Origin of the sequence: Variovorax sp. 679, assembly GCF_003952185.1 — a bacterium.
GTDB lineage: Bacteria > Pseudomonadota > Gammaproteobacteria > Burkholderiales > Burkholderiaceae_C > Variovorax.
This window is the reverse complement of record NZ_RXFS01000013.1, coordinates 55939-109379: the sequence shown is the minus strand read 5'-3', so window position 1 is coordinate 109379 and position 53441 is coordinate 55939. Positions and strand designations below refer to the sequence as shown.

Below are 53441 nucleotides of genomic sequence, written 5' to 3'. Positions count from 1 at the left end.
TCCCTGAAGGTCTTGAGCGTGTCCTCGCCGAAGCGGATGACGATGGGGTGCCAGTTGCGCTCCATCTCCAGCTTCTGCAGCGTGGCCATCGCCAGGTCGTGTGCCTGCGAGTGCGTCATGCCGGGGCGCATGCCCGAGGCGATGCGGCGCACCGCGAGCTGCGAGAGCGCCCGCGCGGTCTGCATCGATTTCAGGGAGAACTTGGCTCCGGTGGCCTCGGTGCGTCCGGCTTCAGGTCTTGTCATTGGCAATGTCCAGGTTGAGGTTCAAGGATTCGGAAGGCTGCCGCGTGGGCTGGTCCAGGGATGCGGGCGGCGGTATCCAGGCGGACCACACCTGGCCCGGCAGCACATGGCTGCGCGGCGGCGGGGCCTCGACCACGCTGCCCAGGCTCACGAAGCCGGCGAGGAATTCGTCGGGGCCGATGCCCAGCTCGGCGCCCAGCACCGGGTCGAAGCAGCGTTCGCCGCTGAGCACGATGGCGCCGAAGCCGAGCTGGTGCGCGGCGTTGAGCAGGTTGCCCAGGGCCGCGCCCGCCGACAGCCATTGCTCGCGAGCCGGCACCTTGCTGCGGGGACGCGGAACCACGACGAAGGCCAGCAGCACCGGCGGCCGCGTCGCGTGCTCGCGCGCCTTGCGCAGGTCGGCGGGCGAAGCCAGCGGATCGCGCCGGCGCTTTTCCGCCTCGAAGCGGTCGGCCAGCGCTGCGCGCTGCGCCTCGCGGAACTCCACCACGCGCCAGGGATGCAGCCCGCCATGGTCGGGTGCACGCAGCGCGGCCTGCAGGATCAGGTCGATGTGCTCGGGTCTTGGCCCCGGGGCGCGCAGGCGCTTGGGGGAGACGGAGCGGCGCTCAAGCAGCGGGGCGAGGGCGCTTTCCTCGCGGGAAGTCTGGAGGTCATGGTGCAGGGCCTCGCTGTGTTGCAGGAAGCTGCGCGCCCACTCCAGTACCAGTTCGCCCTGCGGCGTGAAGCCCTCGAAAACGGCGCCGGGTTTGACCAGCGGGTGTCCGTACTCCTGCTCCAGCGCGCGGATCGCGTCGAGCAGTTCGGGTTGCGATACCCGGCTGGCCTGGGCGGCGCGGCCGAAATGCTGTGCCTCGCCCAATGCGACGAGGCAGCGGAGTTGCGGAATGACCATGAAGTGGGTTTTCGGGCGGGTGTTCGGATGGTGCTTCGCTGTATTTTAGAAAACATAATGAAATGCCGCCCGGGCCGGCCTGTTGCCCCTTGTTCAGTGCCCGGCAGGCTTGTCGCGCTGGCGTGCGAGATGGCGGTAGATGGTGCTGCGATGGACGCCCAGCCTGCGTGCGGCCTTCGCCACGTCGTGGTCGCTGGCCTTCAGTGCCTCGTCGATTGCGTGGCGCGTGATGGCGACCAAGGGCTCGGCTTGCGGTGTGGCGTACGGAGGAGCCTGTTCGGGCTGCGGGGGCTGGCTGCCCAGCAGGTGCGCAGGCAACCCGGCAGCCGTCACGGAGTCGCCCGCATCGGCCAGGGCCACGACTGAGCGCAGCGTGCTGCGCAACTCTCGTACATTGCCCGGCCAGCGCCAGGCCGCCAGTGCCTCGAGCGCATCGCTCTCCAGCCGCAGGTGTTTTGCCGCGCCGCCTGCCTCCAGGAACAGCCGCGAGATCAGCGCACGCCGATCGTCGCGCAGCCTCAACGGCGGCAGCGCGACGGTGAAACCGGCCACCCGGTACATCAGGTCGGCGCGAAAACGTCCGGCCTCCACCAGCGATGGCAGGTGGCCGTGCGTGGCGCAGACCAGGTCGAAGTCGACGGCCACGCCCTGGCCACCACCCAGCGGCGTGACCACGCGTTCCTCGAGCACGCGCAGCAGGCGCGTCTGCAGGGCCAGCGGTATCTCCGCGATCTCGTCGAGGAACAGCACGCCGCCGTGAGCCTCGCGGATGCGGCCGGCCATGCCCTTGCGCTTCGCGCCGGTGAAGGCTCCCTGCTCGTAGCCGAACAGCTCCGATTCGATCAGCGTCTCGGGCAGCGAAGCGCAATCCACCGCGACGAAGGGGCCTGCGCTGCGTCGGCTCGCGGCATGCAGCCGGCGCGAGAACACCTCCTTGCCGCTGCCGGTTTCACCGTTGACCAGCACGGGCACGCCTTCGTTCAGCACGCGCACCGCCTTGTGCAGCAGCGGTTGTATGTCGTCGGTCTCGGCAGCGCCCTGGGTCGGCACGCTGCGCCTCTGGGCCGGGCGAGTGGTGCCCGGCGTGTTCGAACGCTCCATCACCGTCGCGATCTGCCGTCCGCCCGGCAGCGTCAGCAGGCCGCGCCGGTGTTCCATGCGCGGCCAGTTCGCGCCCAGGAAGGCCTCGGCGTCCAGGTCGAGCAGGCTCTCCCAGGAGTGGCCGAAGAGTTCGAGCGCAACGCGGTTGGCGGCGACGATGCGCCCGCCCTCGATCACCATCAGCCCCTCGCGCGCGGTGCCGATGAGTGCCGGCCGCGAATGGAAGCGAAGCACGTGGCCGCCGGCCTCGGCCAGCAGCATGCGGTGCTCGACCTGCTGGGCCGCCATGCGCACCAGCCCCAGCGCATGCGTGTTCACGCGCACCGTCTCGCCCGAGATGTCGAGCGCGCCGGCCAGTTCGCCGCGACCGGTGAAGATGGGCGCCGCCGCGCAGCCGAGCGCGCCGTTCTGGGCCAGGTAGTGCTCGCCGCCGAGCACCATCAGCGCTTCGCGTTCCGCCAGTGCCGTGCCGATCGCATTGGTGCCCCGGTTGTGCTCCGACCATTCCACACCCGGCTGCAGCGCGATGCGCTGGGCCTTGGGCAGGAAGTCGGCGCTGCCGATTTCCTCGAGGATCAGTCCGCTGGCGTCCGAAAGAATCACCACGCAGCCGTTGCCGATCGCATGTTCGGCCAGGCCGTCGAGTTCGGGTTGCGCGCAGTTCAGCAGGCGCATGGCCTGCTCGCGCCGTTCGCTGAGCAGGGCCAGTGCCATCGGCTCGGGGTCGATGGCGTGATGGTCGACCGGCCTGCTGCGCTGCCACGAGCGCGAGATGTGCGGCGCGATCCACGGCGTAGGGTCGCGGCCCTGCCCGAAGAACAGCTCCCGGGCCTGAGCCACTGCGATCGACGGCAACTGCGCTTCAGCACTCATGCGTGTCTCCGATGGGTTTTCGCCTTGTGCGACATCCTAGTCGCTATGTTCGCGCGGACATGTCGCAGATTGCGAATGAAAACCCGCTGCCCCACGCGGTTGCGCGCGATTGCCGGGCGGAAGTTCTCAGGGAATGTCCCGATCCGGCCGGGTACGTGGCTTGCGGTTGTCCGTGCGGGCCGCCGCATGTCGCGGCGCCACCACCCTGCACATGGAGACAAAGTCATGGACATGCTCGAACCGGGCAAATTCGGTACCGCGGTGCCGTTCAAGAAGCGCTACGGCAACTACATCGGCGGCGAATGGGTCGCGCCGGTGGACAACCAGTATTTCGAGAACATCACGCCCGTCACCGGCAAGGTCTTCTGCGAGGTGCCGCGCTCCACGGCGGCCGACATCGACCGCGCGCTGGACGCCGCCCACAAGGCCAAGGCGGCCTGGGGCCGCACCTCGGCCACCGAGCGAGCCAACATCCTGAACAGGATCGCCGACCGCATCCAGGAGAACCTGCCCATGCTGGCCGCCGCCGAGACCTGGGACAACGGCAAGCCGATCCGCGAGACCATGGCGGCCGACCTGCCGCTGGCCGCCGACCATTTCCGCTATTTCGCCTCGTGCATCCGCGCGCAGGAGGGCGGCATCAGCGAGATCGACCACGAAACCTTCGCGTACCACTTCCACGAGCCCATCGGCGTGGTTGGGCAGATCATTCCGTGGAACTTCCCGATCCTGATGGCGGTCTGGAAGCTGGCGCCCGCGCTGGCGGCCGGCAACTGCGTGGTGATCAAGCCGGCCGAGCAGACGCCGGTGTCGATTCTTGTGCTGATGGAGCTGATCGGCGACCTGCTGCCTCCGGGCGTGGTGAACGTGGTCAACGGCTTCGGCGTGGAGGCGGGCAAGCCGCTGGCGTCGAGCAACCGCATCGGCAAGATCGCCTTCACCGGCGAAACCACCACCGGCCGGCTGATCTCGCAGTACGCGAGCCAGAACCTGATTCCGGTCACTCTGGAGCTGGGCGGCAAGTCGCCCAACATCTTCTTCGCCGACGTGATGGACAAGGACGACGCCTTCTTCGACAAGGCGCTGGAGGGCTTCGCCATGTTCGCGCTGAACCAGGGCGAGGTGTGCACCTGCCCGTCGCGCGCGCTGATCCAGGAGTCGATCTACGACCGCTTCATGGAGCGCGCGCTGAAGCGCGTGGCCGCCATCAAGCAGGGCAGCCCGCTCGACGTGGAGACGATGATCGGCGCACAGGCCTCCAGCGAGCAGCTGGAAAAGATCCTGTCGTACCTCGACATCGGCAAGCAGGAGGGCGCCAAGGTGCTGATCGGCGGCGAGCGCCACCAACTCGAAGGCGATCTTGCCGGCGGCTACTACGTGAAGCCGACCGTGTTCAGGGGCAACAACAAAATGCGCATCTTCCAGGAGGAGATCTTCGGCCCCGTGGTGTCGGTCACCACCTTCAAGGACGAGGAAGAAGCGCTGGCCATCGCCAACGACACCCTCTACGGCCTGGGCGCCGGCGTGTGGAGCCGCGACATGAACCGCGCCTTCCGCATGGGCCGCGGCATCCAGGCCGGTCGCGTGTGGACCAACTGCTACCACCACTACCCGGCGCATGCGGCCTTCGGCGGCTACAAGCAGTCGGGCATCGGGCGCGAGAACCACAAGATGATGCTCGACCACTACCAGCAGACCAAGAACCTGCTGGTGAGCTACAGCGAGAACAAGCTGGGCTTTTTCTGATGACGGGCGATGTCCTGCGCGTCACCGCGACCGATGCCGCGCTCGCGTTGATCGACAGGCTCGCCGCAAAGCACGGCCCGCTGACGTTCCATCAGTCGGGCGGCTGCTGCGACGGCAGCGCGCCCATGTGCTACGCCCTGGGCGAGTTCATCGTGGGCGACTACGACCGGCTGCTGGGGCACATCGGCGGCATGCCGTTCTATATCAGCGGGCCGCAGTTCGAGTACTGGCAGCACACGCAGCTGATCATCGACGTGGTGCCGGGGCGCGGCGGCATGTTTTCGCTGGAGGGGCCGGAAGGCTTGCGCTTCCTGACGCGCTCGCGGCTCTTCACCGACGAGGAGTGGGCGGTGCTGGAGGCGGAGGAGGCGAAGTAGAGCGGAAGGGCGGAAGGGCGGTGGGCCGATAGACTGGGGTGCTTTTTATTCAGACTCCAAGGAGCATCCCATGAAGATCAGCGCACGCAACGTCCTTTCCGGCAAGGTCATCTCCATCGTCCGCGGCCCCGTCACCACCGAAGTCACGCTGGAGATCGCTCCCGGCGTGCAGATCGTCTCGACCATCACCAGCAACTCGGCCGATTCGCTGAAGCTGGCCGAAGGCGCGAATGCGTATGCGGTGATCAAGGCTTCGAGCGTGATGGTCGGCACCGATTGAGCCTCGGGCCGGATCGCGACTTCATGGCACGACCGGGTGCAGAAGCTGCCGAACCAGCAGCTGCGCTGCGGGAGAGAGATCGGCCCCCGTCTTTGTCGCCATCAGCAACCGCCGCGTGGCCCACGCATCCTTGAGCCGCACGACCTTCAGGTCGAGTGCCGCCACCTGCGCCTTGCACGCCGCCAGCGGCACCACCCCGATGCCGAGGTTGGCCGCGATCATGTGGCACATCGCGTCGAAGCTGCGCACCTGCACGCGCAGCCGCATCGGAACGCCGGCCTGCTCGGCCGCGCGCGAAGTCAACTCCAGCAGCGAGCTGCTGCGGTTCAGGCCGACGAATTCGTGCGCGAGGCAGGCCTTGAAGTCGGTCTGCTTCACGCGGCTGCGTGCCAGCGGATGTTGCTTCGCGCACAGCACGACGAGCTCGTCCGTCTGGAACGGCGCGACGTCGAGGCCATAGGCGGGCGTGTTCTCCGCGAACACGCCGACATCGGCGAGCCCGTCGACGAGCGCGCGCACGATGTCGCCGCTCAGTTGTTCCTCGACTTCGACGCGGATGTCGGGATGCTGCGAGAGAAAGGTGGCGAGCGTGTTGGGCAGAAACTCCGTGAGCGCCGACATGTTGGCCCACAGGCGCACATGGCCGCGCACGCCGCTCGAATAGTCGTTGAGCTCGTTGCTGAACTGCTCGAAGCCCTGGAAGAGCCGCATCGCATGCTGCATCGCCACATGGCCCGCCGGCGTGAGCGCGATGCCCTGTGAGCTGCGCTCGAGCAGCTTCGATCCTGTTGCAGCCTCGAAGTCCGAAAGCCTCCGGCTCGCGGCCGACAACGCGAGGTGGCACGCCTCCGCGCCCTTGGTGATGCTCCCGGACTGGGCCACGGCGCAGAACAGGCGCAGGGTCACGAAGTCGACGCGCGCGGGGTTGATGGGGCTGGGCATCGGCGGATTCTAGAGAAGCAGATACCGGTCCTTCGCGTTTTGCGAAGAGGTGCTGCCATCACGGCAATTCCGCGCAACGCGATCCGTTCCTAGAGTCGGGGTCAACCCAACGAAGGAGACGGACGCGGACATGAATGCACTCGAAGGCCTGAAGGTGCTGGAGCTCGGCCAGCTCATCGCCGGCCCCTTTGCCGGCAAGACACTGGCGGAGTTCGGCGCCGACGTCATCAAGGTCGAGCCGGCCGGCGTCGGCGATCCGCTGCGCAAGTGGCGGCTGCTGCGCGACAACGGCACCTCGGCGTGGTGGGAAGTGCAGTCGCGCAACAAGCGCTCGGTGTGCCTGGATCTGCGCAGCACCGAGGGGCAGGAGGCCGTGCGGGCACTGGCGCTCGAAGCCGACGTGCTGATCGAGAACTTCAAGCCGGGCACGCTGGAAGGCTGGGGCCTCGGCTGGGAGCGGCTGCACGCGCTGAACCCGCGGCTCATCATGCTGCGCATCTCGGGTTACGGGCAGACCGGGCCGTATCGGGACAAGCCCGGCTTCGGCGTGCTCGGCGAATCGATGGGCGGGCTGCGCTACCTGAGCGGCGAGCCTGGCCGGGTGCCGGTGCGCGTGGGGGTATCGCTGGGCGACACGCTGGCGGCGCTGCATGGCGTGATCGGCGTGCTGACGGCGCTGCACCACCGCACGGCGCATGGCGGAGAGGGGCAGTTCATCGACGTTGCGCTGTACGAGTCGGTGTTCAACGTGATGGAAAGCCTGCTGCCCGAGTACGACGCCTTCGGCGCGGTGCGCGAGCGCGCCGGCAGCGCGCTGCCCGGCATCGCGCCGACCAACGCCTATCGCTGCGCGGACGATCACTACGTGCTGGTGGCGGGCAACGGCGACAGCATCTTCCGCCGGCTGATGCGCACCATCGGCAGGGGAGACCTGGAGAACGACGCCGGACTCGTGCACAACGACGGCCGCGTGCTGCGCGTCGAGGAGATCGATGCCGCCATCGAGGCATGGACGCTGCAGCGCAGCCGCGACGAGGTGCTGGCCGCGCTCGACGCGGCTGGCGTGCCGGTCGGACGCATCTACACCGTGGCCGACATCGCGAGCGACCCGCAGTATCTGGCACGCGAAATGATCGTGGAGGCGACTGCATCCGATGGTTCGACGCTCAAGGTGCCGGGCGTGGTGCCCAAGCTCAGCGCCACGCCGGGCCGCATTGCGCACCCTGCGCCGCGCCTGGGCGAGCACGACGCCGATCTGCACGGCGCCGGCTGGCCCGCACGCCGCTCGGAGGAGGTCCCGGCATGAAGACGGGCAACGGCACGCGGCTGTTTCTCAACGAGGTCGCCACCCGCGACGGCTTCCAGATGGAAAGCCGCTTCATTCCCACCGACGACAAGATCGCGCTGATCGACCGGCTGAGCAGGCTGGGCTACGCGAAGATCGAAGTCACCTCCTTCACTTCGGCGAAGGCGATCCCGGCCCTGCGCGACGGCGAGGAGGTGATGCAGCGCATCGCCCGGCGACCCGGCGTCGTCTATACCGCACTGGTTCCCAATGTGCGCGGGGCAGAGCGCGCGCTGGAAAGCCGCATCGACGAATTCAACATCGTCATGTCGGTGAGCGAGACGCACAACCTTGCCAATCTGCGCATGACGCGCGAGCAGTCGTTCGCGCAGCTTACGGATGTCATTGCGCTGGCGAAGCAGGCCGGCGTGCCAATCAACGTGTCGCTGTCGTGCGTATTCGGTTGTCCGATGGAGGGCGAAGTGCCACCGGCAGTCGTACAAGGCTGGATCGACCGCTTCGCAGCGCTGGAAGTGCAGGGCGTGACGCTGTGCGACACGACTGGCATGGCCTTTCCCACGCAGGTGCAGGCGCTTTGCGAGGCCGTGCTCGCGAGGCATCCGGCAATGGGCTGGACGGCGCATTTCCACAACACGCGCGGCATGGGTCTCGCGAACGCCGTTGCCGCCGTGGAGGCCGGCATCCGCCGGCTGGACATGTCGCTCGGCGGCATCGGCGGCTGCCCCTACGCGCCGGGCGCGACCGGCAACGTGGCGACCGAGGACGTGGCCCACATGCTGCAGTGCATGGGCTACGACACGGGCATGGACCTGGACGGCCTGATCGCCGCCGCGGCGGAGCTCGAAGCGCTCGTTCAGCACGGGCTGTCGGGCCAGGTCTCTCGCGCGGGGCACAGGCTGACGCGGCATGCGCCACCAGCGGATTTCAACGACATCGTCAGCCGTGCCCGGGAACGCAGGCAGAAGGAGCCTCAACCATGATCGACCACCTGGACCATCTCGTGCTTACCACCGCGCATGAGGAAGCCTGCATCCGCTTCTACGTCGACGTGATGGGCATGTCGCTGGAGAGCTTCGGCGCCGGCCGCAAGGCCTTCCGCTTCGGCAACCAGAAGATCAACCTTCATGTGAAGGGCCACGAGTTCGAGCCCAAGGCGCAGTTGCCGACGCCCGGTTCGCTGGACCTGTGCTTCATCGCCAGCGTGCCGCTCGAGGCGGTCATCGCGCGGCTCGGTGAGAAGGGCGTGCCGATCCTCGAAGGGCCGGTGATGCGCACGGGCGCCACCTCGCGCATCCGCTCGGTCTACCTGCGAGACCCCGACCTGAACCTGATCGAGATATCGGAGCTCGCGCCCTGAGGGCGCGGCGCCGAAGACTGCAAGCAAATACAAAACCACCGGAGACAAACCATGAAACCCATTCGCCGCCTTTTCGCGGCCGGCCTCGTGCTGGCTGTTTCGGCCGCTGCAGCCGATACCTGGCCCTCGAAACCGATCACCATGATCGTGCCCACCGCGCCGGCCGGCTCCACCGACATCATGGCTCGCCTTGTCGGCGATCCGTTGCAGCGCGCACTGGGCCAGCCTGTCGTGGTCGACAACAAGCCCGGCGCCAGCGGCAACATCGGCACCGAGTTCGTGGCACGCGCGGCGCCCGACGGCTACACGCTGCTGATGCAGTACTCGGGCTATCACGTCGGCAATCCTTCTCTCTACCCGAACATCAAGTGGAGTCCCACGAAGGACTTCGTGCCGGTGGCGATGGTGATGCGTGCGCCGCACGTCGTCGCGGTGAGCGGCAAGCTGCCGGTGAAGTCGATGCAGGAGCTCATCGAATACGGAAGGAAGAAGCAGGGCGGCCTGTTCTATGCCTCTTCGGGCAACGGCTCGATCCAGCACATCGCGGGCGAGTTGCTGTCGCGGCAGTCGAAGCAGGCGATGACGCATGTGCCCTACAAGGGCTCTGGGCCGGCGATCAACGACCTGATCTCCGGCAACGTCGACATGTTCATCACCACGCCGCCCTCGGTCATCGGCCACTTTGCGGGCGGGCGCATCAAGCCGCTGGCGTACACGGGCAGCAAGCGGCATCCGTCGATGCCCGATGTGCCGACTTCGGCAGAGGCGGGGCTACCGGGCTACGAGGTCGAGTCGTGGTTCGCGGTGTTCGCGCCGGCGAAGACGCCGCCGGAAGTCGTTGCCAGGCTCGGCGCGGAGCTGAAGAAGATCGTGGAGAGCGAGGCTTTCCGCAAGAAGGTGGATGAGCAGGGCGCCTTCGCGACCTACATGGACTCGCCGACGCTCGCGAAATTCGTCGACCAGGAGCTGGCGACGTGGTCGAAGGTGATCAAGTCGGCGGACATCAAGCCCGATTGATCGATACGACGGCCAATCAGCCTTCCTGGTAGACGACCTCGAAGGTCTCGCACAGCACCGGCATGCGCATGTCGGGCTTCCTGCCGATGCGTTCGCATTCGCCGCTGAAGTATTGCCAGTGGCCCTCGCGCCAGTAGCGCAGCGAGCCGTCGCCTTCGGCCTCGACGGCCGCGAAGTCTTCGCCGACTTCGTCGAAGGGCATGACCATCACGCTGCGTGTCTCGATCACGCACAGCGGCCTGCCGTGCCAGTCGGTCACCACGCTGAGGTCCCCGGGCTTGGGGCGCGGCCTGCCGGTCGATTCGAAGGACCATTCGAGGCTTGCGGTGCCGTGCTTGCGTCCATCCAGAACCAGCCTTGCCAGTTCGGTCGCTCCGGCCTCGTTGTCGTCGAAGTGAAAGGCCTCGCAGAAGCGGGCGGATACGTCGGCGCCTATGGCTGCCTGGAATCGCTCCCAGAAGGGGAGCAGGTGCGATGGAATAGTCATGTCGGGGCCCTTGTGGCGGGCCCCAAGCCTGCCACAAGGGCCCCGACACCGGCGGCTACAGCTTGACGTTGATGATCGACAGGATGATCGCCGAGAGCGTCAGCGCGACAGGCAGCTTCTGCACGGCGAGTGCATGGGCCCTTGCGACCGAAACCTGCGTTTGCAGCAGGAGGCTCTTTTCGGAATGGATGCGTGTGGACATTTCAGACTCCTTGTTGACTGCGGGCTCTGTGCCCTGCATGGCTGCAACGATAGGCCTGCGAGAGCGCAACGGAGCGGGCGTTTCGACGACACGGCGTTTCTGTTTTCGCAACGATCAAGCGGTGAGTGGCAGGAACTTCCTGCGCGCTTTTTCGATCCGGCGCCTTCGTGCCACGCCAGAATGCGGCGCCTGCAACTGGGAAAAACGAAGAGATGAAGAGCAAGTCACCCGTGGTCCGACCGCAGATGCGCCGTGCCGCCCCCGAAGACCCGACGCCTTGGGCGCTGCTGCTTGCGGCCGATGGCCCGCGCGCCGAGATTCGCAAGTACCTGTCGCGTGGTGAGCTGTGGCTCGCGGAGGCCGCCGGTCAGGTCGTAGGCCAGATGGTGCTGCTCGAAACCCGCGTCGGCACCTGGGAGATCATGAACATCGGCGTGAGCGACGAGCTGCGCGGTCGTGGCGTCGGCACCGCACTGCTGCGCAAGGCGAGTGCGCTTGCGGCCGAGCGCGGAGCGAACCGGCTTGAGGTCGGCACCGGCAACAGCAGCCTGCGCGAATTGGCCTTCTACCAGCGCTTCGGCTTCCGCATCGTCGGCGTGGACACCGATTTCTTCGTGCGCCGCGCCAACGGCGGCAGGCTGCAGAAGCAGAACGGCATCGTGCTGCGCGACATGGTGCGCATGCGGATCGAGTTCGAAAGCTAGCCCGCGATCAGCTTCTGCACCAGCTCCGCCGTGGTCGCTGCCGCGTATTTGCGCATCAGCCGCGCCCGGTGCAGCTCGACCGTGCGGTGGCTGATGCCCAGCGCCTTGCCGATCTCCTTCGAGGTCAGACCGCGCATCACCTGCGCCGCCACCTCGCGTTCGCGAGGCGTGAGCTCGGCCTTCACGGCGCGGCGCGAGCCCAGGTCCTCGAAGGTCCAGATGCCGGCTTCGTGGGGGGCGTCGCGGTTGAGCGCGTGGCCGGTGACGTGGCACCAGAAGGTCTCGTCGGCGATGGCGCCGTGCAGCCCGCCAAGCCGCTTCATCATTCGGTTGTCTGCGTAGTGCCCGCTGGCGTTCAGAAAAGGCTCCATGCGCTTGCCGATGCGCTCGAACTCGGCCACGCTGGGGTAGAGGATGCTGAACGAATGCCCGACCAGCGCGGAGGGCGTTGCGCCGAAGATCTCGCAAACGCGCACGTTGCACGCCACGATGGTGCGGTTGCTCGACACCACCATGCCGACGGGCGCGTGTTCAAACGCCAGCCGGTAATCGATCTCGGGCATCGGGGGTCTCCATTACGAAATACTACGTATGCGAGTAGGTAGTATCGTTCAGGGGTTTCCCACCCCTTTCCCTCCCACTCTCATTCATCCATCCAGCAAGGAGCTCGAGTGAACAAGATTTATCCCACCGCGGACGCGGCACTCAAGGGGGTCGTCGCCGACGGGCAACTGCTCGCGGTCGGCGGCTTCGGCCTCTGCGGCATTCCTGAAGCGCTGATCGACGCGCTGAAGGATTCCGGCGCGCAGAACCTCACCGTCATCTCGAACAACGCGGGCGTCGACGGCTTCGGCCTCGGCAAGCTGCTGGAAACGCGCCAGATCAAGAAGATGATCGCGTCGTACGTCGGCGAGAACAAGGAGTTCGAGCGCCAGTACCTCGCGGGCGAACTGGCCCTCGAATTCACGCCGCAGGGCACGCTGGCCGAGAAGCTGCGCGCCGGCGGCGCGGGCATTCCGGCCTTCTTCACCAAGACCGGCGTGGGCACCCAGGTGGCCGAGGGCAAGGAGCTGCGCGAGTTCGACGGCGAGACCTACGTGATGGAGCGTTCGCTGGTGCCCGACGTGGCGCTGGTGAAGGCCGACGTGGCCGACAAGTCGGGCAACCTGCGCTTTCGCCTCACGGCGCGCAACTTCAATCCTGCCGCCGCCATGGCCGGCAAGATCTGCATCGTCGAAGTCGAGAAGATCGTCGAGGTGGGCGAGCTGGCCCCCGACGACATCCACCTGCCGGGCATCTACGTGCACCGCATCGTGCTCAACGCCAACCCCGAGAAGCGCATCGAGAAGCGCACCGTGAGCGCGTCGGTCGATGCCGTCGCCGCCAAGGTCGAGGCCCAGACCGCCATCGCCGCGGCCGCTGCCGGCAGCGAAGCGCCCGCCAAGGTCGTCAACAAGAAAGAAGGAGCCTGAGATGCCCTGGACCCAAGACCAGATGGCGGCCCGCGCCGCCCAAGAACTCGAAGACGGCTTCTACGTCAACCTCGGCATCGGCATTCCGACGCTGGTGGCCAACCACACCGGCGACAAGGAAGTGTGGCTGCAGAGCGAGAACGGCATGCTCGGCATCGGCCCGTTCCCGACCGAAGACCAGGTCGACGCCGACCTGATCAACGCCGGCAAGCAGACCGTGACCACGCTGCCCGGCTCCGCCATCTTCGGCAGCCATGACAGCTTCGCGATGATCCGCGGCGGCAAGATCAACCTGTCGATCCTGGGCGCGATGCAAGTCAGCACCAAGGGCGACCTCGCCAACTGGATGATCCCCGGCAAGATGGTCAAGGGCATGGGCGGCGCGATGGACCTCGTGGCCGGCGTGAAGCGCGTGATCGTGCTGATGGAGCACGTGGCAAAGAAAAAGGACGGCACCGAGGATCTGAAGATCCTCGAGAAGTGCACCCTGCCACTGACCGGCGTGGGCGTGGTCGACCGCATCATCACCGACCTGGCCGTAATGGACGTGGTGCCCGAGGGCCTGAAGGTGGTCGAATTGGCGCCGGGCGTGAGCTTCGACACGCTGCAGGCGAAGACGGGCGCGAAGCTGATCCAGTAACGACCGGCCGACGAGGCGCTCGACGCAACGACAACGAAGGCAGGGCCGCAAAAGCGGACCCTGCCTTTTTGCATTGGAGAACCGAAATGAACGCGAGCGAAGTTCTGGCCGGCATCTGGCGGCACGCGGGCCTGCCTGAAGAGGCCCTTTCCTTTGCGCGGCTCACGGGCGCCGAACCGGTGCTGCCGTCGTCCTTCGCGGTCGGCACCGCGGCGCAGAGCACCGTCGCCGCGGCTGCGCTGGCTGCTTGCGAACTGGGGCATCTGCGAGGCACCGGGCGCCAGCAGGTCGGTGTCGACATGCTCCATGCGGCGCTGGAGTGCACGGGCTGGTTCAGCCTCGACGGGCAGGTGCCGGATCCGTGGGATGCGTTCTCGGGGCTCTATCGTTGTGCCGACGGATGGGTTCGCGTGCACGCGAACTTCGCGCATCACCGGGACGGCGCACTGCGGTTGATGAGGCTCGACCCGGCCACCGCCACGCGCTCGGATGCCGAGGCTGCGATGGCCGGTTGGCGTGCCCACGACTTCGAGGACGCCGCTGCAGCCGCGGGGCTGGTCGCGACGGCACTGCGGCGTTTCGATGAATGGGATGCCACGCCGCAAGGCCAGGCCATCGCCGCGCAGCCTCTCTTCACCATCGAGCGCATCGGCGAGGACGCACCGCCGCTCGCGCTGCCGCCGTTGCGCGACGACCAGCGGCCCCTGTCGGGCCTGCGCGTGCTCGATCTCACGCGCGTGCTGGCGGGCCCGGTGGGCGGGCGGGCGCTCGCAGCCTATGGTGCCGACGTGATGCTAGTGAATTCGCCGAACCTGCCGAACATCAGCGCGATCGCCGACACCAGCAGGGGCAAGCTGTCGGTGCATGCCGACCTGCAGACCGAGGAGGGGCGAAGTGCGCTGCAGTGGCTTGTTGCCGACGCGCACGTGTTCGTGCAGGGCTACAGGCCGGGTGGGATCGCGGCGCGAGGCTTCGGGCCGGCGGAGCTGGCGCGGATGCGGCCGGGCATCGTGTGCGTGTCGCTCAGTGCCTACGGCACGCAGGGGCCGTGGGCAGGTCGCCGGGGCTTCGATTCCCTGGTGCAGACGGCGATGGGCTTCAACCACGCTGAAGGCGAGGCCGCTGGCGACGGCAAGCCGAAGCCGCTGCCCATGCAGATCCTCGACGAGGCCACCGGCTACCTGATCGCCTTCGGTGCCGCCGCCGCGCTCTGGCGGCAGCAGCAGCAAGGCGGAAGCTGGCATGTGCAGGTTTCGCTGGCGCAGACCGGGCAGTGGCTGCGCAGTCTAGGTCGTGTCCAAGGCGGGCTCTCGGCTGGCAGGCCCGAGCTGAAGCCGTATGTCGAAGTCTCGGACTCCGGATTCGGCAGGCTGGCTGCGCTGCGCCACAGCGCGCAGTTGCAGCGCACGCCCGTTGCATGGGTGCGGCCATCGATGCCGCCTGGAAGCGACCTGCCGGTATGGCCTTAGGCTCCCAGCGCTGCCCGCACTTTCTCGCCCAGCCCACGCAGCCGCTCCACCGGCTCGTTGGAAAACACGAAGCGCAGGTACTGGGCTCCATGCGTCTCGCCCCAGCCCTGCATCGCGGTGGCGCAGACGCGGTGGGACAGCAGGCGCTGCGACAACGTCTGCCCGTCGATGCCGAAGTCGCTCGTGCGCAGCAGCAGCGACCAGCCGCCGCCCGGCACGCCGACCGGCAGGCCCTTGAGTTCGTCGAGCACCGTGTCGCGCCGACGCTCGAGTTCGCCAACGTATGGCGCGAGCGTGTGCGCTGATTGTTCCAGCGCCGTAGCCACCGCATCCTGCGCGATGCCCACCGGCACCACGACATTGGCCAGCGACACGGCCACGAGGTCGGGCATGTAGCTCTCGGGCGCCACGGTCCAGCCCACGCGCCAGCCGATCATGCGCAGTTCCTTGGCCGATGAGCCCACGGTGATGGTGCGCTCGGCCATGCCGGGCAGGCCCGCGGGGTGGATGAGCTTGCGGCCATCGAAAAGCAGCCGTTCCATCGCGCTGTCGAGGATCAGCGTCAGGTCGTGCTGCACGCACAGCGCCGCGATGGCGCGCCAGTCTTCCTCGTCGAAGCAGCCGCCGGTGGGCATCGAGGGCGACATCAGCAGCATCGTGCGCACGCGCGGGCCGACGGCGGCCCGCAGCGCGGCGCGGTCGAGCTTCCATTCGCCGCCGGGCGTGAAGCTGAAGGGCACGTACTTCGGCGTGCCGCCCGCGAGCCGGATGCGATTGAGCAGGCCCGCGTAGGTCGGGTCGGTCACCAGCACCTCGTCGCCCACTTCGACGGTGGCGAGCAGCGCGTTGAGGATGCCCGAGAGCCCGCCCGCGGAGATCACGCAGTTGCGCGCGCCGCTGTATTCCACGCCCGACAGCGCCGATACATGGCGCGCCGCCACGTCGCGCAATCGCGACTGGCCGACGAAGGGCAGGTAGCTGTTGTCGGAGTCTTCCGAGGCGGCACGCACGGTGCGCGCGACGGCTTCGGGGTCGGGCGGGATGTCTACGTCGAGGTTCTCGAGCCGCAGGAAGGGCGGGCCGCTTGCGTCGTCGGCAATGGCGCCCATGCGGTCGACGCCGATGCCGGCGATGTGGGTCAGGCGAGCGGGGCGATGACGTGCCATCGTGGGAGTCTCCTTGCGCGTGTCCGAGGGTTATCCACGCATTCTGGAGCAGAAGGCCGGGCCGTCGCTCGACCCGAAGCGATCAGGTGCCCAGACTGGCGGAGAGTTCGCGGAAGATTCCGTACAGCGCGGGCTGCTCCTCGAACCCGATGCCCGGCGCTTCGGGCAGGGTCGCGAACCCATCGTGCACGCGGACCTCGCGGCTGAAGCCGCCGAAGGGGCCGAAGAGGCCTGGGTACGACTCCGCGCTCCCGAGGCCGAGGCCCGCGGTCGCATGCAGCGACATCATGTTGCCGCCATGCGGCACGACGTTCTCTCGCGCGACGCCATGCGCCAGTGCCACTTCCACGATGTGGTGCAGCTCGCGGATGCCGTAAGCTAGCGGCGGATCGGGCTGCAGCACGATGCGTCCACCGAAGCGGCCGTAGCGCAGGAAGTTGTCCGCCTCCTCGCGGGAGAACAGGTTCTCGCCGCCGGCCACGATGCCCGGATAGGCCTCGCTCACCGCGCGGTAAGTCTCGAAGTCGCCCGGATCGCAGGGCTCCTCGAGCCACCGCAGCCCGTAGGGTGTGATGGCACGGGCGAAGGCGAGTGCCTCTTGGCGTTCGAAGGCGCAGCTGGCATCGAGCGCGAGCCGCGAGCCCGACTTCACGAGCGCCAGCACCGACTCGATGCGGCGAAGCTCGTCGGTCATCGGAAGCCCGCCAGCCTTGATCTTGACTTCGGTGTAGCCGGCGTCGAGATGGCCGCGCACTTCGTCGCCGAGCCGGGCAAGGTCGTCGCGTTCGCGATAGAAGCCGCCGCCCGCGTAGCAGCGCACGGCGTGCGGCGCCTCCGTGCCTGGCGGCGCGAAGCGTTCGGCCAGCACTCGGTACAGCGGCAGTCCGCGCATTTTCCCGACGATGTCCCAGAGCGCGAGTTCCAGCGTGCCGACCGCCATGGAGCGCTCGGCATGCGCGCCGGCCTTCTCGCGCTTCAGCAGCAGGTCGACGGCATGGCCGGGTTCGACGATGCCGGTGGCGGGGTCGTTCAGTTCGTGCGGTGATGCCCGCAGCAGTCGCGGGATGAAGCGCTCGCGCAGGGGGCCGCCGCAGCCGTAGCGGCCGAAGGAGTTGAAGGCGTAGCCGACGACCCGGCGACCATCGCGGAACTGGTCGGTGGCGACGGCCACCACGCTGGCTGTGATCTCGCTGAAGTCCACGCGCGCGTTGCGCAGCGGCGAGGCGATGGGGACGGTGCGTTCCGCGATGCCGACGATTTTCATGGGGCGTGTGTATGAAAGGGGGCTCAGTCGACGATGGCGCCGGTGCTCTTCACGATCGGCCCCCACTTGTCGTGCTCGGCCTTGATGAAGGCACCGAACTGTTCAGGCGTGGCGTGCACGGGCGCGCTGCCGAGCCTCGCGATCTGCTCGCGCACCGCGGGCGTGTCGAGTGCCTTGCGTGCCGCTTCGTTGAGCTTGTCGACGATGGCGCGGGGCGTGCCTGCCGGCGCCAGCAGGCCATACCAGGCGAGCGCCTCGTAGCCGGGCACGCCGGCTTCTTCCAGCGTGGGCACCTCTGGCAGCAGGGGCGAGCGCTTCCTGCTCGTGACGGCCAGCGCGCGAAGCCGGCCCGTCGCGAGGTTCGGCATGGCCGACACCATGCTGTCGATCGCGAAGTCGATCTGCCCGCCCATCAGGTCGTTGGCCATCGGGGCCTGCCCCTTGTACGGCACGTGCGTGGCGGTGACGCCCGCGAGCGACCCGAGCAGCGCGGCCGAGAGATGCTGCGGCGTGCCGTTGCCCGACGAGCCGAAGCTGTACTTGCCGGGGTTCGCCTTCAGCATGGACAGAAAGGCCGCCGCGCTGCGCGCCGGGCTCGCTTCGTTGACCTCGAGGACCAGCGGCACCGCCGCGAGCTGCACGACCGGGGCCAGGTCCTTCAGCGGGTTGTAGGGCAGCTTCGGGTAGAGCCAGGGGCTGATGGCCAGCGGCCCGCTGGACGACAGCAGCAGTGTGTAGCCATCGGGCCTGGCCTTTGCCACGGCGTCGGTGCCGATGTTGCCGCCGGCGCCCACCCTGGCGTCGATCACCAAAGGCTGTCCGAGCGCTGCCTGCATGCGCGGCGCGACGATGCGCGCCAGCGCGTCGGAAGGGCCGCCTACCGGGTATTGGATGACGACGGTGATCGGCTTCGATGGGTAGGCCTGCGCGGAGGCCGGCGGGCTTGCGCTGGCGAACACGGCCGCGAGCAGCGTGCCTGCGAGGCGAAGGCCGGAAGAAAGGGTCTGGTGCATGGGTTGTCTCCTTTTGTATTTGTCGCGAATGGAATCGGCGCCGCGCGCCGCACGGTCATGTCATTGGCAGCGCGGCCGGCCGACGGCGGTCCGTGGTCTGGATCAACTGCCGGATGGCGTGCGCGAGGCGCGCGATCTCGTCGTCGTCGGTGAGGTAGTGCGGTGTCAGCCGCAGCACACCGGGCAGGCCGGCGGCATCCAGCGCCCAGCGGGCGTACTGCGTGCCGACGAAGGACGCATTGACGCCCGTGTCCCACAGGCTGCGCACGAACGCATCGCCGTCGCCGGCCGTGCGGGGGAGGGCGTAGGTCAGCATGGCGGTCGCGCCCGGATGCCCTGCCTCTAATGATTGCCAGCCGAAGTGCTCGTAGAGCGCATCGGCCACGCGCTGGCGCACCTGCATGTTCCGGCAGGCGATGCGCGCCGGATCCACGGCCATCGCGTATTCGCAGGCCGCGCCGAGCGACAGGCGAAGGCCGGGGTGGAAGCCGTGGCCCTCGAAGCGCCGGGCATCCGGCCACGGCCGCACGCGGTCGCCAGCCAGCCATTGCGCGCCGGCCACGTCGACGGTGTCGGGCTGCCCCAGCATGTCGAGCGCACGGTCGGACAGGCACAGCACGCCCACGCCCTTGGGGCCGCGCAGCCATTTGCGCGCGGGAAACACCAGCACGTCGCAACCGACGGCCTGCATGTCGACCGGCAATTGGCCCACGGCATGGCTGGCATCCAGGAAGAGGAGGCCGCCGCGCTCGTGCACGCGCCGCGCCACGTCGTGCACCGGTGTGACGACGCCCCATGCGGTGGGAACTGCCGTGAGCGACACCACGGGCAGGCAGCCCGTGTCGATGCGGCTCAGCGCTTCGTCCAGCCGCTGCAACAGCGGTACTGGCCCCGGCCTCGCGGAGACGACGGAGAAGTGCAGCCGCCTGCGCTGTGCGGCGGTCAGCAGATAGAGCGCGTTCGCGCCGTACTCGTCGTGCGTCGTGACGACATGTGCCTTGCGGTCACCGGACAGCGCCGCGCTCATTGCGGCGGCCCACGCCTGGCTGGCGGAGCAGAGGAAGGCGACCTGGTGGGGCTGCGCGTTGACGAGACGCGCGACGCTGTCTCGCGCCTCGTGCAGGGCGTCGACATGCCTTTCGGCGGCGCGCTGCGCGCCCAGCATGCGTTCGGCTTCCATCCATGCCTGCCACTCCGCGTAGACAGGCTCCGGCGGCAGGCTGGCCGAGCCATGAGCGAAGTGCGCGTGGCGGCCCCAGGCCGGCGTGTCGCGGCGCATGCGCGCCAGTTCGGCGTCGGTGAAGGGGGCCAGGGGGGATATGCGGGGGGCCATCGACTCAGTCGAGGTCGGTGATGGCGAACGACTGTTCCCGCAGGGCTTGCCCCAGGGCCTCTTGCTGGCCGGCGTCGAGCGCCTCGAGCGGCGGACGCACGCGCGTCCATTGCGGGTCGTTCGTGGCCATGGCGATGGCCGACTTCATGGCGGGAATCAGCGGATAGGCGGCGAACTTCGAGCGCACCGCGTTGAGTGCCGCCTGCCGCGCGGGCGCGTCTTCGTCCTGCCACGAGGAGAACAGCGCCACGATGGCCTTCGGGTTGACGTTGGCGGTCGCCGAGATGCAGCCGGCACCGCCGCGGCGCAAGGTGTCGAGCAGGATGGTCTCGGTGCCCGCGAAGACGTCGAAGCCCTCGCTGCCGAAAAGCTCGATGGTTCGCGCGGTGTAGGCCCAGTCGCCGCCGGTGTCCTTCATGCCGGCCACCACGCCCGGGTAGCGCCGCAGCAGGCGCTCGACCAGCGCATGCGAGAAGCCGACCTGCGCCACCGGGGGGATGTGATACAGGTAGACGCGCAGGCGCGGGTCGCCGACCCGCTCGATCACTTCGCTGAAGAAGGCGAAGAGACCGTCGTCGGTGATGCTCTTGTAATAGAACGGCGGCAGCGCGAGCACGCCGGCGCAGCCGCGGTCGACCGCCGCCCGGGTCAGGCGGACGGCGTCGACCAGCGAGCAGCTGCCCGTGCCCGGCAGCATGCGCGCGGCGGGCACGCCGGCGGAGATGGCCTGCTCCAGCAGGTCGATGCGCTCGCTCACGGCGAGCGAGTTGCCTTCGGAGTTGGTTCCGAACATGGCCAGGCCGCAGTCCTGCGCCACCAGCCATTGGCACAGGCGCACGAAGCGCGTGGCGTCGGGCTTCAGTCCGGCGTCGAAGGGTGTGAGAACCGGGGCGAGCACGCCGCGAAGGCGCTGGTCTGGAGAGGACGACATCTGCAACTCAGGGGTGGTTTGAACGTGCAGGAATTCTGTTGGGCGGGAGCCTTCCGCGTGTTGCCGGTTGCTCGCAGCGGTTTGCGGAATACGCAATGGATGGCGCCCGGAAGATGCCTTCGAAAAGGAAGGAGCGCGCTAGACTGCAGCGACCGCCATTTGTTGAGGAAATCGCAAAATGATCGACCTGGTCACCCTCAAGGACTTCCTCGTCCTGTGCCAGACCCGCAGCTTCAGCCGCGCGGCCGAGCGCTGCCATGTGTCGGTGTCCGGATTGAGCCGGCGCATCCAGAGCCTGGAGCAGTGGATCGGCGCGCCAGTGTTCGACCGGCGCACGGCGGCTCTGGAGCTCACGCAGGCGGGCCAGCGTCTGCAGGCCATCTCCTCGGAGGTCGTCTACGCTCTTGAGGGGCTGCGCAAGTCCATCAAGGTCGACGGTGAGGACAGGCAATTGCGCATCTGCTTCGCGGCGCCGCACATCATGTCGGCCGTGTTCTTTCCCGACTGGGTGCCGAGGCTGCACAACGACTTCAGGAGCGCCAAGTTCAGCGTGAACTCCGATAACCTGCCGGAATGCTTCGAGATGCTCGCGGACGGTACGGCGGACTACGTGGTCGCGCTGTTCGACGAGGCTGGCGCGGTGGCTGCCCGTTTGGGCGCGGCCTTCGATGCGGGCGACTGCCAGATGCTGCTGGAGTTGGGGTGCGAGCAGCTCGTGCCGGTGAGCGCGCCCAACGCGGCAGGCCGGCCGTTGTTCGACCTGCGGGATCGCGGCGCCGAGCCGGTTTCCTTCCTCGGCTACGCAGAGGAGTGCCACCTGGGCTGGTCGCTGGCGCCGATGCTGCAGCGCAGCGGCGCGCTGCGCCTGCAGCAGAACCACAGCGCCAGCCTGACGGACGGGCTGCGGTTCATGGCGCTGTCCAGCCTGGGCGTGGCGTGGCTGCCGCAAGCGCTGGTCCGGGATGATCTCGATGCGAAGCGCCTGGTGCGGGCGGGAGGCCGGGAGCTCGACGTGCCACTGCGCTTCACGCTCGTGCGCCGGCGCGCGCCGCTTGCCGCCCAGGCGGAACGGCTGTGGGGCTATCTGGGTGATCTTGCCGAAGCGGGCCGGCCGGCTCCGGTCGCCGTCGCGGGCGCGCTCGCCCTCGAAGCAGAAGCGTAGCGGCAGCTTGTTCGGACGGTGCCGTCAGCCCCGTCCTTCGGCGTCGAGCAGCAGCCGTTCGCGCTGTGCCTCGACGGTCTTGCGCAGGAACTCCCACGTCGCCTGCATCCGCACGAGATGCTTGGTCTCCGCCGGCATCGACATCCAGAAGGTGCGCGTGAAATTAGCCTGCCCCGGCAGCACGGGCTGCAGTGCGCTGTCGTTCTCCGCGATGAAGGCCGGCAGCACCGCGATGCCCGCGCCCGCCGCCACGGCGCTGTGCTGCGCGAGCACGCTGGTGCTGCGCAGCGCGAAGCTCTCGGGGCGGTGAAGTTCGTCCAGGTACTGCAGCTCCTTGCTGAAGAGCAGGTCGTCCACGTAGCTGATGAAGGTATGGCCGCGCAGGTCTTCTCGCGTGCTGATCGGCTTGTGCGTGGCCAGGTACTGCTTCGATGCATAGAGCCGCAGCGTGTAGTCGGTGAGCTTGGTGACGACCACCGGGCCGCGCGCGGGCCGTTCGAGCGAGATCACGATGTCGGCCTCGCGCCGCGACAGGTGAACGAGCCGCGGCATCGCGAGCAGGTCGATGGTGAGCCGGGGGTGTTGCACAGCGAACAGTGCGAGTTGCGGCGCCAGCATCACCGTTCCGAAGCCCTCGGTGGCACCGATGCGCACCAGCCCCGAAAGGCCTTCCTGTGAAGCGGGCGCCGTGCTCTCCACGGCCTGGAACGCGCTCTCCATCGCCTCGACCTGCGGCTGCAGCCGCCGGCCCGCTTCGGTGAGCCGGTGGCCGCCCGCCTCGCGCGAGAAAAGCGGGGCGCCGACTTCCTTTTCCAGGGCCTGGATGCGGCGTGCCACGGTGGTGTGATCGACCTCCAGCCGGCGCGCGGCGCTCATCAGCGTGCCCGAGCGGGCGAGCTCCAGGAAGTACCGCAGGTTGTCCCAGTCCATGTGCCTTCTTTTCCTCGATTCCAGGCTCTGCATTTTTGCAAAGCCGTCGCGCATATTTGTCTATTGTCATGGCAAATCTGCAAAGCTAGGATGCGTGACCGAACCGGCCAGCCCGGCACCCGATTTCACAGGATTCACAGGAGACAAACCCCATGGACGCCACCACCACGCCCTCGACCCAGGTCGCCACCGTCAAGCTGCTGATCGGCGGCAAGCTGGTCGAATCGAAGACCACCGAATGGCGCGACGTCGTCAATCCGGCCACCCAGCAGGTGCTGGCCCGGGTGCCCTTCGCGACGCAGGCCGAGCTCGACGCCGCCGTTGCCTCCGCCAAGGAAGCCTTCAAGACCTGGCGCAAGACGCCCATCGGCGCGCGCGCACGCATCTTCCTGAAGCTGCAGCAGCTCATCCGCGAGAACATGGGCGAGCTCGCCGCGATCCTCACGGCCGAGCAGGGCAAGACGCTGCCCGATGCCGAAGGCGACGTGTTCCGCGGCCTCGAAGTGGTCGAGCACGCATCGAACATCGGCAACCTGCAGCTCGGCGAGCTGGCCAACAACGTGGCCAACGGTGTCGACACCTACACGCTGCTGCAACCGCTGGGCGTGTGCGCCGGCATCACGCCGTTCAACTTCCCGGCCATGATCCCGCTGTGGATGTTCCCGATGGCCATCGTCACCGGCAACACCTTCGTGCTGAAGCCCTCCGAGCAGGACCCGATGGTCACCATGCGCCTGTGCGAACTGGCGCTCGAGGCTGGCATTCCGCCCGGCGTGCTGAACGTGGTGCATGGCGGCGAGGCGATCGTCAACGGCATCTGCGATCACAAGGACATCAAGGCGATCAGCTTCGTGGGCTCGACCAAGGTCGGCACGCATGTCTACAACCGCGCCACGCTGAACGGCAAGCGTGCGCAATGCATGATGGGCGCGAAGAACCACGCCATCGTGATGCCCGACGCGAATAAGGAGCAGACGCTCAACGCGCTGGCCGGCGCGAGCTTCGGCGCTGCCGGTCAACGCTGCATGGCCGTGTCGGTCGCGGTGCTGGTGGGCGAGGCGCGCAACTGGGTGCCCGAACTCATCGAGAAGGCGAAGACGCTGAAGATCGGCGCCGGCACCGAGAAGGGCGTGGACGTGGGGCCGCTGGTTTCGTGCGCCGCCTACGACCGCGTGAACAGCCTGATCGAACGCGGCGAGGCCGACGGCGCCAAGCTCGTGCTCGACGGCCGCAAGCCCACCGTTCCCGGCTACGAGAAGGGCAACTTCGTCGGCCCGACGATCTTCACCGGCGTGAAGCCCGGCATGACGATCTATGACCAGGAAGTCTTCGGCCCGGTGCTGTGCATTGCCGATGCAGAGAACATCGATGAAGCCATCGACCTGATCAACAGCAACCCGAACGGCAACGGCACGGCGATCTTCACGCAGTCGGGCGCGGCGGCGCGCCGCTTCCAGGAAGACATCGACGTGGGCCAGGTCGGCATCAACGTGCCGATCCCGGTGCCGGTCCCGATGTTCTCGTTCACCGGCTCGCGCGCGTCGAAGCTGGGCGACCTGGGGCCGTATGGCAAGCAGGTCGTGCTGTTCTACACGCAGACCAAGACGGTGACGGCGCGCTGGTTCGACGACAGCACCGTCTCGCACGGCGTGAACACGACCATCAGCCTGAAGTAAGAAGTCCGGCGGATGGACTTCGAACTTTCCGAAGAGCAGCGCGCCTTCGCCGAGAGCGCGCGAGCCTTTGCACAGGCCGAGTTCGCGCCGCACGCGGCGCAATGGGACGCGGAGGCCATCTTCCCGAAGGAGGCGATCGCCAAGGCCGGCGAGCTGGGCTTCTGCGGCCTGTACGCGCCCGAGCGCATCGGCGGCCTGGGCCTGCCGCGCCTCGACGCCGCGCTGGTGTTCGAGGAGATGGCCGCGGTCGACCCCTCGACCACGGCCTTCATCACGATCCACAACATGGCGACGTGGATGCTCGGCACCTGGGCGACCGATGCGGTCGCGCAGCAGTGGGGCGAAGAGCTGACGAGCGGGCGCAAGCTCGCGTCGTACTGCCTGACCGAGCCCGGCGCCGGATCGGATGCGGGCTCGCTCAAGACGCGCGCCGAGCTGCAGGGCACCGAGTACGTCATCAACGGCGGCAAGGCCTTCATCTCGGGCGCGGGCTCGACCGATGTGCTGGTGCTGATGGCGCGCACGGGCGGCGCGGGCGCGAGCGGCATCTCGGCCTTCGCGGTGCCTGCCGACGCGCCGGGCATCAGCTACGGCAAGAAGGAACACAAGATGGGCTGGAACAGCCAGCCCACGCGCACCATCAACTTCGACAACGTGCGCATTCCCGCGCAGAACCTGCTGGGCAAGGAGGGCGAGGGCTTTCGCATTGCCATGAAGGGGCTGGACGGCGGGCGCATCAACATCGCGACCTGCTCGGTGGGCGCGGCCCAGGGCGCGCTCGACGCGGCGCGCCGCTACCTGCACGAGCGCCAGCAGTTCGGCAAGCCGCTCGCGAGCTTCCAGGCGCTGCAGTTCAAGCTGGCCGACATGGCGACCGAGCTGGTCGCGGCACGGCAGATGGTGCGGCTTGCGGCATCGAAGCTCGACGCCGGCCATGCCGATGCGAGCACCTATTGCGCGATGGCCAAGCGTTTCGCGACAGATGCCGGCTTCAACGTCTGCAACGACGCGCTGCAACTGCACGGCGGCTACGGCTACCTCAGCGAGTTCCCGCTGGAGCGGCTGGTTCGCGATGCCCGCGTGCACCAGATTCTCGAAGGCACCAACGAGATCATGCGCGTGATCGTTGCGCGAAAATTGCTGGAAGGGGACAGCGACATCCGCTGAAGCCCCGCATCCGGAACCTCTCAAGACAATGACAGACAACGTAGTTCTCTTCGACGAAATCAAGACCGCCGGCGGCCAGCGCTTTGCCGTGGCCACGCTCAACGCACCGGCTTCGCTCAACGCGCTGTCGGTGGACATGGTGCGCCTGCTCACGCCCAAGCTGCGCGAGTGGGCGGGCGACGCCGGCATCGTCGGCGTGCTGCTGCAGGCCGCGGGCGAGAAGGCCTTCTGCGCCGGCGGCGACCTGCGCCAGCTCTACCAGACGCTGCTCGACTGCGGCCCCGCGCGCAACACCTACGCGGAGGACTTCTTCCGCGAGGAGTACGAGCTCGACTACCTGATCCACACCTTCCCGAAACCCTTCCTGTGCTGGGGCCACGGCATCGTGATGGGCGGCGGCGTGGGCCTGCTGGCCGGCGCCTCGCATCGCGTGATGACGCTGCAGAGCCGCATCGCCATGCCCGAGATCAACATCGGCCTGTATCCCGACGTGGGCGGCAGCTGGTTCCTGCGCCGCACGCCGGGCCGCACCGGGCTGTTCCTGGCGCTCACGGCCGCCAACGTCAATGCCGCCGACACCATTTTCTGCGGGCTGGCCGACGTGCTGGTGCCGCAGGAGCGCAAGGGCGATGTGCTCGAAGCCATCGCCGCGACGCAGTGGGCGGGCGAGCAGAAGGCCGACCGCGCCACGCTGTCGCGCATCCTCGCCAAGGCGGGCGAAGGCACCGAAATGCCCGCCTCGAAGGTGCGCGAGCACTACGACACCATCAATGCCCTGATGGCCGGCGACGACCTGCTCGACATCGCGAAGCGCCTGGGTGAGCTGCAGAGCGACGATGCATGGCTGCAGACGGCGGCCAAGACCTTCGCCAAGGGCGCGCCGAGCTCGGCCGCGCTGAGCTTCGAACTGTGGCAGCGCGTGCTGCGCATGTCGCTTGCCGAGGTATTTCGCCTCGAATACTGGGCCTCGCTGGGCTTCTGCGCGCACAAGGACTTCGCCGAAGGCATCCGCGCGGTGCTGGTCGACAAGGACCGCAACCCGCGCTGGAACCCGGCCACGCTCGAGGAGATCACGCCGGCCTTCATCGAAGACCACCTGCGTCCGCGCGGCGATATGCCGGCGGAGCTGGCGTCGCTGGCCTGACCCTCGCTACTTCCTGCACAGAACAACGGAGACAAGACACATGAAGATCGCATTCATCGGCCTCGGCAACATGGGCGGCCCGATGGCCATGAACCTGCTCAAGGCAGGCCATACGCTCAGCGCCTTCGACCTCTCGGCCGAGGCCTGCAAGAAGTTCGGCGCCGAGGGCCTGCCCATTGCGAAGTCGGCGGCCGAGACGGTGGCCGATGCCGAGGTCGTCATCAGCATGCTGCCGGCCAGCGCGCACGTCGAGGGCCTGTTCCTGGGCGGCGCCGGCAAGCCCGGGCTGCTCGACAGCATCCGCGCCGGCACGCTGGTGATCGACAGCAGCACCATCGCGGCGGCCACGTCGCGCAAGGTGGCCGAGGCTGCTGCGGCCAAGGGCATCGCGATGATCGACGCGCCCGTGTCGGGCGGCACCGGCGGCGCGATTGCCGGCACGCTGACCTTCATGGTCGGCGGCGAGACGCAGGACCTGGAGCGCGCCCGCCCGGTGCTAGAGAAGATGGGGGCCAACATCTTCCATGCCGGCGCGGCAGGCGCGGGGCAGACCGCGAAGATCTGCAACAACATGCTCCTCGGCATCCTGATGATCGGCACATCGGAAGCGCTGGCACTGGGCGTGGCCAACGGGCTCGATCCGAAGGTGCTGTCGGAAATCATGCGCCGCAGCTCGGGCGGCAACTGGGCGCTCGAGAAGTACAACCCGATGCCGGGCGTGATGGAAACGTCTCCCGCATCGAAGAACTACGCCGGCGGCTTCGGCACCGACCTGATGCTCAAGGACCTGGGCCTCGCGCAGGAAAACGCCGCCGCCGTGCGCGCGGCCACGCCGCTGGGCGGGCTGGCGCGCAGCCTGTACGCGGCCCACAGCCTCGCAGGACACGGCGCGCTCGATTTCTCGAGCGTGCTGAAGCTGGTGCAGAAGAAGGCGTCCTGAGCCGGACGCCGGCGGTAGCTGTCAGCCGTAGCGGGACTGCACGACCCACAGAAGGCAGATCACCACCACGAACAGCACGGTGAAGAGTACCCAGGCGCGCAGGATCGCCTGGTTCTCCGTGATCTCGACGGGGGCCGCCGATGCGGATGGCGGGCTAGAAGCGGCGGGCTGTGCTTGGGTCATGCGGCACTGTACTCCGCGCCGAACCCGCTGTGGCAGGCTTTGCAGAGGCGGAGGCATCCGCCCGCGACATGGACCACATGATGGCGGCCGCTACCAGGTTGGCGCCCACGCTGAACAGGATCGGCAAGAGGTAGCTTCGGCTGAGGTCGAACGCGTAGCCCGCCGCGGCCGGGCCTACCAGCGTGCCGAAGGCCACGCTGGTGTACAGCACGCCGATGATCGCGCCGATGTTGCGTCCGCCGAAGTAGTCCATCACCAGCGCCGGCAGCAGTGCGACGAAGCCGCCGTAGAACGCGCCGTAGAAGAAGGCGAACACGGCCAGCCCCCAGAAGCCGCTCGATGCGGCCCATACGAGCAGCGACAGCGCCATGCCGGTCGACATCAGCAGCATGGTCTGCGCGCGGCCCATGCGGTCGGCCAGCCCGCCGAGGAAGAATCGCCCGGCAGTACTTCCGACGCCGATTGCGCCCAGCAGCAGCACCGCCGAAGCATTGGGCACGCCATGGTCCAGCGCATAGGGCACTAGGTGCACGAAAGGCACGAACAGGCCGAACGAGCTGATGAGGCAGGCCACGTAGAGGCCGATGAAGCGCCTCGAGCGCACGGCATCGCGCACCGTGAAGCCCTCGGGTCTGGCCGATGGGGCCAACGGCTGCGGCGGATCGCCGTCGGGGCCCAGCCCGCGGTCGCGCGGGTCGTTCTCGATCAGCAGCGCCATGCCCACGCCCACCACCACGGCCAGGGCGCCGAGCGCCAGGTACGCGTGGCGCCAGCCCAGCGTCTCGATGAAGATCGATGCCAGCGGCGGCATCACTAGCGTGCCCACGCCGATGCCGCTCACGGCCAGCCCCGAGGCGAAGCCGCGCCGCCGGACGAACCAGCGCTGCACCGCACCCAGCACCGGCACGTACGAGGCGCCCACCCCCAGGCCGACGCCCAGCCCGTAGGCCAGGTAGATCTGCGTGAGGCTGCGCGCCTGTCCCGCGAGCGCCAGCCCCAGCCCGACCAGCACCATGCCGGCGACGGCCAGCCGCCGCGAACCCCAGCGGTCGGCCAGCGGCCCGCTGAGCACGCCCAGGCCGAAGTAGAGAAAACCCGCCAGCGAGAACACCAGCGAGACCGAGCCGCGCGAGGCGCCGAAGTCTTTCTGCAGCGATTCGAGGAAAGCGCTGAAGGTGTAGGCACAGCCGAAGCCGACGAAGGTCACGGCAAAGGCGCCCGCGACCACCAGCCAGCCACGGAACAGGCCTGCGCCTTGCGATGGAGAGGGGGTGTTCATCATGCGGATGTCTGAATCAGAATATCTAACGCCGTGGTTTCGGGAATTCGAGGCCAAGTGCTCTTTCTCGGCAAAACCAAAGTGGATGTTCCAGCTTCCGGGCCTCCACGGCAAACCAGAATTTCTGCTTCTTTCAGTTCAGATCGGCTAAACAATGGAACACCAACTTCCTCCGCTCAACGCGCTGCGCGCCTTCGAGGCGGCCGCCCGGCATCTCTCGGTGAAGAACGCGGCGGACGAACTCTGCGTGACCCCGGGGGCAGTGAGCCAGCTCGTCAAGACGCTGGAACTGCACCTCGGCGTGCAGCTGTTCCGCCGCGTCAACCGGGGCATCTTCCTGACCGATGCGGGCCAGGCCTACCTGCCGCCCGTGCGCAATGCATTCAGACAGATCAGCGACGCCACGCAGAAGGTGGCCGTGCCCCCGCAGACCGGCCTGCTCACCGTGAGCGCCACGCCGTTCTTCGCTTCCGCCTGGCTCGTGCCGCGCCTCAAGTCCTTCCAGGATGCGCATCCCGACATCGACCTGCAGGTGCTGACCAGCAATGCGCTGGCCGATTTCTCGCGCGACGGCGTGGATGTTGCCATCCGCCACGGCATGGGCCAGTACCCCGGGCTTGCGAGCCAGCGCGTGCTGACGGTCGAGATGGTGCCGGTCGCCGCGCCCGCGCTGGTCGCCGGGCATGGCAAACCGAAGCAGCCGGCCGACCTGCTGCGGTGGCCGCGCGTGAACGATGCCGATCGCAAGGGCTGGCGCCTCTGGTTCGAGGCGCAGGGCATCGACGATGCCGGCCCGGCGCGTGGGCCTTCTTTCGGCGATACCAGCCTGCTGCTGCAGGCGGTGCTCGCGGGGCAGGGCGCGGCCCTGCTGCCCGCCGCCATGATGGCCTCCGAGATCGCGCAGGGCCGGCTCGTCCAGCTCTCGAACGTGACATGGCTCGAAGACTTCGCCTACTACCTCGTGTGTCCCGAAGCCAGCCGCGACTGGCCGAAAGTCGTGGCTTTCCGTGACTGGCTGCTCGATGCGGTTCGCGAGAAGGGCGCTTCGTCAGGTAGCCGCAAGAGAGCATCGCCGACAGTCGCGGGTCAGCCCATCGCGCCGCCACGCCGGCAGCGCGCCGCGACCAGTCCTTCATGAAGCTCCAGCGACACAGATTCCTCCGCCAGATGGCCGCCCGGCCGCGACTCTTCATTGCCACGGCCATCGCCATTGCGACCGGCGTACTGCTGCCCTCGGCCGTTGAGGCCCATCTGGTCACAAGGCTGCTGATCGCCTGGAACACGGGAGCATGCCTGTACGTGCTGCTCGCCGCGGTCATGATGACCCGGTCGTCGCAGCAGCACATGCGCTACCGCGCGCAGCTGCAGGACGACGGGCGCATCGTCATCCTCGTGCTGGTGGTGGTGTCCGCCATTGCCAGCCTGGCCGCCATCGGCGGCGAACTCGCGGTGGTGAAGGACATGCACGGCCTGGAGAAAATTGCGCACATCGCGCTGGCGGGGCTGACGGTGGTGTCGTCGTGGGCCTTCACGCAGGTCATGTTCACGCTGCACTACGCGCACGACTATTACGCTGGCGTGGGGCGGGGGCGCAAGCCCGGTCTCCAGTTCCCGGACGACGAGCCGCCCACCTACGGCGATTTCTTCTACTTCTCGGCGGTGATCGGCACCTCGGGGCAGACGGCGGACGTGTCCTTCGTATCGAAGCCCATGCGGCGGATCGGCTCGGTGCACTGCATCCTGGCCTACCTCTTCAACACGACGGTGCTCGCGTTGCTCATCAACATCGGCGCGAGCATGTTTTGAACGCCCTTGCACGCCATCGCCGATTCGCCGCCGCGGCACTGCTGTGCCTCGTTCCGGCCGCCTGGGCCGACGACGAGCCGGCCGAGCTGGCGTTCAAGCTCACCGTGGGCGCTTACCGGGTTTCCGGCGGCGGCCTGCCGGCGGGGCCGGGGCTGGACATGAACCTGCGCTACACCTACGGCGACGGCAATGTCTGGGTCGGCTGGTTCCGCTCGCCGGTGCTCGACTTCGCGCAGCCGCGCGTGGGGTGGGACCACACCTTCACGCTGGGGCCGGTGCGGGTGCTGCCGTCGCTGCAGGCCGCCTCGGGCGGATTCGTGGGCGGCAGCCTGGCGGTGGAAACCGGCGACAGCTGGTTCGTCGGCACGGGCCTGGGCCGCACCAACCTGCGCAATTACGCGAACCTGAACTTCGACCCGAACGATTCGTACACGGTGTACGGCGGCTACAAGTGGACGGACGGCACGGCGCTGTCGCTCTCGCTCATTCGCGACAACCGGCTGAACCCCGACCAGCAGGACGTGCACCTGGTCTACCGCCTGCCGCTGCCCGAGCGGCAACGCCTGACCGTCGACCTGCTGGCCAAGCAGGGCACGGTCGACGGCCGGTTCATCCGCCGCGCGGGGCTGACCGTCACCTACGACTGGCCGCGCTGGTTCGTTCGCGCGGCCTACGACCCGAAGGTGAACTTCACCACGCAGAACATGGTGCGGCTGTCGGTGGGCACGCGGTTCTGAAGAGACGGAAAAAGCTCAGAGCAGCTCGATGCCCGGCAGGCTCTTGAAGCAGCTCTCGCGCGTGATGCGCACGAAGTCGGCGAGCCACGGCTGCGCCGAGGTGCCCTGCGTGCACGCCATGTAGAGCCGCCCCGTCAGCCCTTTGCTGCCCACGCGGCGCGCCGTGACGTAGCCGCGGTCGAGGTAGTTCTGCACCGCCCACAGCGGCAGCGTCGCCACGCCGCGCCCGCTCGCCACCAGCTGCAGCATCGCCACCGTGAGTTCGGTGGTGCGGCGATGCGCGGGCTCCACGCCAGCGGGCGCCAGCACCTGGCGCACGATGTCGAGCATGTCGTCGGGCACGGGGTAGGTGATGAGCGTCTGATCAGCGAAGTGCCGCGCGGTGAGGTAGGCCTTGGCTGTCAGAGGATGGTCGTTGCCGAGCAGCGCCATGATCTCGAAGCGGAACAGGGCGTGGTAGTCCACCGTTTCGCCGGGGTCTTCTTCGGACACGATCGCCACCTCGGCACGGTTCTGCATCACCAGCGCGATCGGGTCGGGGTGGAAGCCCGAGACGATGTCGAGCTCGATCTCGGGCCAGCGCTGGCGGAAGGCGTCCATGGCCGGCATGAGCCAGTCGAAGCAGGTGTGGCACTCGACCACGATGCGAAGTTGCCCGCTGCGCCCCAGCGCGAGCCGGGCCACGTCGCGCTCGGCTTCCTCCACGAGTGGCAGCGCGGTGTCGGCCAACTGCAGCAGCCGCAGGCCGGTGGTGCTGAACTGCGGCGGTACCGACTTGCGCTCGAAGAGCTGCGCGCCGTAGCGGTCCTCGAGCAGCTTGATCTGATGAGACAGCGCCGACTGCGTGAGGTTGAGCAGCTGTGCCGCGCGCACCAGGCTGCCGGTGTCGCGCAGCGCGATGAGCGTGCGCAGGTGGCGTATTTCGAGAATCGACTGCTGCATGAAAAATATTCAATCGAATGGGCAAAAGGTTTCGTTTGAATCATATGCCTCAAACGCCGACCATCGCTGATTCCCAAGATCAGCGACCGGATTACCTGCAAATGACCACCCGTACCCACACCCTCGGCTTTCCGCGCATGGGCGCCCACCGGGAACTCAAGTTCGCCCTCGAGAAGCACTGGCGCGGCGAGATCGACCGCGCCGCGCTCGAAGCGGTCGGCGAAGAGCTGCGCGCGCGCCACTGGCAGGCCCAGCGCGATGCGGGGCTCGACTTCGTGACGGTGGGCGACTTCGCCTACTACGACCACGTGGCCAACCACATCCAGCTGCTCGGCTGCGAGCCGGAGCGCTTCGGCTTCCATGGCGACGGATCCGAACTTTCGCGCTACTTCAAGATGGCGCGCGGCGTGGAGAGCGAAGTCGGCCACGTGCACGACGACAGCTGCAACCACAGTGCCGAAGGCACCTTCGCGCTGGAAATGACCAAGTGGTTCGACACCAACTACCACTACCTCGTGCCCGAGTTCAAGGCGGCAACGCAGTTCAAGCTCGCGTCGACGCGCCTCTTCGATGAAGTGGCACAGGCGCAGCAGGCCGGCCACGCCGTCAAGGCCGTGCTGCTGGGGCCGCTGAGCTTCCTGTACCTGGGCAAGGAAAAGGAGGCTGGTTTCGACCGCTTCTCGCTGCTCGAATCGTTGCTGCCCGTGTACGAGCAGGTGCTCGTGCGGCTGAAGCAGCAGGGCGTGGAGTGGGTGCAGATCGACGAGCCCATCCTCGGACTCGACCTGCCCGACGCCTGGCGCAACGCTTTCGAGCGCGCCTACTGGCAACTGGCCCGCAGCGCGCCGAAGCTGCTGCTTGCCACCTACTTCTCGCCGCTGTCGGACAACCTGCGCCTGGCCTGCCAGCTGCCGGTGGCAGGCCTGCACGTGGACGCCGTGCGCTCGCCGCAGGAGCTGACCGGCGTGGCCGACTGGCTGCCGGCGCACAAGGTCCTGTCGGTCGGCGTGGTGGATGGCCGCAACATCTGGCGTACCGACGTCGATGCCGCGCTGGCCAAGCTCAGGCCGGTGGCGGAGAAGCACAAGGGCGAGTTGTGGATCGCACCATCGTGTTCGCTGCTGCACGTGCCTTTCAGCCTCGCGGCCGAGACGAAGCTCGACGGCGAATTGAAGTCGTGGCTTGCCTTCGCCATCGAGAAGCTCGACGAACTGCGCGTGCTGCGCGCGGCCATCGACGGCGACGAGGCCTCGGTCGCTGCCGAGCTGGCAGCCGCGCGCGCGGCGGTGGCGGCGCGCCGTGCCAGCCCGCGCGTGCATCGCCCCGACGTGGCACTGCGGCTTGCGCGCAGCGTGGCCGGCGACGACAGCCGCGTGTCGGGCTTCGCGCTGCGACAGTCGGTGCAGCGCACGCGCTTCGCGTTGCCCGCGCTGCCCACCACCACCATCGGCTCGTTCCCGCAGACGGCGGACATCCGCGCCGCGCGCGCCGCCTTCAAGCGCGGCGAACTCGATGCCGCCGGCTACAACGAGAAGATGCGCGCCGAGATCGCGCTGGCCGTGCGCAAGCAGGAAGAGCTGGGCATCGACGTGCTGGTGCATGGCGAGGCCGAGCGCAACGACATGGTCGAATACTTCGGCGAGCAGCTCGACGGTTTCGCCTTCACCGCCAACGGCTGGGTGCAGTCGTACGGTTCGCGCTGCGTCAAGCCGCCGGTGATCTTCGGCGACGTGGCGCGCCCCGCGCCGATGACGGTCGAGTGGACCGCCTACGCGCAGAGCCTCACCAAGCTGCCGATGAAGGGAATGCTGACCGGCCCCGTCACCATCCTGCAGTGGTCCTTCGTGCGCGACGACCAGCCGCGTGCCACCACCTGCGAGCAGATCGCCTGGGCGATCCGCGACGAAGTTGTCGATCTCGAAGGCGCCGGCATCGGCATCATCCAGATCGACGAGCCCGCCATCCGCGAAGGCTTGCCGCTGCGCCGCGCCGGCTGGCCCGCGTACCTGAAGTCGGCCACGCGCGCCTTCCGCATCAGCGCCTCCGGCGTGCGCGACGAGACGCAGATCCACACGCACATGTGCTATTCGGAGTTCAACGACATCCTGCCGGAGATCGCGGCGATGGACGCCGACGTGATCACCATCGAGACCAGCCGCTCCGACATGGAACTGCTGCGTGGCTTCGGCGGTGAAAACGATTCGGGCGGCTTCCGCTATCCGAACGAGATCGGCCCGGGCGTGTACGACATCCACTCGCCGCGCGTGCCCTCGGTCGAGGAGATCGTCCGGCTGATGCGCAAGGCCGCCGACGTGGTGCCGCCTGCAAACTTGTGGATCAACCCCGACTGCGGCCTCAAGACGCGCGGCTGGCCCGAGACCGAGGCGGCGCTGTCGAACATGGTGGCGGCGGCGAAGTTGCTGCGCAAGGAATTGGCCCCGTCTTGACGAGGGAGGAGGCGAGGGAGACGGGAATGCGGCCGCGCCAATAATGGCTCCATGCTTTTCCCGAACCGTCTTTCTCCGTTCCGTTGCTTCCTGTTGCTTTCGATGCTCCTGGCTCCTTTTTCGGGCTGGGCGCAGAGCCGGGCGGAAGCGCTGCTGCAGTTCGAAGGCGTGCAGGCGCGCTATCAGGCGTCTTATGCGCCGGGTGCCGTCGCGCGCGGTGCGAGAGAACTGCTGGACCCCGACGACCAGGCCATTGCCGACAAGGCACTCAAGGCGCTCGACACGGCGGCCGGGCGCGCATTCAACACTGCCGCCTCTGTGGCCGCCATCCAGCAGGAGGTGGCATCGGCCGGCAACGGCGGCGCCGCAATCAGCCCGCAGGTGCAGGCCGCCGTGGCCCACTTTGTGAAGCTGCGCACCGACTACGCCGCCATGAGCGAAGCCGGCAAGGCCGAGTTCTTCAATCGCGAGCGTGCCAAGCCAGCCGACCCTGTTCGCACCGAGTTGCTCGAACGCATGGCGGTGGCCGATGTGCGCGAAGTCGACTTCTCGAGCCAGCTGCTGATGAGCGCGGTGGTCAAGCAACTGGCACGTGGCAACGGCGGCCAGTTGAGCTCGCTGCCCGATCGCACGCTCGACATGGCCCTCGACACGCTGTGGTCGCGCGGCGTGACTTCGACGCGTCCGCGCAACCTGATGCTCGTCGCGCGCGAGTTCGAGAGACAGGTGACGCAGGCTCAACTCGCCGCGCTGCCCGATGCCGATGTGGCGGCCCTGCTGGCCTGGCGCAACGACCCGCAGGCCGCGGCCGAGCGCGAAGCGCTGGTGGGCACGTACCGCGCCGAGGTCAAGGGCAGCGGCGGCGTGGCGCTGCGCACGCTGATACGCGCCTGGCCGCGCTCGTGAGGAGCTTCAGGCGCATTCGCGACATCCGTCGCTAGGACAAATCCCGAGGCCCAAACGGGGCCCGAGGGCGTGCAATGCCCGGTGCCTTGCACCGCGCAGCCGCAACCTCGATTTTGGGGAGCCCCTCCATGAGCATCGGTCGTCGAAGCTTTGCCGTATTGGCTTCAGCATTCGCGCTGGCTGGCATCAAGGCCGACTGAATTCACAACACAGGAGAACTCCCCATGCTTTCCAGAACACACTTTGTCTCGCTTGCCATCGGGCTTGCCGCGTCGGTCGTCGCGCAAGGCGCCGCCGCGCAGGCGTGGCCCGCCAAGCCGATCAGGCTCGTCGTGCCCTTCTCGGCGGGCGGTGCCAACGACCTGATGGCGCGTGCCGCGGCCGAGGGTGCTTCGAAGCTGCTGGGGCAGCCGGTGGTGGTCGACAACAAGCCCGGCGCGGGCGCGATCCTCGGTGCCGACGTGGTCGCCAAGAGCGCGCCCGACGGCTACACCTTCCTGGTGAGCGCGGCCGGCGTGGTGTCGAACAGCATGATCAAGAAGAGCATGCCGTACAAGGACGATGCGCTGGTGCCGGTGGCCATGATCGCGCTCGCGCCTTCGGTGGTGGTGGTGCCGGCCGACGCGCCGTACAAGGACTTGAAGGAGTTCGTGGCCGCGTCGAAGAAGTCGGGCAATGGCTTTCACTGGGCCACCGCGGGCACTGGCAGCACGCCGCATTTCGTCGAAGGCATCCTGCAGACGAAGTACGGCGGCAAGCTCGACGTCGTGCCCTACAAGAGCGGCTCGGAGTCGATCACTGCCGTGCTCGGCAACCAGGTCGAGGCGACCTCGGAAGCCAGCATCGTGGTGCTGCCCTACGTGAAGAGCGGCAAGCTCAAGGCACTGGCGGGCACGTGGACGCAGCGCATATCGGCATACCCCGAGCTGCCCACGGCGGCGGAGGAGGGCTTCCCCGACATCCGCATCGCGCATTGGGCCGGCGTGCATGCGCCCCGTGGCACGCCCGACGCGATCATGGACAAGATGGCCGCGGCCGTCGACGCGGCCATGAAATCGCCCGAAATCTCCAAGCGCCTGAAGGACATGGGCATCGAGCCTGTCGGCGGCACGCGCGCGAGCTTCGCGAAGTTCGTCGACGAAGAACGCGCGCGGCTCGGTAGCGTGGTCAAGGCCACCGGCATGAAGGAAGACTGAGCCGGGGCGCCTAGCACTTTTTCTGAAAAGCGGCGGTTGGCCCGCAAGTTGCTACTTGACGGTCTAGAGGAAAAGTATGCAAACTCTCCCCGTTTTTGACGACTGAAAGGGCACTTGGATTAGCGTCGTCAAAAAGTTCCCGGTCATTGTTTCAATTTCATGAACACTGCGATTCATTCTTCATAGGGTTTGCCCTAGGGATCGTGGTGCACACTTGCGGCACCCAAAAGCCCAATGAAGAAGGAATTGAAATGAAGACCTCGAACATCCTCGCTGCCGCCGCTCTGTCCCTGCTCGCCGCCGCTGGCGCCCACGCAGAAACCTACGAAGGCGTTCAGCCCCTGACTTCCGGCTACAGCCGCGCCGACGTGGCGCCCCAGGCCGTGGCAGCTGCCCGCGCCGGCAACGCTTACGGCGACAACGAAGGCGCTGCCTCGACCGCAACGCCCGCCCTGGCCGCTTCAGTCGACCGCGCCACCGTCCGCAGCCAGGCTGTTGCCGCTGCACACGCCCCGGGCCAGAACCTGCGTCCCGAAACCTTCGCTGGCAGCGTGATCCCCGCGCAAGCAAAGGGCCTGACCTTCACGCGTCAAGCCGGCCTGTAATTGATGGCGGCGCAAGCCGCTTCAGTCACACGTCAACAGAAAACCGGACCTGCGAAAGCAGCGTCCGGTTTTTTCATTGGTGCTTCGGTTTGTGTTTCGTCCCGTGCCGGTGGCAATCGTGCGCGTGGTCGTCGACGATGCCCGTGGCCTGCATCCACGCGTAGACGATCACCGGCCCGACGAACTTGAAGCCGCGCTTCTTCAGCGCCGCGGAAATATCTTCCGACAGCGGTGTCTTCGCCGGCACGCTGCCCGTGCGATTCACGATGGGCTTGCCGCCCGCCATGCCCCAGATGAATTCCGAGAAGTCTTCGCCCTTGGCCTGCATCGCGAGGTAGGCGCGCGCATTGCCGATGGTGGCCTTGATCTTCGAGCGCGAGCGCACGATGCCGGCGTCCTGCATCAGCCGCTCGACGTCGGCCTCGGTGAATTTGACGATCTTCTCCGGGACGAATCCCTTGAAGGCCTTGCGGAAGGCGTCGCGCTTGCGCAGGATGGTGAGCCACGAGAGTCCGGCCTGGAAGCCGTCGAGCATCAGCTTTTCCCACAGCGCGCGGCTGTCGTGCTCGGGCGCGCCCCATTCGGCGTCGTGGTAGGCGGCCAGCAGCGGGTCGGTCTGGGCCCAGGCGCAGCGGATCTTGTCGGTGCTGTTGCTCATTGTTCGTTCGATTCTTCGCTCGGCTATCGTCGCAAGATGTTTTCAGAATGAGGGGGAGACCCTGATGCAGCAATCTCGATTTTCATTTTCGGCGCTTTCGCTGGGCATTGCGCTCGCCCTTGGTGCACAGGCGCACGCCGAAACGATCAGGAAGCCCCAACTCGATCAGCTCGCCGCCGCGTGGCAGGCCGGCAAGCCGCCCGCCGACTTCAATGCCTTTCTCGCCCAAGCCGCAAAGAGCCAGCCCGAATTGCAGGGCAGCGTGACTGCCTACCGCAGCAGGAAGGCGACGCTGGCCGGCGACGACCTCGTCAACATCGCGCGCCTGCTCGGCCTCTACAACCGACTGAAGAACCAGCAGGCCGTGATCGCGAGCATCGGCACCATGGTGGCGATCCCGACGGTGCGCAACGTGCAGGTGCCGCCCCATGAGAGCGCGCCGATCATCGAGTTCGGGCAGCTGGTCGAGAAGATGGCACGCGACTTCGGGCTTGCCTACCGCAACGTCGACAACCGCATCTTCGAGGTCAGCCTGAAGGGCAAGGGCTCTGAGGAGTTCGGCATCCTCACGCATTCCGACGTGGTGCCGGCCGTGCTGTCCGAATGGGTGCTCGACGATGGCACGAAGCTCGATCCCTTCAAGATGACGCGCGTCGGCGACTTCCTCTACGGGCGGGGCACCATCGACGACAAGGGCTCCATCGCCGCAGTGCTCTACGCCATGAAGACGGTGAAGGAAAGCGGCCTGCCCATCGATCGCAGCATCCGCCTGATGATCGAGACCACCGAGGAGACCGGCGGCGACGCGATGCAGTACTACCGCAGCAAGACGCAGCTGCCGGCCTACAACATCGTGCTCGACAGCAAGTACCCGGCAGTGGTGGCGGAGAAGGGCTCCGGCGCGCTGAAGGTGCTGTTCCCGGCTGAAGCGAGCGATGCAGCATCGACCGCGATCACGGCGATGACGGGAGCGGTATCAGCCAATGCGATCTCGCAGACGGCCACCGCCACGCTCAAGGGCGGCGACCTTGCCGCAGCGTTCGCGAAGCTCGAAGCCGCGAAGCCGGTCTTCCTGCAGAAGTACGAAGGGCAGGGTGGCAAGTTCGCCATCGACATCGCGCGCGGCGCGGACAGCATCGAGTTGAAGGTGACGGGCGTCTCCGCTCATGGCTCGCGGCCCGAGGAAGGCGTGAACCCGCTGCCGCGCCTCGCGCTGTTCCTGCAGGAGTCCGGCGTGCCGCTGGCTGCCAATCACTACCTGAAGGCCGTGAAGTACATCGACGCGCTCTACGGCACCGGCTATCTCGGCGAGAAGATGGGCCTCGGCTACGCCGACGACTTCATGGGCCCGCTGACCTTCTCGCCCAACCTCGTGCGCATGGGCAGCGACGGCAGGCTGGAAGTCACCGTCAATGCGCGCATGCCTCGCGGCCGCACGCCCGAAGAACTCAAGGCGCAGGTCACGGAGAAAATCAATGCGTGGGCGAGCGCGAACAACGTGAAGCTCGAAGTCGCCTATGAGCAGGGCAACTGGATGGCACGCGACCCTAAGGGCGCTTGGCTCTCCACGCTGCTGAACATCTACGGTGACACCACCGGTCTCGAGGCCAAGCCCGTGCCCACCGCAGGCAGCACCACCGCGAAGCTGATGCCCAATGCCATCAACTTCGGGCCGGCGATGCCCGGCAAGAAGTACACGGCGCACAACGCGAAGGAGTACAAGGAAGTGCCCGATCTCGACGCCGACATGCAGATGTTCACCGAGATGCTGGTGCGCATCGGCAATCTGCAGCAGATGCAATAGCGGACGCGGCGTTCGCAAACTTAAAGCCGCTCCTTCCCTCTCGTGCGCAACGTTTCTTCGTAGTGCGCGAGAGCATCTTGCAAGGCGTGGCTCGGGTATCTTTGAAGGCTTCCATTTTCGTGAAAAGGGAGTCACGTTCATGCCTCAGTTCCGCTTCTCTTTGCCGGCCCTCACCATGGGCCTGATGGCAGTTGGCCTCACCGCACCGGCCTTCGCAGAGACGATCAAGAAACCCGAACTCGACCGGCTGGCCGCAAGCTGGCAAGGCGGCAAGCCCGCGTCGAGCTTCAATGCTTTCCTGGCGCAAGCCGAAAAGGCCAACCCCGCGCTGAAGCCTGCTGTGGCTGCTTATCGCAAGAAGGGCAAGAAGGCACCGCTTGCGGGTGACGACCTCACCAACATCGCGCGCCTGCTCGGGCTCTACAACCGCTTGCACAACCAGAAGGCCGTGATCGCAAGCCTCGGCGCCATGGTGGCGATTCCGACGGCGCGCAACGTGCAGATTCCGCCGCACGAGAACCCGGCGATCATCGACTTCGGCAAGCTGGTCGAGAAGACGGCGCGCAGCTTCGGGCTGGAGTACCGCAACGTCGACAACCGCATCTTCGAAGTCAGCCTCAGGGGCAAGGGCAGCGAGGAGTTCGGCATCCTCACGCACTCCGACGTGGTGCCCGCGGTGCTGTCCGAATGGGTGCTCGACGACGGCACCCGGCTCGATCCGTTCACGATGGTTCAGGTGGGCGACCGTCTCTACGGGCGGGGCACCATCGACGACAAGGGCTCCATCGCCGCAGTGCTCTACGCGATGAAGACGGTGAAGGAAAGCGGCCTGCCCATCGAGCGCACCATGCGACTGATGATCGAGACCACCGAGGAAACAGGCGGCGACGCCATGGAGTACTACCGTGGAAAGGTGCCGCTGCCGGCCTACAACATCGTGCTCGACAGCGGCTATCCGGCAGTCGTGGCCGAGAAGGGCGCGGGCTCGCTGAGCGTGTTCTTCCCCGCGGAGAAGACCGACGGCAGCGTCACCGCGATCACCGACATGGGCGCCGCCGCCGCGGTCAATGCGATCTCGCAGACTGCCACCGCCACGCTCAAGGGCGGCGATCTCGCGGCCGTGTTCGCGAAGCTCGAAGCCGCGAAGCCGGGCTTCCTGCAGAAGTACGAACCCCAGGGCGGCAAGTTCGCGATTGCCGTCACGCGCGGCGCGGACAGCATCGACATCAAGGTCACGGGCACGTCGGCCCATGGCTCGGAGCCCCAGAACGGCGTGAATCCGCTGCCGCGGCTGGGCCTCTTCCTGCTGGAGTCCGGCGTGACGCTGGCCGACAACCAGTTCCTCAAGGCGGTGAAGTACGTCGATGCACTCTACGGCACGGGCTATCTCGGCGAGAAGATCGGCCTGGGCTACAGGGACGACTTCATGGGGCCGCTGACCTTCTCGCCCAACCTGATCCGCACCGGCGCCGACGGCCGGCTGGTCGTGGCGGTCAACACGCGCATGCCGCGCGGCCGCACGCCCGAGGAGCTCAAGGTACAGGTCACCGCGAAGATCAACGAGTGGGCCGCTGCGAACAAGGCGGCAGTCGAGATCAAGTACGACCAGGGCAACTGGATGGCGCGCGACCCCTCGGGCCAGTGGCTGACGACGCTGCTCAACATCTATGGCGACACCACCGGCCTCGAAGCCAAGCCTGTATCCGCGGCCGGCGCCACCACAGCCAAGCAGATGCCCAACGCGATCAGCTTCGGCCCCGGCATGCCCGGCAAGAAGTACACGGGGCACAACGCCAAGGAATACAAGGAAGTGCCCGACCTCGATGCCGACCTGCAGATGTTCACCGAGATGCTGGTGCGCATCGGCAATCTCAAGCAGATGCAATAGCAGCAGGCGCGCAGAACCCCTTGAGCTCCAGCAGTTCGTCGAGGATGGGGCAGGCGGGCTGATGGTCGCCGAGGCACAGGCCGGCGAGGCGCTCCAGCACGCGCTTCGTCGCCTGCAGTTCCTCGATGCGCGATTCGAGCTCCTCGCTCCGGCTCAGTGCTATGCGCTTCACTTCAGCACTCCTGCGATGCTCGTTCTGCCGCAGAGCGAGCAGCCTTGTGATGTCGCTCATGCCGAAGCCCAGCGCATAGGCCCTTCGCGCAAAGCGCAGCACGCTGACATGCTCATGCGTGTACCGATGTCCGTAGGCGCCTTGAAGCAGGCCGTGGGCCTCGCATTGGCGCAGCAGCCTTTCCGAGACGCCCGCACGGGCCATGGCCTCTTCCATTCCCAGTCGCCGGCCGACGGCTGGGGCGTTGCTTTTCGTCGTTGCGGCTTCGGGCGTGCTGCAGCATCCGTGCGGTGAATTGGTGCGAGGGTTCATGCGACCTCCTGTTGAAGAGGCCCGCAGTCTTCGGCTTCGCATGATGTCAAGGTCAAGCGGACGATCCGCTTTCCCCTGGAGCTAGGAGGGGCGATGCCGCGTCAGCCCAGCCCGCGTGCGTGCAGCGCCGCCTTGAGCCGCCGCACCTCGTGCTGCAGGTCGAGGATCAGCGCCGCCGCGTCGAGGTTCACGCCGAAGTCGCGCTCCAGCCTGCGGGCCTCGAGCGCACATTGAAGGTCGGTACTGGAGAACTGCCAGCGTTCGGGCGCCGACTCGGTGGTTTCAATGTGCAGGATACCGACCTCGACCAGCTGCACGACCCAGGCGGTATCCGCGCCGACGGCATGCGCCAGTTCGCTCGCTGCGAGCGGTTGCGAGGCGCTGATGGCGGTGGCGCTCGTGAGAGTGAAATTCACCATGCTCAGACTCCCAGATGCTGGCGTGGATGGAAGGATGCCGTGGCTTGCGCCAGCTGCTCGTAGGCCTTGCGCGCGTCGTCGCCGTCGGCGGGCGGCACCGCGATGTCGAGCACGAGGTACAGGTCGCCCGGCGTCTTGCCTGCGAACCCGCGGCCCTTGAGCCGCAGCTTCAGGCCGTTGCGCGCATTGCGGGGCACGGTCACCTCGACGAGGCCACCGGTGGGCGTGGGCACCTGCACCTGCGCGCCCAGCGCGGCTTCGGTGGGCGTGACGGGCAGCGTCATGTACAGGTCGCGCTCCTCCACGCGATAGAGCTTGTGCGGCGCAATGCGCACTTCAAGATACAGGTCGCCCGCAGGCTCGCCGCCGTGGCCGGGCATGCCTTGCCCTGCAAGGCGGATGAATTGGCCCGGGTGCACGCCCGGCGGGATCTTCACGCTGAGCGTGCGGTTCTCCCACTGCGGGTGGCCCTGCGCATCGATCGTCTGCGCGCGAAGCGTGATCTCGCGCTCGGCGCCGTTGAGCGCGTCTTCCAGCGTGATCTCGATGGCCGCATGGTGGTCTTCGCCGCGCGCGCGGAAGTTCTGCCGCGCGGCGCCACGCCGCTCGGCCTCGCCGAACAGCGACGAGAAGAACTCGCTGAAGTCGGCGTGGTCGGCTGGCCCCTGGCGCGGGCCGCGGTGGAACTCGAAGCCCTCGTCCCAGCCCGGCGGCGGGCGGAAGTCGCCCTCGGGGCTGCCGCCGCGCGCGACGCGGTCGGCCAGCGCGTCATAGGCGGCGCGTTTTTCCTTGTCGCCGAGCACGTCCTTGGCCTCGTTGATGTCGCGCATGCGCTGCTCGGCATCGGGCTCCGTGCTGACGTCGGGGTGGTATTTGCGGGCGAGCTTGCGGTAGGCCTTGCGCACTTCGTCGTCGGACGCGGTGCGGTCGATGCCCAGAGCGCTGTAGTAGTCCTTGAATTCCATGGTGCTTGGTGTTTCGTTGAGTGGACGGCATCGAGACCAGGAGCGCTCCCGGGGCGGCTAGGCCAGGGCGGCGTCGCCGTCGGCTTGCCGCAGCAGCGGCGTAACGGCCCATATGGGGCCGCGGCGCTCGAAGCGCAAGGGCTGTGCATTGCCGAGCAGGCCGAGGTCGACGGGCACGCCCAGCAGGGCGGCCAGTGCGTAGAGCGTTCCGCCATGTGCCACCACCAGCACCGGGGCCGGCAGCCGCAGGGCGGCGTCGATGGCATCGCGCGTGCGTGCGACGAACTGCGTGAGCGTCTCGCCGCCCTCGGGCTCGCAGGCCCAGTCGATGTTGGCGGACGAGGTGCCGATGAGCGCGCCGAAGTTGCGCTCACGCAGCGCCGCCTGCGCGGTGGGCACGAGCCGCAGTGCCGTGGCCACGGTATGCGCGGTGTCGTTGGCGCGTCGCGCATCGCTGCACACGACGGTGCGGATCGGTTCGCCCGACAGCAGCGTTGCCGCGCGCGCGGCCTGCTGCAGGCCCAGCTCGCTCAGGGGCTCGTCTACCGCCTGGAAGATGCGCAGCGCGTTGCGGCCGGTCTGCCCATGGCGCAGGAAGTAGAAGTGGTCGCAGTCGGGCGCGAGCGGCTGCGTTTCCGCGATGCGGATCAGCTCGTCGAGCCCGTTCGGGGTGGCGTGGGCGGCGTGGGCGGCGTGGGAGGAGGCGGTCTGTTGCGACATGGATGAAGTGCTGTCAGTACGCGAGCTGCAACGGCGTGCCCTCGCGCTGCGCCCGCACGTCGGCGGGGTGGAACGGTAGCGGGTGCCACTGCTTGGCCGCGAACAGCGGCAGCTGGTCGTAGGCGCGCGGCGAGCTGAGATCGCTGCTCTGGCCATAGGTCAGCAGGCCTTGCGCGACCGGCCCGTTGGCATCGAAGGTCACGACTTGCATGTAGCTGCTGCCGTAGTTGACGTTGTAGCCCTTCGGATCGATCAGCGACTGGCCCTGCGACTCCAGCTTGTTGAGCACACCCTCGAACTCGTCGCCACCGTGCAGCGCGATCTTCTGGCCGCGCACCAGGCGCGACTGCGGCACGCCCAGCGGTACGTCGGCCGCGAAACCGGCGGTGCGCAGGATGCCGACCGCGTCGCCCAGCGCCTTGAACACGGCTTCGCGCGTGGCCGGCGTGGCCATGTCGAGCCCGGCCGGCGTCGTCACCGGCTGCGCGGGGTCGAACGGCACGCGCCAGACCTTCGGCACGTCCTTCGTCTTGCGCCAGAACTCGCGGAACAGCGGCGCGCCCTTCGAGTCGGCATTGCTGGTGCGGTCCCAGGCGGAGAGCACGCGGCAGCCCAGCGCCTGGTCGGCGGTGAGCGCGCTGCCGGCGGCAGTGCACGCGGCCTGCAGGTCATCCATCACCAGCATGCCCGCGAGATTCCTGTCGCGGAAGATCACCCTGCGCAGCTCGGCAGCGCCCATGCGATTGCCGGGCAGGCCGTCGCTGCCCGCGAGCCGGCCCCGGATTTCCATGATCCCGCTGCGCGTGCGCAGTCGCTGCGGCACGCCGACCGGGCCCACCAGCGGCGATACGCCTGCCATCGGCGGGGTGTCGGGGTTGCTGAGCCAGAAGCTGTCGTTGCTGTTCTGCACGTAGTCGGGCGTGATGAGCACCGGCATGCGCGCCGGCGCGATGACGCCCGGCGCGGCGGCCGCGCTGTCGCGGTTCCACGCGCAGGCGCTGCGCGAGCCGTCCAGCACCGGCAACCCGGCCGCGTTGAGCAGCGCCGCGGCGGCGGGCGAGGGGGCGCAGCTCTTGAGCATGTCGGCCGACACGTCGGGCACCACCGACAGGTCGGCGTACATGGCATTGCCGTCGCGGTCGGCCGCGATGGTGTTGATCCACGGCATGCCCTGGTTGCCCATGGCGGCGCGTAGCTCGGCCACGTTGCGTGCCAGCGCCATCTTCATCCAGCTCTCGGCCGAGCGCACGTTGAGCGTGTTGGCGTCGCGGATGGCGTAGGCCTTCTGCGCGGTCCAGCCCAGGCCGGCGCGCGGCAGCGAGATCACGGGGCCCCAGTCGGTCGAATAGAAGGTGTGCTGCACCGGCGGCGTGTTGCCGCCCGTTGCCGCGGCGGGCAGCGCCACGGTGCGCGCGACCATCTTCTTCGGCTGGCCGTCGACCAGGTACACGGTCGGGTCATTGGGGTCGAGCTTCAGCTCGTACAGCGTGAAGCGCTTGCCGGTCGACACGGTGTGCGTCCAGGCCACGTCCTTGTTGAAGCCGATGGCCACCACCGGGCTCAGGCCGCCGGTGGCGCCCATCACGTCGAGCTTGCCGGGGATGGTGAGGTGCATCTGCCAGAAGCGGTTGGTGCCGGTCCACGGAAAGTGCGGGTTGCCGAGCAGCAGGCCCTTGCCGTCCGGCGTGGCGTTGCGCCCGAACGCCCAGCCGTTGGAACCTAGTTCGCCGCCCTCCGGGTTGGCGTTGAAGCTGCGGCGGCCGATTTCGGCGACGGCTTCCTTCAGGTCCACCGGCGCGGCGCCGGTCTTGGCTCCGGCGGCGGGAGGCACGGCTGCCAGCACGGCGCCGGCCAGCGCACCCAGGCCGCCCTGGATCATCGACATCTCGGTGGCGCGCGACAGGTCGCCGGCCGTCATCGGCCGCACCCAGGGCTTGCCGCGGCAGGCTTCTGGCAATCCGTTGGGGCCGGCATCCTGCAGGTAGCGGTTGTAGCCGGCCACGTAGCCGCGCAGCGCGGCCTGCACGTCGGGGCTCGTGGTGGTGGCCGCGCGCGCCAGCGCGGCGTCGTCCATGTGGTAGCGGATGAACAGGTCGATCTGCGCATTCGGCGCGCGGCCCAGGCCCAGGTCACCGGTGTTCTGCGCGCCCAGGAACTGCGAGCGCTCGCCGCGCAGCGTTAGCAGGTGCTCGGCCGTCTGGCAGACGTTGTCCTGCGCATGCGCATAGGCGCTGCCGTACGCCAGGCCCTCGTAGTCCGGCGCGGTGATGTGCGGGATGCCGAAGGTGGTGCGCTCGATGGTCACGCTGCGCGCGCCGGGCGGCGGCGTGCTCGCGCAGGCGGCGAGCAGGGCGACCAGGCCCACGGAAAGGGCCGTGAGCGAAAACCGGGAGGGCGTGGCGTTCTTCGATGTCATGCGGGCGTCTCTCTTCTTGGAATGGAACAAGGAAGCCGATTAAAGGACGTGCCTTCGCCGCGCGTTGTCACCAGCGCGGCACGCCGCGCCGCGTTCAGCCGAACTTCATGCCCTTGGGGCGGGCCTGCAGCCGGTCGACATAGGCGTCGAGCGTCGGGCGGTGCAGGACGCCGCCGAAGGCGCGGTGCCAGATGAGCATCGAGCCGATCATCACGTCGGCCGCGGTGAACTGCGCGCCGAACAGGTAGGGGCCGGAGCGCAGTTCGCGCTCGACCGCGTCCTTGGCCGCCTCGAAGCTGGTCCAGCCGCGCGCGCTGTTGTTGCTGCGGATCTTCAGGATCGCGTCGCCCATCGCGGGCTCCAGCTGCGCGGTCGAATAGACCATCAGCGACAGGTAGCGGCCCCGCTCGGGCGAGCCCACGGGCGGGGCGAGCCGCTTGCCGGGAAACTTCTCGGCCACGTACATGCAGATGGCGGCGTTCTCGAAGACGCGTGCCTGGCCGTCGACCAGCGCCGGCAGCTTGCCCGCCGGATTGATCTTCAGGTACTCGGGCGTCTTGTGGGCCTTGTCCTTGATGAGGGTGGTGACGATCTCGTAGTCGGCGCCGGCTTCGTCGAGCATCCACTTGGCGATGTGGGCGCGGCTGTGCGGGTCGAAATACAGCTTCATGGACATCGGCTTGCCTCCTGGAGTCTTGTCGGGCGGTCGGTCAGAACTTGGGAATGCGCAGCGTCTTGCTGATCATGAGCGTGCCGGAGAGCGCGAACAGCAATGCCAGCGGATGCAGCTGCCACGGCCCCACGACCCAGGCGCCGCCCCACACGTCGACGCCGATGCGGCCATGCCAGGCGGCGTACGCCAGCACGCCCACCAGCACCACGCTGGTCGGGATGGGCGTGCCCTCGAAATACTTCACCTTGTCGGAGCCGGCCGAAAGCGACTCGGCCGTCACATTGAAGCGTGCGAGCCGGCTCACGCCGCAGCCCACGAAATAGATCAGGATCGCGCAGTCCCAGCCGCCGTTCAGCCCGGCAGCGAAACCGAGCGCGGCGGGCGCCACGCCGAAGGAGATCACATCGGCCAGCGAGTCGAGTTCGCGCCCGAGGGCGGACTGCGTCTGGCGCCAGCGCGCGATGCGGCCGTCGAGCACATCGAAGATGAACGCGGCTGGCGCGAGCGCGGCGGCCCACAGGAAATGCGCGAGCGACTGGCTCGCCATGAAGGCCATCGCCAGGAACACCGCGCCCACGCCGCAAGCCGCATTGCCGAGCGTGAAGGCATCGGCCAGGTGGAACTCCCGGATCATCGAGAAATGCTTGCGGGCCGGCACGGGGGAAGGGGTGGTCATGAAAGAGAAAAAAGAGCTGGCGGGCGGCGAATGGACCGCACCTTAACCGAAGCGCGGAGCGTAGCCTGTAGTCGCGGTCCGACGCGCGCGCCGGCTGCCGGGCCGTGGGGGACGATCAGACGCCGTGGTGCGTTTCGACGATCCGCGCGAAGCGCCCGAGCACGCTGGCGGCCGCGTCGGTCTCGACCACGCGCTCGCGCAGCGCGGCCGGGTCGGCGCCGGCGGAGGCCAGGTCGCCGGCCAGCATGTCGATGTAGCCGCGCATGGCATCGGCGTCGAACTCCGGGTGGAACTGCACGCCCCAGGCATGTCCGCCCACGCGGAAGGCGTGCATGGGCTCGTGCTCGTTGCCGGCCAGTCGCACGGCGCCCTCGGGCAGGCGCAGCGCGCTCTGCCAGTGCACCGCGTGCGCAGGGAATTGCGCAGGCAGGCCGTTCAGCAGTTCGTCGGTAGCGGCCGCTTCGTCGAGGGTGACGGTGATGGTGCCGACTTCCGCGCCCTGCGGGTGGTCGCCGGCCTCGCCGCCGAGCGCATGCGCGAGCAGCTGGTGGCCGTAGCAGATGCCGAGCACCGGCGTGTCGCGCCCGACGACCTGCGCAAGCCAGGCGGCCGTGCTTTCGCTCCAGGGCTCCCGGTGAGACACCATCGCGTGCGAGCCGGTGATGACCACGCCCGACACCTGGGCCGGATCGGGCAGGGCGTCGCCATGGCGCGGATCGATCACCAGCAGCGGCAGCGCATGCGTGCCGAGTCCGTCGGCGATCCAGTGCTCGAAATCGCCGTGCTGCGCGCGCAGGGCCTCGAAGGTGCTTCCAAGCTTGACGATGACGAGGGGATGCGGTCGGGGAGTGTCCATGACGCGATCATGCCGCAGGTGCGCAACCGGCCCGCAACGGCTACAGTGGGTGACCCGGGGCGGTTCCCGGGTGTTTGACCTGACTGCGACCCGCCCAAAACATTCCATGCGCACCCTGGCTGCTTCCCTCGCGATCTTCGCTACGGCGCTTGGCGCGCATGCGGCGGAGGTGGTGCGCTGCACCGATGCCAGCGGGGCCATCTCGTACACCAACGTCGCCTGCCCGCCGGGCAGCAAGCAATCGCGGCAGGTGTCCATCCTCGAATCGCCACCGCCCGAAGCGGCGCGGCGCGACTATTCCCCGCAGCCGGGCTCCGCGCCGCCGGTGGTGCCGCCCAGCCAGGTGGCGAGCAGTCCGCCCTCGGGGCCGGCCATCATTCCGCGCTACCCCGCCGATACCCAGCCGCAGGCCGCGGCCGATCCTCCGGGCGTCGTCATCCTGAGTCCCGATCCGTACTACGACGGCGTGCGCCCCATCCGCAGGCCGCGGCCGCCGCATGCGCAGGACCCCGGTCCGCCGCCCGGCCAGCGGCCATGCCAGAACCTGGCAGGCATCAAGCGCTACAACTGCTGAAGACCGGATGAGTGCAGCAGAGCCCGGGGCCGATGGCCTCGCGTGGACCGTCTATTGCGACGGCAGCGCCATGCCCAACCCGGGCCGCATGGGCATCGGCGCCGTCATCACCGCGCCGGACGGCGAGCGGCATACGCTCTCGCAGGCCACGCACACCACTGGCTGCAACAACGAAGCCGAACTGCTGGCCCTAACGCTCGCGCTGCAGGACCTGCGCGCACGCGGCGCGACGGCGGTGCGGGCCTACAGCGACAACAGCATCCTCGTCGAGCAGCTCGACGGCCGCGCCGTTGCGCCGATCGCGCGCCTCGCCGGCCTGTTCGATGAAGCCCGGGCCCTTCTCGACAGCTTCGACGACGTGCGCGTGCACTGGATTCCGCGCCATCGCAACGCGGAAGCCGACGCGCTGGCACGTGCGGCGCTGGGGTTCGCGCCCAAGCCGCCCGCGCGGCGGACCAGGAAACGGCGATAGGTGCTACCGGGGTGGGGCGCCCGGGAGCGCCTATCATCACGCGCCATGACAGAAGCCACTTCCCGCCCGCCCCTTCCCGACCATCTCTCCATCGACCCGCGCAGCCCGCACCACGTGGCCGCCGCCTTCGAGCACGACATCGGCATCCGCTTCAACGGCAAGGACCGCCTCGACGTCGAGGAATACTGCGTCAGCGAAGGCTGGATCAAGGTGCCCGCCGGCAAGACGCTCGACCGCAAGGGCAAGCCGCTGCTGCTCAAGCTCAAGGGCACGGTCGAGGCGTACTACAAATAACTGGTCGATTTCTTCAGCGCCACTGCAGCAGCAGCGACCAGGGCTGGCGGCTCATGTGGCGATCGATGCACCCCGGCGCGCCCGGCGTGCATCCTTCGGGCAGGTAGCTCGAGTCCAGCCACCGCGTGCCGGGCGCGAAGTCGAGCCGGCGCCGCGTGACCGACTGCAGCACATTGCCGCCCACGGTGTCGAAGCCCGTGGCATCCACGGCCACCACCACGTCGCAATGCATGGGCAGTGGATCGCCGCCGGTGTCCCGTAAGGCCAGCACTTCTCCGATCTTGTCGAAGGTGTCGAGCCCGGCGTCCGCGCCGCGCGCTTGGCAGACCAGGTCGCCGACGCGCGGCGGCGTGCGCCTCAGGTCACAGGCGCGCAGGGCGTAGCGCGAACTCCTGCCCGCGGCCTCGTCGATGCCGGCCTGCCAGGCGGCGCCCGCGTAGTCGGCATGTGCCTCGGAAAACACGAACTCGTCGTCCGACAGGCCGGACTGCCGCGCCAGCCAGCTGACGAAGGCGGCGGACCATGGCGTATCGATCACCGCGACCCGCGCCAGCGCGGCCTGCACGGCGCGCAGCTCCACAGAGTCCAGCCCCTCGTCGGGGCCGACACCCATGCCCTGCAGGCGTCCGGCCGTCGCCTCGTTCAGCGCCTGCATCAGCAGATGACGGTCGGCGGGGCGCAGCCCACCGAAGCGCACCTGCGAGGGCAGGCGCGGATCGACGGCCTGCCAGTAGCCCAGCACCCGCTGCCATGGCGCGAGACCCGGCACCGTGCGGCGCGTGTCCTCTGCCTCGGAGTCGCCGGCTTCGGTCATGCGGCCTTCCGCGTCCATCGCCTGGCCGCCGAAGGCCTCGTGCTCCTGCATGGCGAAGGTCGCCATGGCGAGGGCGCGCGACGGCGAGGGGGCCTGGGTGGCGGCGTCGAGGCAGCTCGATGCCGCGAGCGCCGTGACGGGCGCAAAGGCGAGCCATAGGGCCCCGAGCAGCGCAGCCGCCCGCGGCGGAATGAAGGAGAGCAAAGGTCGCGGCATGTGGTCGCGCAGCATAGCCCGATGGCCGGGCGCGGACGGGGCGGGCCTTCGCAGTCAGCTCGTCGCGCTCGCACCGAACAGGCGGCGGGCACCGTCGTTGGAGGCCGTGATGGCGGCCCTTGCCCATGCCCGCATCGCAACCTCGTAGCCGGAGACAGCCTCGTGAAAGCCGGCGCCGCTTGCCAACGCGCTGGCGAGCGCCGCAGCATCGCGCAGCGCAGTGTTGGCGCCGACGCCGCCGGCGGGGCTCATCGAGTGGATCGCATCGCCGAGCAGCGTCACGGGGCCGGACTGCCACGCCGCGATTTCCGGCGGCGAACTGCGGACCGGCAAGACTGTGAGCGTGCGGGCATCGCCATGGGCGAACAGCGTGCGAAGCCGGGGGTGCCATCGCCGGGCAATCGCCCCGACGAGCGTTGCCAGCTGCGACTGGTCCGGCAACTCCCCGGCAGCCAGCCTCAGGCTCGCGCGCGGACCGATGAACGCCCAGTAGAGATAGTCATCGACCGGCTCCAGCCGGCATGCCGGCGCAAGCCTTGCGGCGAGGGCAGGCAGTGGTTGCCGGAACAGCATGGGGTCGAGGATCAGCGCGAAGCCGTCGGCGAAGACCACGGACGTGCCTGCCCACAAGTCCGTGCCGATGCTTTCCCGCAGCGCCGCCGTTGCGGCGGTCTTGCCATAGATGCAGGCCGCGCCGGTATCGACGGGCTCCGCCGCTGGGGCGAGCTGGGCGCGCACTGCCGAATTCACGCCGTCCGCGCCGACCAGCAGCGCCGAAGTTGTTTCCTCGCCATCGTCGAACTGGATGCGGACCTGGTTCTTGCCGACGACGTCGAAACGGCGAAGTGCCTTGCCGAAGTGCACGCGGTCCTCGATGCCGCACAGCAGGATTTCCCGCAATGTCTGCCGGTTCGCGCTGAGGTCGCGAGGTGGGACTGGGGCGTCTCCGCCTGCGTCCGGAATGCGCCAGCTTCCGGCTGGCCGCCCCTGAATCCGCTGCAGATCGCAATCCAGGAACCGGACACCCCCTGCGCTGCCGCCGCAGCTCTGGCGGAACAGCTCATGGAGATTTGCAGGCAAGCATCGCGACAGCGCCGCCTGTCCCTCGGCGTCGATCCTGATTCGATATCCCTGATCGCGGCTTGCGGCCGCCGTGTCCCGCTCGTAGACGTCGAAGGAAATGCCCGCGCTCCTGAGTCCCTGCGCGAGGCAGAGGCCGCCGAGGCCGGCTCCGATGATCGAAATGTGCGATTGCTGCATCCGTTGCTTCTCCTTGTCTGGACCGGGAGCGGCCACATCCGCTCCCGCATCGGATCGAGGCTAAGTGCCGGTTGCCGTGGCCTGATAATTTCATCAGGACTAAAAACAATGAGAAGCGGCCAACTTCATTCGACAACGGCGGGCACATGTCTTCGGACCTGAGCGAGCGCGCCGATGGCCCCGTGCTTTTCGCGCTCCGGGGCACCGACGAGCCCGGGAGCGAGTTCAGGCTCGGAACGCGCGAGTACGACTGGCACAGCCATGTGCGAGGCCAGCTCTTCTGCATCGACCGGGGCCTGGTGCGCGTTCGCA

Annotated in this window: 56 protein-coding genes (2 of these 56 only partly in view); 29 read left to right on the top strand and 27 right to left on the bottom strand. The window is 68.0% G+C overall.

Annotated elements, in window-relative coordinates:
- The 3 genes from EJO71_RS28665 to EJO71_RS28655 form a co-directional block, all read right to left on the bottom strand.
- Nucleotides 1-245, bottom strand: the 5' portion of a protein-coding gene (locus tag EJO71_RS28665; protein ID WP_125952052.1) for a M24 family metallopeptidase. 481 nt of this gene lie to the left of the window's left edge; the window shows 245 of its 726 coding nt (coding positions 1-245); its start codon is at nucleotides 243-245; its stop codon lies beyond the left edge, outside the window.
- Nucleotides 232-1140 (bottom strand): nitroreductase, encoded by a 909-nt coding sequence (locus tag EJO71_RS28660; RefSeq protein WP_125952051.1) that lies wholly within the window; start codon nucleotides 1138-1140, stop codon nucleotides 232-234. The genes EJO71_RS28665 and EJO71_RS28660 overlap by 14 nt, the downstream gene beginning before the upstream one ends.
- A 93-nt stretch (nucleotides 1141-1233) precedes the next feature.
- A complete protein-coding gene (locus EJO71_RS28655) occupies nucleotides 1234-3114 on the bottom strand; it encodes a sigma-54-dependent Fis family transcriptional regulator (protein WP_125952050.1) in 1881 nt (626 codons plus the stop codon).
- A gap of 225 nt (nucleotides 3115-3339) precedes the next feature.
- Between EJO71_RS28655 and adh the strand changes: the two genes are divergently transcribed.
- The 3 genes from adh to EJO71_RS28640 all read left to right on the top strand — a co-directional run bounded on the left by adh (nucleotide 3340) and on the right by EJO71_RS28640 (nucleotide 5517).
- The gene (gene adh / locus EJO71_RS28650) at nucleotides 3340-4860 is read left to right on the top strand and encodes an aldehyde dehydrogenase (protein WP_125952049.1); all 1521 of its coding nucleotides are present in this window, start codon (nucleotides 3340-3342) and stop codon (nucleotides 4858-4860) included.
- Entirely contained in the window at nucleotides 4860-5237 is a 378-nt protein-coding gene (locus EJO71_RS28645; RefSeq protein ID WP_125952048.1) for a DUF779 domain-containing protein, read from the top strand. Before adh ends, EJO71_RS28645 begins: the two co-directional genes overlap by 1 nt.
- A gap of 70 nt (nucleotides 5238-5307) precedes the next feature.
- A complete protein-coding gene (locus tag EJO71_RS28640) occupies nucleotides 5308-5517 on the top strand; it encodes a molybdopterin-binding protein (protein WP_093306619.1) in 210 nt (69 codons plus the stop codon).
- A gap of 21 nt (nucleotides 5518-5538) precedes the next feature.
- On the opposite strand, the gene EJO71_RS28635 is transcribed toward EJO71_RS28640, so the two are convergent.
- Nucleotides 5539-6459 (bottom strand): LysR substrate-binding domain-containing protein, encoded by a 921-nt coding sequence (locus EJO71_RS28635; RefSeq protein ID WP_125952047.1) that lies wholly within the window; start codon nucleotides 6457-6459, stop codon nucleotides 5539-5541.
- A 130-nt stretch (nucleotides 6460-6589) separates the two neighbouring features.
- On the opposite strand from EJO71_RS28635, the gene EJO71_RS28630 reads away from it, so the two are divergent.
- Genes EJO71_RS28630 through EJO71_RS28615 form a run of 4 tightly spaced genes read left to right on the top strand, consistent with a single transcriptional unit; the run spans nucleotide 6590 to nucleotide 10139 of the window.
- Nucleotides 6590-7765, top strand: a complete 1176-nt coding sequence (locus EJO71_RS28630) for a CoA transferase (protein ID WP_125952046.1) — start codon at nucleotides 6590-6592, stop codon at nucleotides 7763-7765.
- Nucleotides 7762-8745, top strand: coding sequence for a hydroxymethylglutaryl-CoA lyase (locus EJO71_RS28625; RefSeq protein ID WP_125952045.1), 984 nt, complete (start codon nucleotides 7762-7764; stop codon nucleotides 8743-8745). The genes EJO71_RS28630 and EJO71_RS28625 overlap by 4 nt, the downstream gene beginning before the upstream one ends.
- Nucleotides 8742-9122: a VOC family protein gene (locus EJO71_RS28620; protein ID WP_125952044.1), complete on the top strand. Its 381-nt coding sequence runs from the start codon at nucleotides 8742-8744 to the stop codon at nucleotides 9120-9122. Before EJO71_RS28625 ends, EJO71_RS28620 begins: the two co-directional genes overlap by 4 nt.
- A gap of 51 nt (nucleotides 9123-9173) precedes the next feature.
- Nucleotides 9174-10139, top strand: coding sequence for a tripartite tricarboxylate transporter substrate binding protein (locus EJO71_RS28615; RefSeq protein WP_125952043.1), 966 nt, complete (start codon nucleotides 9174-9176; stop codon nucleotides 10137-10139).
- 16 nt (nucleotides 10140-10155) lie between these two features.
- Here the strand turns inward: EJO71_RS28615 and EJO71_RS28610 are convergent, their stop codons facing one another.
- Both EJO71_RS28610 and EJO71_RS34475 read right to left on the bottom strand, forming a co-directional pair.
- Nucleotides 10156-10626: an ASCH domain-containing protein gene (locus EJO71_RS28610; RefSeq protein WP_125952042.1), complete on the bottom strand. Its 471-nt coding sequence runs from the start codon at nucleotides 10624-10626 to the stop codon at nucleotides 10156-10158.
- A gap of 55 nt (nucleotides 10627-10681) precedes the next feature.
- Complete coding sequence (locus EJO71_RS34475; RefSeq protein ID WP_164546923.1) at nucleotides 10682-10828, bottom strand: hypothetical protein; 147 nt, start codon at nucleotides 10826-10828, stop codon at nucleotides 10682-10684.
- Nucleotides 10829-11040: 212 nt separating this feature from the next.
- On the opposite strand from EJO71_RS34475, the gene EJO71_RS28605 reads away from it, so the two are divergent.
- Nucleotides 11041-11532, top strand: coding sequence for a GNAT family N-acetyltransferase (locus EJO71_RS28605; protein WP_206169060.1), 492 nt, complete (start codon nucleotides 11041-11043; stop codon nucleotides 11530-11532).
- On the opposite strand, the gene EJO71_RS28600 is transcribed toward EJO71_RS28605, so the two are convergent.
- Nucleotides 11529-12095: a LuxR C-terminal-related transcriptional regulator gene (locus EJO71_RS28600; RefSeq protein ID WP_125952041.1), complete on the bottom strand. Its 567-nt coding sequence runs from the start codon at nucleotides 12093-12095 to the stop codon at nucleotides 11529-11531. The two genes, EJO71_RS28605 and EJO71_RS28600, sit on opposite strands and share 4 nt — an antisense overlap.
- A 108-nt stretch (nucleotides 12096-12203) precedes the next feature.
- Here EJO71_RS28600 and EJO71_RS28595 point away from each other — a divergent pair, with 108 nt between their 5' ends.
- The 3 genes from EJO71_RS28595 (at nucleotide 12204) to EJO71_RS28585 (ending at nucleotide 15113) form a co-directional block, all read left to right on the top strand.
- Nucleotides 12204-13004: a CoA transferase subunit A gene (locus EJO71_RS28595; RefSeq protein WP_125952040.1), complete on the top strand. Its 801-nt coding sequence runs from the start codon at nucleotides 12204-12206 to the stop codon at nucleotides 13002-13004.
- Nucleotide 13005: 1 nt separating this feature from the next.
- Nucleotides 13006-13644 carry a 3-oxoacid CoA-transferase subunit B gene (locus EJO71_RS28590; RefSeq protein ID WP_125952039.1) on the top strand — a complete coding sequence of 213 codons (639 nt, stop codon included), beginning with the start codon at nucleotides 13006-13008 and terminating at the stop codon, nucleotides 13642-13644.
- 86 nt (nucleotides 13645-13730) lie between these two features.
- Nucleotides 13731-15113, top strand: coding sequence for a CoA transferase (locus EJO71_RS28585; protein ID WP_125952038.1), 1383 nt, complete (start codon nucleotides 13731-13733; stop codon nucleotides 15111-15113).
- Here the strand turns inward: EJO71_RS28585 and EJO71_RS28580 are convergent.
- The 5 genes from EJO71_RS28580 to EJO71_RS28560 all read right to left on the bottom strand — a co-directional run bounded on the left by EJO71_RS28580 (nucleotide 15110) and on the right by EJO71_RS28560 (nucleotide 20820).
- Nucleotides 15110-16279 carry a pyridoxal phosphate-dependent aminotransferase gene (locus EJO71_RS28580; protein ID WP_125952037.1) on the bottom strand — a complete coding sequence of 390 codons (1170 nt, stop codon included), beginning with the start codon at nucleotides 16277-16279 and terminating at the stop codon, nucleotides 15110-15112. The two genes, EJO71_RS28585 and EJO71_RS28580, sit on opposite strands and share 4 nt — an antisense overlap.
- An 82-nt stretch (nucleotides 16280-16361) precedes the next feature.
- Complete coding sequence (locus EJO71_RS28575; RefSeq protein WP_125952036.1) at nucleotides 16362-17543, bottom strand: enolase C-terminal domain-like protein; 1182 nt, start codon at nucleotides 17541-17543, stop codon at nucleotides 16362-16364.
- Nucleotides 17544-17566: 23 nt separating this feature from the next.
- Entirely contained in the window at nucleotides 17567-18556 is a 990-nt protein-coding gene (locus EJO71_RS28570) for a tripartite tricarboxylate transporter substrate binding protein (RefSeq protein WP_125952035.1), read from the bottom strand.
- Between the two features lie 55 nt (nucleotides 18557-18611).
- Nucleotides 18612-19889: an aminotransferase class V-fold PLP-dependent enzyme gene (locus EJO71_RS28565; RefSeq protein ID WP_125952034.1), complete on the bottom strand. Its 1278-nt coding sequence runs from the start codon at nucleotides 19887-19889 to the stop codon at nucleotides 18612-18614.
- A 4-nt stretch (nucleotides 19890-19893) separates the two neighbouring features.
- Entirely contained in the window at nucleotides 19894-20820 is a 927-nt protein-coding gene (locus tag EJO71_RS28560; protein ID WP_125952033.1) for a dihydrodipicolinate synthase family protein, read from the bottom strand.
- A gap of 178 nt (nucleotides 20821-20998) precedes the next feature.
- On the opposite strand from EJO71_RS28560, the gene EJO71_RS28555 reads away from it, so the two are divergent.
- The gene (locus EJO71_RS28555) at nucleotides 20999-21982 is read left to right on the top strand and encodes a LysR substrate-binding domain-containing protein (protein WP_125952032.1); all 984 of its coding nucleotides are present in this window, start codon (nucleotides 20999-21001) and stop codon (nucleotides 21980-21982) included.
- A 24-nt stretch (nucleotides 21983-22006) separates the two neighbouring features.
- Here EJO71_RS28555 and EJO71_RS28550 read toward each other — a convergent pair whose 3' ends face one another.
- On the bottom strand, nucleotides 22007-22912 hold the full coding sequence (locus EJO71_RS28550; protein ID WP_125952031.1) for a LysR family transcriptional regulator: 906 nt from the start codon (nucleotides 22910-22912) through the stop codon (nucleotides 22007-22009).
- A gap of 152 nt (nucleotides 22913-23064) precedes the next feature.
- Between EJO71_RS28550 and EJO71_RS28545 the strand changes: the two genes are divergently transcribed.
- Genes EJO71_RS28545 through mmsB form a run of 4 tightly spaced genes read left to right on the top strand, consistent with a single transcriptional unit; the run spans nucleotide 23065 to nucleotide 27839 of the window.
- A complete protein-coding gene (locus EJO71_RS28545; RefSeq protein WP_125952030.1) occupies nucleotides 23065-24588 on the top strand; it encodes a CoA-acylating methylmalonate-semialdehyde dehydrogenase in 1524 nt (507 codons plus the stop codon).
- Nucleotides 24589-24600: 12 nt separating this feature from the next.
- On the top strand, nucleotides 24601-25755 hold the full coding sequence (locus EJO71_RS28540; protein WP_125952029.1) for an acyl-CoA dehydrogenase family protein: 1155 nt from the start codon (nucleotides 24601-24603) through the stop codon (nucleotides 25753-25755).
- A 28-nt stretch (nucleotides 25756-25783) separates the two neighbouring features.
- A complete protein-coding gene (locus EJO71_RS28535; protein ID WP_125952028.1) occupies nucleotides 25784-26899 on the top strand; it encodes an enoyl-CoA hydratase/isomerase family protein in 1116 nt (371 codons plus the stop codon).
- 40 nt (nucleotides 26900-26939) lie between these two features.
- Nucleotides 26940-27839, top strand: coding sequence for a 3-hydroxyisobutyrate dehydrogenase (gene mmsB, locus EJO71_RS28530; RefSeq protein ID WP_125952027.1), 900 nt, complete (start codon nucleotides 26940-26942; stop codon nucleotides 27837-27839).
- A 21-nt stretch (nucleotides 27840-27860) separates the two neighbouring features.
- On the opposite strand, the gene EJO71_RS34470 is transcribed toward mmsB, so the two are convergent.
- Together EJO71_RS34470 and EJO71_RS28525 are read right to left on the bottom strand one after the other, a co-directional pair.
- Entirely contained in the window at nucleotides 27861-28022 is a 162-nt protein-coding gene (locus EJO71_RS34470) for a hypothetical protein (RefSeq protein ID WP_164546922.1), read from the bottom strand.
- Nucleotides 27994-29301 carry an MCT family MFS transporter gene (locus EJO71_RS28525; protein WP_206169059.1) on the bottom strand — a complete coding sequence of 436 codons (1308 nt, stop codon included), beginning with the start codon at nucleotides 29299-29301 and terminating at the stop codon, nucleotides 27994-27996. Before EJO71_RS28525 ends, EJO71_RS34470 begins: the two co-directional genes overlap by 29 nt.
- Nucleotides 29302-29455: 154 nt before the next feature.
- Between EJO71_RS28525 and gcvA the strand changes: the two genes are divergently transcribed.
- Genes gcvA through EJO71_RS28510 form a run of 3 tightly spaced genes read left to right on the top strand, consistent with a single transcriptional unit; the run spans nucleotide 29456 to nucleotide 31844 of the window.
- Entirely contained in the window at nucleotides 29456-30439 is a 984-nt protein-coding gene (gene gcvA, locus EJO71_RS28520) for a transcriptional regulator GcvA (protein WP_125952025.1), read from the top strand.
- Between the two features lie 29 nt (nucleotides 30440-30468).
- Nucleotides 30469-31107 (top strand): DUF1345 domain-containing protein, encoded by a 639-nt coding sequence (locus EJO71_RS28515; protein WP_125952024.1) that lies wholly within the window; start codon nucleotides 30469-30471, stop codon nucleotides 31105-31107.
- Nucleotides 31104-31844 (top strand): hypothetical protein, encoded by a 741-nt coding sequence (locus EJO71_RS28510; RefSeq protein ID WP_240651548.1) that lies wholly within the window; start codon nucleotides 31104-31106, stop codon nucleotides 31842-31844. The genes EJO71_RS28515 and EJO71_RS28510 overlap by 4 nt, the downstream gene beginning before the upstream one ends.
- Nucleotides 31845-31859: 15 nt before the next feature.
- Here the strand turns inward: EJO71_RS28510 and EJO71_RS28505 are convergent, their stop codons facing one another.
- Nucleotides 31860-32786, bottom strand: a complete 927-nt coding sequence (locus EJO71_RS28505) for a LysR family transcriptional regulator (RefSeq protein ID WP_125952023.1) — start codon at nucleotides 32784-32786, stop codon at nucleotides 31860-31862.
- A gap of 101 nt (nucleotides 32787-32887) precedes the next feature.
- Here EJO71_RS28505 and metE point away from each other — a divergent pair, with 101 nt between their 5' ends.
- The 4 genes from metE to EJO71_RS28485 all read left to right on the top strand — a co-directional run bounded on the left by metE (nucleotide 32888) and on the right by EJO71_RS28485 (nucleotide 37940).
- Nucleotides 32888-35233, top strand: coding sequence for a 5-methyltetrahydropteroyltriglutamate--homocysteine S-methyltransferase (gene metE, locus EJO71_RS28500; protein ID WP_125952022.1), 2346 nt, complete (start codon nucleotides 32888-32890; stop codon nucleotides 35231-35233).
- Nucleotides 35234-35335: 102 nt separating this feature from the next.
- Entirely contained in the window at nucleotides 35336-36139 is an 804-nt protein-coding gene (locus tag EJO71_RS28495) for a hypothetical protein (protein ID WP_240651861.1), read from the top strand.
- Nucleotides 36140-36363: 224 nt separating this feature from the next.
- Entirely contained in the window at nucleotides 36364-37335 is a 972-nt protein-coding gene (locus EJO71_RS28490; protein ID WP_125952020.1) for a tripartite tricarboxylate transporter substrate binding protein, read from the top strand.
- Between the two features lie 251 nt (nucleotides 37336-37586).
- On the top strand, nucleotides 37587-37940 hold the full coding sequence (locus EJO71_RS28485; protein WP_125952019.1) for an alpha/beta hydrolase: 354 nt from the start codon (nucleotides 37587-37589) through the stop codon (nucleotides 37938-37940).
- 73 nt (nucleotides 37941-38013) lie between these two features.
- Here the strand turns inward: EJO71_RS28485 and EJO71_RS28480 are convergent, their stop codons facing one another.
- Nucleotides 38014-38598: a DNA-3-methyladenine glycosylase I gene (locus EJO71_RS28480; protein WP_125952018.1), complete on the bottom strand. Its 585-nt coding sequence runs from the start codon at nucleotides 38596-38598 to the stop codon at nucleotides 38014-38016.
- 64 nt (nucleotides 38599-38662) lie between these two features.
- Between EJO71_RS28480 and EJO71_RS28475 the strand changes: the two genes are divergently transcribed.
- Complete coding sequence (locus EJO71_RS28475) at nucleotides 38663-40402, top strand: dipeptidase (protein ID WP_125952017.1); 1740 nt, start codon at nucleotides 38663-38665, stop codon at nucleotides 40400-40402.
- A 139-nt stretch (nucleotides 40403-40541) separates the two neighbouring features.
- On the top strand, nucleotides 40542-42290 hold the full coding sequence (locus EJO71_RS28470) for a dipeptidase (RefSeq protein ID WP_125952016.1): 1749 nt from the start codon (nucleotides 40542-40544) through the stop codon (nucleotides 42288-42290).
- On the opposite strand, the gene EJO71_RS28465 is transcribed toward EJO71_RS28470, so the two are convergent.
- The 8 genes from EJO71_RS28465 to EJO71_RS28430 all read right to left on the bottom strand — a co-directional run bounded on the left by EJO71_RS28465 (nucleotide 42274) and on the right by EJO71_RS28430 (nucleotide 49499).
- Nucleotides 42274-42774 (bottom strand): MerR family DNA-binding protein, encoded by a 501-nt coding sequence (locus EJO71_RS28465; RefSeq protein ID WP_125952015.1) that lies wholly within the window; start codon nucleotides 42772-42774, stop codon nucleotides 42274-42276. The genes EJO71_RS28470 and EJO71_RS28465 overlap by 17 nt on opposite strands.
- A 101-nt stretch (nucleotides 42775-42875) precedes the next feature.
- Nucleotides 42876-43193 carry a chaperone modulator CbpM gene (locus EJO71_RS28460; protein ID WP_125952014.1) on the bottom strand — a complete coding sequence of 106 codons (318 nt, stop codon included), beginning with the start codon at nucleotides 43191-43193 and terminating at the stop codon, nucleotides 42876-42878.
- A 2-nt stretch (nucleotides 43194-43195) separates the two neighbouring features.
- Nucleotides 43196-44158, bottom strand: coding sequence for a DnaJ C-terminal domain-containing protein (locus EJO71_RS28455; RefSeq protein ID WP_125952013.1), 963 nt, complete (start codon nucleotides 44156-44158; stop codon nucleotides 43196-43198).
- A 57-nt stretch (nucleotides 44159-44215) separates the two neighbouring features.
- Complete coding sequence (locus tag EJO71_RS28450; protein ID WP_125952012.1) at nucleotides 44216-44878, bottom strand: histidine phosphatase family protein; 663 nt, start codon at nucleotides 44876-44878, stop codon at nucleotides 44216-44218.
- Nucleotides 44879-44891: 13 nt separating this feature from the next.
- The gene (locus EJO71_RS28445) at nucleotides 44892-47294 is read right to left on the bottom strand and encodes an acylase (protein WP_125952011.1); all 2403 of its coding nucleotides are present in this window, start codon (nucleotides 47292-47294) and stop codon (nucleotides 44892-44894) included.
- A 94-nt stretch (nucleotides 47295-47388) separates the two neighbouring features.
- Nucleotides 47389-47970 (bottom strand): glutathione S-transferase family protein, encoded by a 582-nt coding sequence (locus EJO71_RS28440; protein WP_125952010.1) that lies wholly within the window; start codon nucleotides 47968-47970, stop codon nucleotides 47389-47391.
- 34 nt (nucleotides 47971-48004) lie between these two features.
- Nucleotides 48005-48643 carry a CDP-alcohol phosphatidyltransferase family protein gene (locus EJO71_RS28435; protein ID WP_125952009.1) on the bottom strand — a complete coding sequence of 213 codons (639 nt, stop codon included), beginning with the start codon at nucleotides 48641-48643 and terminating at the stop codon, nucleotides 48005-48007.
- Between the two features lie 115 nt (nucleotides 48644-48758).
- Nucleotides 48759-49499: a glutamine amidotransferase gene (locus EJO71_RS28430; protein ID WP_125952008.1), complete on the bottom strand. Its 741-nt coding sequence runs from the start codon at nucleotides 49497-49499 to the stop codon at nucleotides 48759-48761.
- Between the two features lie 106 nt (nucleotides 49500-49605).
- On the opposite strand from EJO71_RS28430, the gene EJO71_RS28425 reads away from it, so the two are divergent.
- The 3 genes from EJO71_RS28425 to EJO71_RS28415 are packed head-to-tail and all read left to right on the top strand — an operon-like array spanning nucleotide 49606 to nucleotide 50839.
- On the top strand, nucleotides 49606-50073 hold the full coding sequence (locus EJO71_RS28425; RefSeq protein ID WP_125952007.1) for a hypothetical protein: 468 nt from the start codon (nucleotides 49606-49608) through the stop codon (nucleotides 50071-50073).
- Nucleotides 50074-50080: 7 nt separating this feature from the next.
- Nucleotides 50081-50545 (top strand): ribonuclease HI family protein, encoded by a 465-nt coding sequence (locus EJO71_RS28420; RefSeq protein WP_125952006.1) that lies wholly within the window; start codon nucleotides 50081-50083, stop codon nucleotides 50543-50545.
- Nucleotides 50546-50590: 45 nt separating this feature from the next.
- Nucleotides 50591-50839: a DUF3297 family protein gene (locus tag EJO71_RS28415; RefSeq protein WP_125952005.1), complete on the top strand. Its 249-nt coding sequence runs from the start codon at nucleotides 50591-50593 to the stop codon at nucleotides 50837-50839.
- A gap of 13 nt (nucleotides 50840-50852) precedes the next feature.
- Here the strand turns inward: EJO71_RS28415 and EJO71_RS28410 are convergent, their stop codons facing one another.
- Together EJO71_RS28410 and EJO71_RS28405 are read right to left on the bottom strand one after the other, a co-directional pair.
- On the bottom strand, nucleotides 50853-51869 hold the full coding sequence (locus EJO71_RS28410; protein ID WP_240651547.1) for a DUF2272 domain-containing protein: 1017 nt from the start codon (nucleotides 51867-51869) through the stop codon (nucleotides 50853-50855).
- 54 nt (nucleotides 51870-51923) lie between these two features.
- Entirely contained in the window at nucleotides 51924-53129 is a 1206-nt protein-coding gene (locus EJO71_RS28405; protein WP_125952003.1) for an FAD-dependent monooxygenase, read from the bottom strand.
- Nucleotides 53130-53275: 146 nt separating this feature from the next.
- On the opposite strand from EJO71_RS28405, the gene EJO71_RS28400 reads away from it, so the two are divergent.
- Nucleotides 53276-53441: the 5' end (the start) of a helix-turn-helix transcriptional regulator gene (locus EJO71_RS28400; protein ID WP_125952002.1), read on the top strand. The gene runs 638 nt beyond the window's last position; only the first 166 of its 804 coding nucleotides appear in the window; its start codon is at nucleotides 53276-53278; the stop codon falls past the right edge of the window.

Excerpts from the sequence above, each read along its gene's own strand:
- EJO71_RS28660 (WP_125952051.1), bottom strand. The coding sequence starts at position 1,140 with ATGGTCATTCCGCAACTCCGCTGCCTCGTCGCATTGGGCGAGGCACAG.
- EJO71_RS28655 (WP_125952050.1), bottom strand. The coding sequence starts at position 3,114 with ATGAGTGCTGAAGCGCAGTTGCCGTCGATCGCAGTGGCTCAGGCCCGG.
- adh (WP_125952049.1), top strand. The coding sequence starts at position 3,340 with ATGGACATGCTCGAACCGGGCAAATTCGGTACCGCGGTGCCGTTCAAG.
- EJO71_RS28645 (WP_125952048.1), top strand. The coding sequence starts at position 4,860 with ATGACGGGCGATGTCCTGCGCGTCACCGCGACCGATGCCGCGCTCGCG.
- EJO71_RS28640 (WP_093306619.1), top strand. The coding sequence starts at position 5,308 with ATGAAGATCAGCGCACGCAACGTCCTTTCCGGCAAGGTCATCTCCATC.
- EJO71_RS28635 (WP_125952047.1), bottom strand. The coding sequence starts at position 6,459 with ATGCCCAGCCCCATCAACCCCGCGCGCGTCGACTTCGTGACCCTGCGC.
- EJO71_RS28630 (WP_125952046.1), top strand. The coding sequence starts at position 6,590 with ATGAATGCACTCGAAGGCCTGAAGGTGCTGGAGCTCGGCCAGCTCATC.
- EJO71_RS28625 (WP_125952045.1), top strand. The coding sequence starts at position 7,762 with ATGAAGACGGGCAACGGCACGCGGCTGTTTCTCAACGAGGTCGCCACC.
- EJO71_RS28620 (WP_125952044.1), top strand. The coding sequence starts at position 8,742 with ATGATCGACCACCTGGACCATCTCGTGCTTACCACCGCGCATGAGGAA.
- EJO71_RS28615 (WP_125952043.1), top strand. The coding sequence starts at position 9,174 with ATGAAACCCATTCGCCGCCTTTTCGCGGCCGGCCTCGTGCTGGCTGTT.
- EJO71_RS28610 (WP_125952042.1), bottom strand. The coding sequence starts at position 10,626 with ATGACTATTCCATCGCACCTGCTCCCCTTCTGGGAGCGATTCCAGGCA.
- EJO71_RS34475 (WP_164546923.1), bottom strand. The coding sequence starts at position 10,828 with ATGTCCACACGCATCCATTCCGAAAAGAGCCTCCTGCTGCAAACGCAG.
- EJO71_RS28605 (WP_206169060.1), top strand. The coding sequence starts at position 11,041 with ATGAAGAGCAAGTCACCCGTGGTCCGACCGCAGATGCGCCGTGCCGCC.
- EJO71_RS28600 (WP_125952041.1), bottom strand. The coding sequence starts at position 12,095 with ATGCCCGAGATCGATTACCGGCTGGCGTTTGAACACGCGCCCGTCGGC.
- EJO71_RS28590 (WP_125952039.1), top strand. The coding sequence starts at position 13,006 with ATGCCCTGGACCCAAGACCAGATGGCGGCCCGCGCCGCCCAAGAACTC.
- EJO71_RS28585 (WP_125952038.1), top strand. The coding sequence starts at position 13,731 with ATGAACGCGAGCGAAGTTCTGGCCGGCATCTGGCGGCACGCGGGCCTG.
- EJO71_RS28580 (WP_125952037.1), bottom strand. The coding sequence starts at position 16,279 with ATGGCACGTCATCGCCCCGCTCGCCTGACCCACATCGCCGGCATCGGC.
- EJO71_RS28575 (WP_125952036.1), bottom strand. The coding sequence starts at position 17,543 with ATGAAAATCGTCGGCATCGCGGAACGCACCGTCCCCATCGCCTCGCCG.
- EJO71_RS28570 (WP_125952035.1), bottom strand. The coding sequence starts at position 18,556 with ATGCACCAGACCCTTTCTTCCGGCCTTCGCCTCGCAGGCACGCTGCTC.
- EJO71_RS28565 (WP_125952034.1), bottom strand. The coding sequence starts at position 19,889 with ATGGCCCCCCGCATATCCCCCCTGGCCCCCTTCACCGACGCCGAACTG.
- EJO71_RS28560 (WP_125952033.1), bottom strand. The coding sequence starts at position 20,820 with ATGTCGTCCTCTCCAGACCAGCGCCTTCGCGGCGTGCTCGCCCCGGTT.
- EJO71_RS28555 (WP_125952032.1), top strand. The coding sequence starts at position 20,999 with ATGATCGACCTGGTCACCCTCAAGGACTTCCTCGTCCTGTGCCAGACC.
- EJO71_RS28550 (WP_125952031.1), bottom strand. The coding sequence starts at position 22,912 with ATGGACTGGGACAACCTGCGGTACTTCCTGGAGCTCGCCCGCTCGGGC.
- EJO71_RS28545 (WP_125952030.1), top strand. The coding sequence starts at position 23,065 with ATGGACGCCACCACCACGCCCTCGACCCAGGTCGCCACCGTCAAGCTG.
- EJO71_RS28540 (WP_125952029.1), top strand. The coding sequence starts at position 24,601 with ATGGACTTCGAACTTTCCGAAGAGCAGCGCGCCTTCGCCGAGAGCGCG.
- EJO71_RS28535 (WP_125952028.1), top strand. The coding sequence starts at position 25,784 with ATGACAGACAACGTAGTTCTCTTCGACGAAATCAAGACCGCCGGCGGC.
- mmsB (WP_125952027.1), top strand. The coding sequence starts at position 26,940 with ATGAAGATCGCATTCATCGGCCTCGGCAACATGGGCGGCCCGATGGCC.
- EJO71_RS34470 (WP_164546922.1), bottom strand. The coding sequence starts at position 28,022 with ATGACCCAAGCACAGCCCGCCGCTTCTAGCCCGCCATCCGCATCGGCG.
- EJO71_RS28525 (WP_206169059.1), bottom strand. The coding sequence starts at position 29,301 with ATGAACACCCCCTCTCCATCGCAAGGCGCAGGCCTGTTCCGTGGCTGG.
- gcvA (WP_125952025.1), top strand. The coding sequence starts at position 29,456 with ATGGAACACCAACTTCCTCCGCTCAACGCGCTGCGCGCCTTCGAGGCG.
- EJO71_RS28515 (WP_125952024.1), top strand. The coding sequence starts at position 30,469 with ATGGCCGCCCGGCCGCGACTCTTCATTGCCACGGCCATCGCCATTGCG.
- EJO71_RS28505 (WP_125952023.1), bottom strand. The coding sequence starts at position 32,786 with ATGCAGCAGTCGATTCTCGAAATACGCCACCTGCGCACGCTCATCGCG.
- metE (WP_125952022.1), top strand. The coding sequence starts at position 32,888 with ATGACCACCCGTACCCACACCCTCGGCTTTCCGCGCATGGGCGCCCAC.
- EJO71_RS28495 (WP_240651861.1), top strand. The coding sequence starts at position 35,336 with ATGCTCCTGGCTCCTTTTTCGGGCTGGGCGCAGAGCCGGGCGGAAGCG.
- EJO71_RS28490 (WP_125952020.1), top strand. The coding sequence starts at position 36,364 with ATGCTTTCCAGAACACACTTTGTCTCGCTTGCCATCGGGCTTGCCGCG.
- EJO71_RS28485 (WP_125952019.1), top strand. The coding sequence starts at position 37,587 with ATGAAGACCTCGAACATCCTCGCTGCCGCCGCTCTGTCCCTGCTCGCC.
- EJO71_RS28480 (WP_125952018.1), bottom strand. The coding sequence starts at position 38,598 with ATGAGCAACAGCACCGACAAGATCCGCTGCGCCTGGGCCCAGACCGAC.
- EJO71_RS28475 (WP_125952017.1), top strand. The coding sequence starts at position 38,663 with ATGCAGCAATCTCGATTTTCATTTTCGGCGCTTTCGCTGGGCATTGCG.
- EJO71_RS28470 (WP_125952016.1), top strand. The coding sequence starts at position 40,542 with ATGCCTCAGTTCCGCTTCTCTTTGCCGGCCCTCACCATGGGCCTGATG.
- EJO71_RS28465 (WP_125952015.1), bottom strand. The coding sequence starts at position 42,774 with ATGAACCCTCGCACCAATTCACCGCACGGATGCTGCAGCACGCCCGAA.
- EJO71_RS28460 (WP_125952014.1), bottom strand. The coding sequence starts at position 43,193 with ATGGTGAATTTCACTCTCACGAGCGCCACCGCCATCAGCGCCTCGCAA.
- EJO71_RS28455 (WP_125952013.1), bottom strand. The coding sequence starts at position 44,158 with ATGGAATTCAAGGACTACTACAGCGCTCTGGGCATCGACCGCACCGCG.
- EJO71_RS28450 (WP_125952012.1), bottom strand. The coding sequence starts at position 44,878 with ATGTCGCAACAGACCGCCTCCTCCCACGCCGCCCACGCCGCCCACGCC.
- EJO71_RS28445 (WP_125952011.1), bottom strand. The coding sequence starts at position 47,294 with ATGACATCGAAGAACGCCACGCCCTCCCGGTTTTCGCTCACGGCCCTT.
- EJO71_RS28440 (WP_125952010.1), bottom strand. The coding sequence starts at position 47,970 with ATGTCCATGAAGCTGTATTTCGACCCGCACAGCCGCGCCCACATCGCC.
- EJO71_RS28435 (WP_125952009.1), bottom strand. The coding sequence starts at position 48,643 with ATGACCACCCCTTCCCCCGTGCCGGCCCGCAAGCATTTCTCGATGATC.
- EJO71_RS28430 (WP_125952008.1), bottom strand. The coding sequence starts at position 49,499 with ATGGACACTCCCCGACCGCATCCCCTCGTCATCGTCAAGCTTGGAAGC.
- EJO71_RS28425 (WP_125952007.1), top strand. The coding sequence starts at position 49,606 with ATGCGCACCCTGGCTGCTTCCCTCGCGATCTTCGCTACGGCGCTTGGC.
- EJO71_RS28420 (WP_125952006.1), top strand. The coding sequence starts at position 50,081 with ATGAGTGCAGCAGAGCCCGGGGCCGATGGCCTCGCGTGGACCGTCTAT.
- EJO71_RS28415 (WP_125952005.1), top strand. The coding sequence starts at position 50,591 with ATGACAGAAGCCACTTCCCGCCCGCCCCTTCCCGACCATCTCTCCATC.
- EJO71_RS28410 (WP_240651547.1), bottom strand. The coding sequence starts at position 51,869 with ATGCCGCGACCTTTGCTCTCCTTCATTCCGCCGCGGGCGGCTGCGCTG.
- EJO71_RS28405 (WP_125952003.1), bottom strand. The coding sequence starts at position 53,129 with ATGCAGCAATCGCACATTTCGATCATCGGAGCCGGCCTCGGCGGCCTC.